At 35.3% G+C, this 57,671-nt stretch carries 49 protein-coding genes (2 of these 49 running past the window's edge); 37 read left to right on the forward strand and 12 right to left on the reverse strand.

From position 1 onward, the window contains the following. The 4 genes from DW761_RS04880 to DW761_RS04895 all read left to right on the forward strand — a co-directional run. On the forward strand, nucleotides 1-415 hold the 3' portion of the coding sequence (locus DW761_RS04880) for a hypothetical protein (protein ID WP_117453270.1). 230 nt of this gene lie to the left of the window's left edge; only the last 415 of its 645 coding nucleotides appear in the window; the start codon falls outside the window, past its left edge; it ends in the stop codon at nucleotides 413-415. Between the two features lie 103 nt (nucleotides 416-518). Then, nucleotides 519-3,032 carry a ribonucleoside-diphosphate reductase subunit alpha gene (locus DW761_RS04885; protein ID WP_117516573.1) on the forward strand — a complete coding sequence of 838 codons (2,514 nt, stop codon included), beginning with the start codon at nucleotides 519-521 and terminating at the stop codon, nucleotides 3,030-3,032. A gap of 15 nt (nucleotides 3,033-3,047) precedes the next feature. Further along, nucleotides 3,048-4,091 (forward strand): ribonucleotide-diphosphate reductase subunit beta, encoded by a 1,044-nt coding sequence (locus tag DW761_RS04890; RefSeq protein ID WP_117516574.1) that lies wholly within the window; start codon nucleotides 3,048-3,050, stop codon nucleotides 4,089-4,091. A 127-nt stretch (nucleotides 4,092-4,218) separates the two neighbouring features. Continuing rightward, complete coding sequence (locus tag DW761_RS04895) at nucleotides 4,219-5,169, forward strand: L-lactate dehydrogenase (protein WP_117516575.1); 951 nt, start codon at nucleotides 4,219-4,221, stop codon at nucleotides 5,167-5,169. 57 nt (nucleotides 5,170-5,226) lie between these two features. Here the strand turns inward: DW761_RS04895 and DW761_RS04900 are convergent, their stop codons facing one another. From DW761_RS04900 to DW761_RS04925, 6 genes are all read right to left on the reverse strand, one after another. Beyond that, nucleotides 5,227-6,558 (reverse strand): polysaccharide deacetylase family protein, encoded by a 1,332-nt coding sequence (locus DW761_RS04900; protein WP_158553747.1) that lies wholly within the window; start codon nucleotides 6,556-6,558, stop codon nucleotides 5,227-5,229. Nucleotides 6,559-6,697: 139 nt separating this feature from the next. After that, on the reverse strand, nucleotides 6,698-7,771 hold the full coding sequence (ytvI, locus tag DW761_RS04905; RefSeq protein WP_117453265.1) for a sporulation integral membrane protein YtvI: 1,074 nt from the start codon (nucleotides 7,769-7,771) through the stop codon (nucleotides 6,698-6,700). A 12-nt stretch (nucleotides 7,772-7,783) separates the two neighbouring features. After that, a complete protein-coding gene (locus DW761_RS04910; RefSeq protein WP_117516577.1) occupies nucleotides 7,784-8,329 on the reverse strand; it encodes a CDP-alcohol phosphatidyltransferase family protein in 546 nt (181 codons plus the stop codon). After that, complete coding sequence (locus DW761_RS04915; RefSeq protein ID WP_233513026.1) at nucleotides 8,329-9,138, reverse strand: putative ABC transporter permease; 810 nt, start codon at nucleotides 9,136-9,138, stop codon at nucleotides 8,329-8,331. The genes DW761_RS04910 and DW761_RS04915 overlap by 1 nt, the downstream gene beginning before the upstream one ends. Nucleotides 9,139-9,150: 12 nt before the next feature. Next, entirely contained in the window at nucleotides 9,151-9,789 is a 639-nt protein-coding gene (locus tag DW761_RS04920) for an HAD family hydrolase (protein WP_117453263.1), read from the reverse strand. Continuing rightward, the gene (locus tag DW761_RS04925) at nucleotides 9,779-10,240 is read right to left on the reverse strand and encodes a MarR family winged helix-turn-helix transcriptional regulator (RefSeq protein WP_117516578.1); all 462 of its coding nucleotides are present in this window, start codon (nucleotides 10,238-10,240) and stop codon (nucleotides 9,779-9,781) included. Before DW761_RS04925 ends, DW761_RS04920 begins: the two co-directional genes overlap by 11 nt. Before the next feature lie 402 nt (nucleotides 10,241-10,642). Here DW761_RS04925 and DW761_RS04930 point away from each other — a divergent pair, with 402 nt between their 5' ends. From DW761_RS04930 to DW761_RS04965, 8 genes are all read left to right on the forward strand, one after another. Next, entirely contained in the window at nucleotides 10,643-11,314 is a 672-nt protein-coding gene (locus DW761_RS04930; protein WP_117453261.1) for an ankyrin repeat domain-containing protein, read from the forward strand. 13 nt (nucleotides 11,315-11,327) lie between these two features. Further along, entirely contained in the window at nucleotides 11,328-13,412 is a 2,085-nt protein-coding gene (gene fusA, locus DW761_RS04935; protein WP_117516579.1) for an elongation factor G, read from the forward strand. Nucleotides 13,413-13,683: 271 nt separating this feature from the next. After that, on the forward strand, nucleotides 13,684-17,151 hold the full coding sequence (locus DW761_RS04940; protein WP_117516580.1) for an MBG domain-containing protein: 3,468 nt from the start codon (nucleotides 13,684-13,686) through the stop codon (nucleotides 17,149-17,151). A 131-nt stretch (nucleotides 17,152-17,282) separates the two neighbouring features. Continuing rightward, nucleotides 17,283-18,248 (forward strand): P1 family peptidase, encoded by a 966-nt coding sequence (locus DW761_RS04945; RefSeq protein ID WP_117516581.1) that lies wholly within the window; start codon nucleotides 17,283-17,285, stop codon nucleotides 18,246-18,248. Between the two features lie 286 nt (nucleotides 18,249-18,534). Further along, nucleotides 18,535-19,215 (forward strand): ECF transporter S component, encoded by a 681-nt coding sequence (locus DW761_RS04950; RefSeq protein ID WP_117453256.1) that lies wholly within the window; start codon nucleotides 18,535-18,537, stop codon nucleotides 19,213-19,215. 92 nt (nucleotides 19,216-19,307) lie between these two features. Then, nucleotides 19,308-19,865: a DUF1836 domain-containing protein gene (locus tag DW761_RS04955; RefSeq protein WP_117453255.1), complete on the forward strand. Its 558-nt coding sequence runs from the start codon at nucleotides 19,308-19,310 to the stop codon at nucleotides 19,863-19,865. Between the two features lie 45 nt (nucleotides 19,866-19,910). Then, nucleotides 19,911-21,281, forward strand: coding sequence for an MATE family efflux transporter (locus DW761_RS04960; protein ID WP_117516582.1), 1,371 nt, complete (start codon nucleotides 19,911-19,913; stop codon nucleotides 21,279-21,281). Nucleotides 21,282-21,348: 67 nt separating this feature from the next. Further along, nucleotides 21,349-22,116 carry a YwaF family protein gene (locus DW761_RS04965; RefSeq protein ID WP_117453253.1) on the forward strand — a complete coding sequence of 256 codons (768 nt, stop codon included), beginning with the start codon at nucleotides 21,349-21,351 and terminating at the stop codon, nucleotides 22,114-22,116. On the opposite strand, the gene DW761_RS04970 is transcribed toward DW761_RS04965, so the two are convergent. Next, nucleotides 22,064-23,539 (reverse strand): alpha-amylase, encoded by a 1,476-nt coding sequence (locus tag DW761_RS04970; protein WP_117516583.1) that lies wholly within the window; start codon nucleotides 23,537-23,539, stop codon nucleotides 22,064-22,066. The two genes, DW761_RS04965 and DW761_RS04970, sit on opposite strands and share 53 nt — an antisense overlap. A gap of 159 nt (nucleotides 23,540-23,698) precedes the next feature. On the opposite strand from DW761_RS04970, the gene DW761_RS04975 reads away from it, so the two are divergent. Continuing rightward, entirely contained in the window at nucleotides 23,699-24,241 is a 543-nt protein-coding gene (locus DW761_RS04975; protein ID WP_117516584.1) for an NADH peroxidase, read from the forward strand. Nucleotides 24,242-24,407: 166 nt separating this feature from the next. Here DW761_RS04975 and DW761_RS04980 read toward each other — a convergent pair whose 3' ends face one another. Further along, nucleotides 24,408-24,974, reverse strand: a complete 567-nt coding sequence (locus tag DW761_RS04980; protein ID WP_117516585.1) for a VanZ family protein — start codon at nucleotides 24,972-24,974, stop codon at nucleotides 24,408-24,410. A gap of 207 nt (nucleotides 24,975-25,181) precedes the next feature. Between DW761_RS04980 and DW761_RS04985 the strand changes: the two genes are divergently transcribed. The 7 genes from DW761_RS04985 to DW761_RS05015 all read left to right on the forward strand — a co-directional run bounded on the left by DW761_RS04985 (nucleotide 25,182) and on the right by DW761_RS05015 (nucleotide 31,840). Continuing rightward, nucleotides 25,182-26,060, forward strand: a complete 879-nt coding sequence (locus tag DW761_RS04985; RefSeq protein ID WP_117516586.1) for a MerR family transcriptional regulator — start codon at nucleotides 25,182-25,184, stop codon at nucleotides 26,058-26,060. Between the two features lie 324 nt (nucleotides 26,061-26,384). Continuing rightward, entirely contained in the window at nucleotides 26,385-26,795 is a 411-nt protein-coding gene (locus tag DW761_RS04990) for a hypothetical protein (protein ID WP_117516587.1), read from the forward strand. Between the two features lie 16 nt (nucleotides 26,796-26,811). After that, complete coding sequence (locus DW761_RS04995; RefSeq protein ID WP_147323306.1) at nucleotides 26,812-27,195, forward strand: hypothetical protein; 384 nt, start codon at nucleotides 26,812-26,814, stop codon at nucleotides 27,193-27,195. A gap of 9 nt (nucleotides 27,196-27,204) precedes the next feature. Then, complete coding sequence (locus tag DW761_RS05000; protein ID WP_117516589.1) at nucleotides 27,205-27,636, forward strand: VOC family protein; 432 nt, start codon at nucleotides 27,205-27,207, stop codon at nucleotides 27,634-27,636. A gap of 79 nt (nucleotides 27,637-27,715) precedes the next feature. Then, nucleotides 27,716-30,145 carry a hypothetical protein gene (locus tag DW761_RS05005; RefSeq protein WP_117516590.1) on the forward strand — a complete coding sequence of 810 codons (2,430 nt, stop codon included), beginning with the start codon at nucleotides 27,716-27,718 and terminating at the stop codon, nucleotides 30,143-30,145. A 21-nt stretch (nucleotides 30,146-30,166) separates the two neighbouring features. Further along, nucleotides 30,167-31,495 (forward strand): RsmF rRNA methyltransferase first C-terminal domain-containing protein, encoded by a 1,329-nt coding sequence (locus DW761_RS05010; protein ID WP_117516591.1) that lies wholly within the window; start codon nucleotides 30,167-30,169, stop codon nucleotides 31,493-31,495. A gap of 60 nt (nucleotides 31,496-31,555) precedes the next feature. Further along, entirely contained in the window at nucleotides 31,556-31,840 is a 285-nt protein-coding gene (locus DW761_RS05015; RefSeq protein ID WP_117516592.1) for a DUF2500 family protein, read from the forward strand. Between the two features lie 28 nt (nucleotides 31,841-31,868). Here DW761_RS05015 and DW761_RS05020 read toward each other — a convergent pair whose 3' ends face one another. Then, nucleotides 31,869-33,620: an Hsp70 family protein gene (locus tag DW761_RS05020; protein ID WP_158553749.1), complete on the reverse strand. Its 1,752-nt coding sequence runs from the start codon at nucleotides 33,618-33,620 to the stop codon at nucleotides 31,869-31,871. 191 nt (nucleotides 33,621-33,811) lie between these two features. On the opposite strand from DW761_RS05020, the gene DW761_RS05025 reads away from it, so the two are divergent. The 9 genes from DW761_RS05025 to DW761_RS05070 all read left to right on the forward strand — a co-directional run bounded on the left by DW761_RS05025 (nucleotide 33,812) and on the right by DW761_RS05070 (nucleotide 44,628). Then, nucleotides 33,812-35,587 (forward strand): ABC-F family ATP-binding cassette domain-containing protein, encoded by a 1,776-nt coding sequence (locus DW761_RS05025; RefSeq protein WP_117516594.1) that lies wholly within the window; start codon nucleotides 33,812-33,814, stop codon nucleotides 35,585-35,587. 825 nt (nucleotides 35,588-36,412) lie between these two features. After that, a complete protein-coding gene (locus DW761_RS05035) occupies nucleotides 36,413-37,195 on the forward strand; it encodes a hypothetical protein (protein WP_117516596.1) in 783 nt (260 codons plus the stop codon). Nucleotides 37,196-37,279: 84 nt separating this feature from the next. Continuing rightward, complete coding sequence (gene rlmN, locus DW761_RS05040; protein ID WP_117455307.1) at nucleotides 37,280-38,332, forward strand: 23S rRNA (adenine(2503)-C(2))-methyltransferase RlmN; 1,053 nt, start codon at nucleotides 37,280-37,282, stop codon at nucleotides 38,330-38,332. Further along, complete coding sequence (locus DW761_RS05045) at nucleotides 38,332-39,078, forward strand: Stp1/IreP family PP2C-type Ser/Thr phosphatase (RefSeq protein ID WP_233512191.1); 747 nt, start codon at nucleotides 38,332-38,334, stop codon at nucleotides 39,076-39,078. The genes rlmN and DW761_RS05045 overlap by 1 nt, the downstream gene beginning before the upstream one ends. Then, complete coding sequence (gene pknB / locus DW761_RS05050) at nucleotides 39,062-40,795, forward strand: Stk1 family PASTA domain-containing Ser/Thr kinase (RefSeq protein ID WP_117516597.1); 1,734 nt, start codon at nucleotides 39,062-39,064, stop codon at nucleotides 40,793-40,795. Before DW761_RS05045 ends, pknB begins: the two co-directional genes overlap by 17 nt. Then, complete coding sequence (gene rsgA, locus DW761_RS05055) at nucleotides 40,792-41,661, forward strand: ribosome small subunit-dependent GTPase A (protein WP_117516598.1); 870 nt, start codon at nucleotides 40,792-40,794, stop codon at nucleotides 41,659-41,661. Before pknB ends, rsgA begins: the two co-directional genes overlap by 4 nt. A 17-nt stretch (nucleotides 41,662-41,678) precedes the next feature. Beyond that, complete coding sequence (rpe, locus tag DW761_RS05060; RefSeq protein ID WP_117516599.1) at nucleotides 41,679-42,341, forward strand: ribulose-phosphate 3-epimerase; 663 nt, start codon at nucleotides 41,679-41,681, stop codon at nucleotides 42,339-42,341. After that, the gene (locus DW761_RS05065; RefSeq protein WP_117455317.1) at nucleotides 42,329-42,937 is read left to right on the forward strand and encodes a thiamine diphosphokinase; all 609 of its coding nucleotides are present in this window, start codon (nucleotides 42,329-42,331) and stop codon (nucleotides 42,935-42,937) included. The genes rpe and DW761_RS05065 overlap by 13 nt, the downstream gene beginning before the upstream one ends. A 68-nt stretch (nucleotides 42,938-43,005) precedes the next feature. Beyond that, complete coding sequence (locus tag DW761_RS05070) at nucleotides 43,006-44,628, forward strand: nucleoside kinase (protein WP_117516600.1); 1,623 nt, start codon at nucleotides 43,006-43,008, stop codon at nucleotides 44,626-44,628. A gap of 34 nt (nucleotides 44,629-44,662) precedes the next feature. Here the strand turns inward: DW761_RS05070 and DW761_RS05075 are convergent, their stop codons facing one another. Next, nucleotides 44,663-45,550 (reverse strand): diacylglycerol/lipid kinase family protein, encoded by an 888-nt coding sequence (locus tag DW761_RS05075; RefSeq protein ID WP_117516601.1) that lies wholly within the window; start codon nucleotides 45,548-45,550, stop codon nucleotides 44,663-44,665. Nucleotides 45,551-45,614: 64 nt separating this feature from the next. Beyond that, entirely contained in the window at nucleotides 45,615-45,806 is a 192-nt protein-coding gene (gene rpmB, locus DW761_RS05080; RefSeq protein ID WP_117455323.1) for a 50S ribosomal protein L28, read from the reverse strand. A gap of 232 nt (nucleotides 45,807-46,038) precedes the next feature. Between rpmB and DW761_RS05085 the strand changes: the two genes are divergently transcribed. The 7 genes from DW761_RS05085 (at nucleotide 46,039) to DW761_RS05115 (ending at nucleotide 55,810) form a co-directional block, all read left to right on the forward strand. Beyond that, on the forward strand, nucleotides 46,039-48,168 hold the full coding sequence (locus tag DW761_RS05085) for a glucosaminidase domain-containing protein (RefSeq protein ID WP_117516602.1): 2,130 nt from the start codon (nucleotides 46,039-46,041) through the stop codon (nucleotides 48,166-48,168). 15 nt (nucleotides 48,169-48,183) lie between these two features. Further along, on the forward strand, nucleotides 48,184-49,614 hold the full coding sequence (locus tag DW761_RS05090; protein WP_158553750.1) for a cadherin-like beta sandwich domain-containing protein: 1,431 nt from the start codon (nucleotides 48,184-48,186) through the stop codon (nucleotides 49,612-49,614). 157 nt (nucleotides 49,615-49,771) lie between these two features. After that, nucleotides 49,772-51,031, forward strand: coding sequence for a cell division protein FtsA (locus DW761_RS05095; protein WP_117455329.1), 1,260 nt, complete (start codon nucleotides 49,772-49,774; stop codon nucleotides 51,029-51,031). Nucleotides 51,032-51,053: 22 nt separating this feature from the next. Beyond that, on the forward strand, nucleotides 51,054-52,133 hold the full coding sequence (ftsZ, locus tag DW761_RS05100) for a cell division protein FtsZ (protein ID WP_117455331.1): 1,080 nt from the start codon (nucleotides 51,054-51,056) through the stop codon (nucleotides 52,131-52,133). A 1-nt stretch (nucleotide 52,134) separates the two neighbouring features. Then, entirely contained in the window at nucleotides 52,135-52,587 is a 453-nt protein-coding gene (locus DW761_RS05105) for a hypothetical protein (RefSeq protein ID WP_117455333.1), read from the forward strand. Between the two features lie 100 nt (nucleotides 52,588-52,687). Then, the gene (locus DW761_RS05110; RefSeq protein WP_117516605.1) at nucleotides 52,688-55,258 is read left to right on the forward strand and encodes a calcium-translocating P-type ATPase, PMCA-type; all 2,571 of its coding nucleotides are present in this window, start codon (nucleotides 52,688-52,690) and stop codon (nucleotides 55,256-55,258) included. Nucleotides 55,259-55,393: 135 nt separating this feature from the next. Continuing rightward, nucleotides 55,394-55,810 carry a YjdF family protein gene (locus DW761_RS05115; RefSeq protein ID WP_117516606.1) on the forward strand — a complete coding sequence of 139 codons (417 nt, stop codon included), beginning with the start codon at nucleotides 55,394-55,396 and terminating at the stop codon, nucleotides 55,808-55,810. 17 nt (nucleotides 55,811-55,827) lie between these two features. On the opposite strand, the gene DW761_RS05120 is transcribed toward DW761_RS05115, so the two are convergent. Further along, nucleotides 55,828-57,168, reverse strand: coding sequence for a uracil-xanthine permease family protein (locus tag DW761_RS05120; RefSeq protein WP_117455339.1), 1,341 nt, complete (start codon nucleotides 57,166-57,168; stop codon nucleotides 55,828-55,830). A 112-nt stretch (nucleotides 57,169-57,280) separates the two neighbouring features. Here DW761_RS05120 and DW761_RS05125 point away from each other — a divergent pair, with 112 nt between their 5' ends. Further along, on the forward strand, nucleotides 57,281-57,671 hold the beginning of the coding sequence (locus DW761_RS05125) for a radical SAM/SPASM domain-containing protein (RefSeq protein ID WP_117516607.1). 458 nt of this gene lie beyond the right edge of the window; 391 of the gene's 849 nt are visible here — the first part of the coding sequence; the start codon lies at nucleotides 57,281-57,283; the stop codon falls past the right edge of the window.

Here is a 57,671-nt window from a genome sequence, read left to right on the forward strand (position 1 = left end):
AAAAGTGGAAGAAACCTTTGATGAATTATTATCCCTTCGTTTGAATAAAAAACAAAATCTTGATGTAAGTGTAAAAGCATTTTATTACTATCTTGATGAAGAAAAAAGAGGGAAATGTAAAGAATTGCTTGAGCGTATCAAATCGCTGGGTCAAGATGCAGTTTATGAAGAATGTAAGATGATGTATGATATTTTATTATGTGATAAGTTTGATTATATTGATTCTATGCAAAAACAATTAGATCAAGTGGAAGGCTGGAATAAAGGTATGATCTGTTATATGCTGGCTGTACAATATCACAACAAGAAAGATAAAGAGAATGAAAAGAAATACCTGGATATGGCTTCAGAAGAGTTAAAAGAATCTCCATATGCAGCGAAAATAAACAAAATGAAAGAAGACAACAAGTCCTAAGGATGGCGTTGTCTTTTCTTTTTCCTGATATTTCATGGGCATCATAATTGCATGAGTTTTTCATATTTCGTTATACTAATGCCAAGGAAGGAATGTGTAAATTATGAATATACGTAAACGAGATGGCAGTTATCAGGTATTTGATGAAGAAAAAATCAAACAGGCAATAAAGAAAGCATTCATCGCTACCCATAACGAAATAAAGGAAACAACATTAGAAGAAATTTGTGATGCAATAAAAAAGCAGATGTCACAAAGAGAGGAAATCAGTGTGGAATGGATTCAGGATATGGTAGAGGAACAGCTGATGAAATTCCAGTTTTACAAAGAAGCAAAAAACTATATTCTTTATCGATCTAAGCGAAGTGAAAATCGATTATTATTAAAGCAATTTTGTGAAGAACTACTGGATGAAGAATTGATGCATATTTTTCAACAGATACAAAAGGATTTCCCTCAGGAAGCATATCAGTTATCCATGTTGAAACAGAAATTTCATACTTTTTTGAAACCAGATATGGAACGGGATGAACGCCTGACAATGCTGATCAAAGCCAGTGTAGAATCCATCAGTAAGGAAGCGCCTAAATGGGAGCATATTGCAGCACGTTTTTTATCCTATCAGCTGCATCAGGATATTTCCGCACGCATGAAACGCTTATCAATCAATAGTTTTTATGATAAAATCGTATACTTAACGAATCAAAAAATATATGGAGATTATATCTTAAAAGCATATGACGCAAAATCCATTCATGAATTATCGGTATATCTGGATGATACACGCGATCATTTGTTCACATATAGCGGTTTGGATCTGTTATCGAAACGTTATCTTCTATGTTCCCATCAACATGAGATCATGGAAACACCACAGGAAATGTTTATGGGCATTGCCATGCATTTAGCTATGAAGGAACAAGATCAGGTATACTGGGCAAAACAGTTTTATGATATGTTAAGCAAGCTGGAGGTAACGATGGCTACACCAACTATGTCGAATGCCAGAAAACCATTTCATCAACTATCTTCCTGCTTTATTGACACGGTAGATGATACGTTAAAAAACATTTATAAAAGTATCGACAACTTTGCGCAGGTAAGCAAGTATGGCGGTGGCATGGGAATGTATTTTGGAAAAATCAGAGCAAATGGCAGTGATATCCGTGGCTTTGAAGGCGCTGCTGGAGGTGTGATCCGCTGGATTAAATTGGTAAATGATACTGCTACAGCAGTTGATCAATTGGGCGTTCGTCAGGGCGCTGTGGCTGTTTATCTGGATGCCTGGCACAAAGATCTGCCTGAATTTTTAGCATTGCGAACCAACAATGGGGATGATCGTATGAAAGCTCACGATGTATTCCCGGCGATATGTTATCCTGATTTGTTCTGGAAAATGGCCAAAGAAGATTTAAATGCGACATGGTATCTATTGTGTCCACATGAAGTTTATAAGGTGATGGGTTATCATCTAGAGGATTATTATGGAGAGGAATGGGAACAGCGTTATCTGGCTTGTATCAAAGAGTCTGCCTTACCCAAACGTGCAGTGGTTTTAAAGGACCTTGTCCGTCTAATTCTAAAAAGTGCTGTGGAAACCGGTACACCGTTTACATTTAACCGTGATTTAGTCAATCGTAGTAATCCAAATCATCATAAAGGGATCATCTACTGTAGTAATCTTTGTACCGAAATCGCACAAAATATGAGTCCTATAGAATTATATGATGATCAAATCGTAGAAATCAATGGAGAAACCATCGTGGTATCAAAAAGCAAGCCTCAGGATTTTGTGGTATGTAATCTTGCCTCCTTATCTTTAGGCAATTTTGATGTCAACGATCATGAACATTTACGTACCATCATTCATCATGTCATTCGTGCCCTGGATAATGTCATTGACCTAAATTATTATCCAATACCTTATGCGAAAATTACCAATCAAAAGTATCGTGCGATAGGACTAGGTGTCAGTGGATATCATCATATGCTGGTAAAACAGGGAATCCGCTTTGAATCACAAGAGCATTTAGACTTTGTTGATCAGTTATTTGAGAAAATCAATTATTATGCAATTGAAGCAAGTAGTGCATTGTCAAAAGAAAAGGGCTGCTATTCCTGTTTTATGGGAAGTGACTGGCAAACAGGAGCATATTTTGAAAAACGCAATTATAAAAATGCGGCATGGCAAGATCTACAATCTGTTGTAAAAGCACAGGGAATGCGAAATGGCTATCTTCTGGCAATTGCACCAACCAGTTCTACCAGTATTATTTCCGGTACCAGCGCTGGAGTAGATCCAATCATGAATAAATATTTTTTAGAAGAGAAAAAAGGCAGTATGATTGCCCGTGTTGCACCGGATTTAAACGCAAAAACATTCTGGCTATATAAAAACGCACACCTGATTGATCAGGAATGGATCGTAAAAAGTGCCGGAATCCGCGCACGTCATATTGATCAGGCACAATCTGTGAACTTGTATATTACCAATGAATTTACTCTGCGACAGGTATTGATGCTGTTTATTCACGCATGGGAATATGGTGTAAAAACATTGTATTATGTACGCAGTAAATCATTAGAAGTAGAGGAATGTGAATCATGCTCCTCATAGGAAAGGAAAACTTGTATGGAAACGTTAAAAAGAAAACCACTGTTTAATGAATTTGGAGATTGTGATGTTAGAAACCGCCGTATGATCAATGGAAACACCACCAATCTGAATGATTTTAATAATATGAAATACGCATGGGCCAGCGACTGGTATCGTCAGGCAATGAATAATTTCTGGATTCCTGAGGAAATCAATCTTCAACAAGATGTAAAAGACTATCGTCGCTTAAAGGATGTGGAAAAAAAAGCATATGATAAAACATTAAGTTTTTTGATATTTTTAGATAGCATCCAGACAGCAAATTTACCCAATGTTGGGGAATATATCACAGCAAATGAAGTCAATCTGTGCTTAACGATTCAGGCCTTCCAAGAGGCAGTGCACTCACAAAGCTATAGCTATATGCTGGATAGTATCTGTTCTCCGCAAGAACGTAATGATATCCTGTATCAATGGAAGGATGATCCACATCTATTGGCACGTAATAAATTTATTGGAAATTTATACAACGACTTTCAGGAACATAAGGATGCTTATCATCTGGTAAAAACCATGATGGCGAATTACATCCTGGAAGGTATCTATTTTTATTCTGGATTCATGTTTTTCTATAATCTGGGACGTATGGGAAAAATGCCTGGTTCTGTACAGGAAATTCGTTATATCAATCGTGACGAAAACACACATTTATGGCTTTTCCGTTCTATGATTTTAGAGCTTCGCAAAGAACATCCTGAATTATTCACAGAGGAATTAATAGAAGAATATAAAGCTATGCTGCGCCATGGTGTAGAGGAAGAAATCCGCTGGGGTGCATATGTGTTAGGTAATGATATTGATGGTTTAACGATGGAAATGGTATCTGATTATATTTATTACCTGGGAAATCTGCGTAGTACCTCTTTAGATTTTGGTCCTCTTTATGAAGGCTATGAAAAAGAGCCATCCAGTATGGAATGGGTATCCATGTACGCAAACGCAAATCTAATCAAAACTGATTTCTTTGAGGCCAGAAGTTCTGCTTATGCAAAAAGTACGGCACTGGTAGATGATCTATAGAAACTACAAGGTGTTATCAACGTACAATAAGACTGCTTATGCTATACTGATGTTAGATTTGGGTAACTGTGAAAATGATGCATAGAATCTTAAATCTAATGAATACTACTATAAGGAGGTCTTGATCATGAATGATAAAAGAAAACTGGTTCTGGTAGGAACAGGCTTTGTAGGAATGAGTATGGCATACAGCTTTTTAAATACCGGAGGAATTGATGAACTGGTATTAATTGATGTAGATAAAGAAAAAGCTATCGGAGAAGCGATGGATTTACAACACGGGCTGCCTTATGCAAGAGGCAAAATGAGCATCAAAGCAGGAGATTATTCAGAATGTAAAGATGCAAGTATTGTTGTTGTGAGTGCAGGTGTTGCGCAAAAAGATGGGGAAACCCGATTGGAGTTAACGAATCGAAATGCGAAAATCATGAAAAGTGTCGTAGAACAGATTCGTGATAGTGGCTTTGGCGGGATTCTGGTCATTGCCAGTAATCCGGTTGATTCTATGACTTATCTAGCATGGAAGGTCAGTGGTTATCCGAAAGAGCGTGTCATTGGCTCAGGCACGATATTAGATACAGCACGTTTGCGTTATTTGATGAGTGAATATCTAAATATCTCTAGCAGCAATATTCATGCTTATATCATGGGAGAACATGGAGATTCCAGCTTTGTACCATGGACCCATGCCTATGTCGGCGCAAAAAGCTTACTAGATTTACTGGATGAAAAACATAAAAATCTATCTGATCTGCATGCGATTTATACACAGGTACAACAAGCCGCATATGAAATTATCAAACGTAAACGTTCTACTTATTATGGTATTGGCTTATCATTAAATCGTTTGGTGCATGCAATCTTAGACGATGAAAATGTGATATTAACCGTATCCGCATATCAAAATGGTGAATATAAACAAAAAGGTTTATATATAGGTGTTCCAGCAATGATCAATGCACAGGGGATAAAGGAAATTATTCCTTTGGCTTTGAATGAAGTTGATCAGGCAAAATTCAACCACAGTTGTGATACACTTAGAGAAATTAATGAAAAAAGTATGGAATCGATTGCTTAAAAGTCATCTTCGGATGACTTTTTCTTAACAAAAAAAGCGTATCATGTACGCTTTTCATCATTCATATAAAGATGGAGTGATATAAGAAGTTTTTGTCAGCTTATCTCCACGATATTTCATCAATGTATCCAAAGAAACGATTTGATATCCTTTCGCTTTTAACTCAGGCAATAATTCAATAGCAGCATCAACACTTGTGCCATAAATATCATGTTCCAGAATAATGGCGCCATCGAATACACTTTTTAATATCTCTTTCTTGATACTATCCACATTGCGGCTTTTCCAATCTTCTGAATCCACACCCCAATATGCCACAGGCATGATACTGGCCTTTAATACATTTGTATCATAACTGCCATAAGGGGGACGCAAATAATCAGCATCATGACCACAGGCTTTAAATATCGCATCCTGCGTATCATAGATTTCTTTCATTAATTGTGCGTGGGTTAATCTCGTCAGTTCTTTTTCATGTGTCCAGGTATGATTTCCTAACTGAAATCCTCGCGCATACATTTCTTTGACCACATCGCTTCGTCTTTCCACATTGGGTCCGACCATGAAGAAGGTTGCATTGGCATCATATTTATCAAAAGCATCCATCAGTTTTAATGTCAGATCACTTGGACCATCATCAAAAGTAAACGCAATCATCGGTTTATTAGGATCAATATTCTGATCTTTTTGTTTAGGTACGATAGCTTCCTTTTGATACAGGGAAGGAATGTTAGGATTTGTCAATGCGATATATTCTTTATTTTCATCATAAGGAATTGTGATCATGCGATCCATACTGTTTCCATATAAGAAACGTACTTCTTTTTCACCAATGATAAAATTATTCGTATTGTTTTTCGTTACTTTTTCCACATCCACATTGGCATCTTTTGCTTTGTTTCTCAACAAGCTCATATAATCTCTTCTTAAAACATCCTTCGTTTCCATAATTTTATTTTGTTTCTTATCATAATTAATGGTGGAAGTCGTTGTTTTTAACGCATGACCATCTTCATCCATCAATGTTTGATGAAATGCGATAGAGATATAAGAATCGAAAATATCATAACTGTCGTAGTCCACATTGATAATAATTTTACTGTTCTGTTTTAAATCGGATTGTATCTTGTCATTACGATAAGCACTTACAGCCTGATCTAAGACTTCATTATCAAACACGGGATAATAAACAGAAAGATAAAATTTTTCTTCATCCTGTACCTCATGTTTCATTGTACCGGCTTTTTTATTATCCTCTTTATATGCAGTATACGCTTTATATGGATCCTTCGTCATAAATACATAAATGCCATAGCTGCCTGCAATGACAGCAAGACATAATAGTGCGATTAATATTTTAATGTTACGTTTTTTTGCCTTTTCATACATAGGAAAACCTCCTTTATTTATCATGGATAATTTTTTGATACTTATCCCTTGAAAGAGCGTTTTTATTATGTCATAGGTATCATTAAAATACAATCATCAATCTCTTAACAAATCTTAAAAAAAGACCAAATCGGTCTTTTCAACGATATAAGCGTATCAGTCCTTCCTGATTTAAATTTTGTATGATTAAAATCAAGAATGGCATGATAAATAAACCTAAGAAACCAAACAGCTTCACACCCAGATACATACATAATAACATCAATAATGGATGTAAACCAATCTGTTTCCCAACAATTTTTGGTTCTACGATATTTCTGATAATCGTAACAACCAAATAGATAATCAATAATCCAATCGCCAGCTTCGGCTGACTGTTGATAAAGGAAAATAGAATCCATGGAATCATGATGCCGCCAGTACCAAGCACCGGCAATACATCAAATACCGCTATAATAAAAGCAATGACCAAAGCATTTTCCACGCCAATAAAATGAAGCCCGATACTTAATTCAATAAATGTCAAACTCATCAATTTACCATAAGCAATGATAAAAGACATGATGGTATCACTAATATAATGACGAATCGCAAACATAATGTTTCGCTGTTTTGGAGGAAGCTGTCGTGCGATAAAGGATGTAATATGCGTATAATCCGCAGAAATAAAGAAGCTGGAGATAATCGCAAAGAAGAAAGAAATTACCATATTAGGAATTCTTGTCGCAAAATCACTGATCACAGAAACGGCACCTTTAGAAATGGAAGATATCATACTTGTAAGAGAGGATGATATATCATTCAAGAATGATTCAATATTGCTGGCAATCACAGGATCAGTATTTAGCCAGATATTTTCCACACTGCTTAAAATGTTATCAATCAATGGCTGTAAATACATTTCATATAACTGGGGAACATTTTCAAAGAAATCTCTCAATACATGAAACCCTTTGACAGACAACAGGGTAATGAAGATACCAATGGTTAAATAAAACAACAAAATGGTAATGATGGCCCAGGTCTTATCGTGTCCACCGGTTTTCTTTGCCAGTTGCTTAATCACAGGACGCAGCATAAAGGCGATCGCAAACCCAATCAAAAAAGGCATAATAAAGTAAATCACATAGCGGAAAAAGATGAAAATCAAAGTGAATATAATAAGAAAATAAAGGAAATGTATAATAAATGCTCTCTGTTTTTCTGTATCCATATGTCCACCTGCCTAACGTTTTAAATCTTTAAACATAGAGAAGTATGTTTTCATATATAAAATGAAAGATAATGCAAGGAAGAATGCTGTAACAATCATCAATATTGTCCCAGACAATGTATTTTGAATTGGCAGCGCAATTAACGCAAACATTGCTATATAGAATACTGCAGTACTGATTTTCCCAAACCACATGGCGCCATTCATATAGCCACCTTTTTTCTTTAAGATAAACCAGCAGACCAACATACTGCATTCTTTGATCATAAATAATAAGAATAACCAGATCATATGTTTTACTGTAAAAATCATACAGAAAACAATCGCAAACTGAAGCAGCTTATCCGCAACAGGATCCATTGCCTTTCCAAGTTCTGATATTTGATGATAATGACGTGCAATATAACCATCCAGAAAATCAGTTGCCCCACATACCAAAATCATGACGGCACTTGCAAGATGTTCTCCCTGCATATATAAATATATGAATACAGGTACGAAGATAATACGCAGCAGCGTTAGAAAATTTGGTATCGTGAATATTTCGTTCTTTTTCATCAGCGGTCCTCCTTATGACGTGTTATGATTTCAAACAGGCGTTCCGCATTTTTACGTGAAATCGCCTCGATTCGATTAGGGAATGCTTTGCTTAATCGATCATATGTAAACTTACGTTTTTGATAAAAACTATCAAACTTCATACGAATCTTATCAATATGAGCTAGTAAGATTTCATCCGCATTCGTGCTGTCTAAAACTTGTTGAACCTTATCCGTTAATGGCTGTGTCAAAGGGAATAAATTGGCATTTTTAAATGCTTCACGCAATTCTTTAATACTATTTTCAATTTCCCTGAAGTCCACATTTTTGCGAAGCAATGCATGTACTGTAGTGTATCCATCATATAGGAAGGCAGCGCTTATGATAACCACAACAACTTTCTGTATGGTATCCGGTATCAAAGAAACGATATCCATAATACCAGGATGAACACCATAAAATACAACTAGTACCATCAATCCAAACAGGATAGAATTTTTTAAACAGATACGCCCATGAATATTAAAGGGATGTTTTGAATAATCCCACCACTTGGTGTGAAACAGTTTTTCCATCATATAACTTGTGATATATTCTAAAGCACTTGTGACGATAACGCCCATGCAAAACAAGACCACAATGTTATCTGAGAAAGGGGTCAGGGTGTAAATGACAGCTAATGCACCACATCCATAGATAGGACAATAAGGCCCGGCTAGAAAGCCACGGTTAATAAATTTCTTTGCGGGTACCCCACAATAAATGCATTCACATACCCAGCCTAAGAAGCTGTATATAAAGAAATATAAAATCCATTCGATCAACATAGGCCTTCTCCTTTAAAATATTTCATACAATCGTTCATCACTAAAATCTTTAATGATCATCGAACAGTCTGAAAATTTCTTCTTTTCTTTATCACAAATCGCAATAACATCGATCCCAGCATTTTTCGCTGCCATAACACCATTTTCAGCATCTTCAAATACCACACAATCTTCACACGATAAACCAATATGGGAAACGGCTTCTAAATACATTTGGGGATCGGGTTTGGCCCGTGTTACCTGTTGCGAGGTGATTACATAATCAAAGTAACCTTCTAGTTGTTTATGTTGAATAATATGCTCGACTAGACTTGTGGCATTATTTGTACATAAACAGATTTTATAGTCATTTGATTTTAAATAATCCAAAAAAGCCAAAGCATCCTTTTTCATTGTGGTGTTATCGTAATGCTCCACCAGAAATTTAGATATCCGATCGATCAAACACTGTGCCTCCTTTTGATCTTCGATCTCTTCATAGATCTTTGTTTCCAGCTGTGCAAAACTTTTTACACGGGATGCCAGTATCTTCAGTATCAATGTTTTTGGGACTGTTTTTAATTCACTGAGTACTTGTTTCAGATTGATATTTTCATATGTATTGATCAAAGTGCCATCCATATCAAACAGCACGCCTTTTTTATTCTCCATCATGTTCCTCCTTATCCAGAAAAGATTCAAAGAACTGATTTAATTTCGTTAATCCATGTAAGATAATCTCTTTATCCTTATCATTATAACGATTCCATTCTTTTTCATAATATGTCTGTATCTTGGCATTGATGGTTTTTACACAATGTCTGCCATCTTTACTCAAATGCAGATTGATCACACGCTCATCAATTGCACTGCGTGTACGAATCACATAAGCTAAACGTTCCAGTTTCTTCAACAGATTGCTCATATTGCCAGCATCCTGCTGTAGCATTTTGGCTAATTCACCAATTGTGATGCCATCATGTTCATCGATTGCCGATAAAACGTTATATTGCATATCCGTGATATGAAAGTGGTCAAATTCAATACGCAGCAGATGAGAAAAGTGATGTCTTAGTTTTTTATTTAATTCTTGTACCTGATGCTGATATATTTCAGAATTCATGCGCACTCGCATCCTTTCTTAATTACTTGTGTTTTACATATTTTATATGTTTTCTATATAGAAGTCAAACATACTGTAAGAAAATGACAAAATCGTAAGAAATAGGATGAAAATTATGAAAATGCTTACAGTCACAAGAATAAATGAAAAATGTTGATGAAATCGCTTGCAAAAATATTAAAATAAGATACAATATAAGCAGATAACGAAGTGATGAAAGGAGCGTGCGTCAATATGAATATCAAACATGGAGTTGGCGAGCGCTTAGGTGACGTACCAGTAAAAAGTGTACTGGGTTTCAACACGGCTATAAGTAGATGTGAAAGGCAAAGCTAACAGATTGCGCTAATTCACGTCTATTTTTTTCTTTTGATTCATCACAGATAAAAGGAGGAACTTATCATGGATCAGAAATTTAACAAAGCTTTTTGGGATGCTTGTGCAAACGGTGATTTTGCAACAGTCTGTGCAGAAATTAAGAAAGGCGCAGATATCAACTATCAGAACGGTGATGGAAGAACGGCATTGATGCGTGCAGCTAAACGTGATTACAAGGATATCGTTCGTGTGCTGTTAGACAATGGTGCTGATGTAAATGTGGAAGATAATAAAGGCAAGACAGCAATTATGGGTGCTGCCAAAAAAGGCAATAAGACAATCTGTAAAAAATTAATCGAAGCAGGTGCTGATGTAAATATGAAAGATGACCGTGGCAGAACTGCTTTAATGCGTGCAGCTTTCTTAGGACACGATCGTTGTGTAGAAGTATTGCTTGATGCTGGTGCAGATATTAATGCACAGGATGAAGTAGGTAGAACTGCTTTAATGGAAGCATGTGTTGCATTTAAGAAAGAAGTTATTCGCTTACTGATTACACGTGGTGCTGATGTCAATATCTGCGATAATAATGGATGTACTGCCCTTATGCGTGCTGCATATGGTGGCTATGTAGGCTTAGTAGAAGACTTATTAGCAAATGGTGCTGATAAAGATCTGATTGATAAAGAAGGTCACAAAGCAATTCACTATGTACGTGAAGACTGCCTGGCTCAGTTGAAGCCAATTCTAAAGTGAGGAGGGCAGCCATATGAGAGATTATTTATCACATGAAGTCAGAAACGTTGTTGTCTTAGGACACAGCGGCGTTGGTAAAACAGCAGTTATGGAAAGTATGCTGTACTTCACAAAAGCAAGTGATCGTTTTGGTAAAACCAGTGAAGGAAGTTCTTTGATCGACTATGATCCAGAAGAAATCCGCAGAGGTATTTCCGTTTATGCAAGTCTTGTGCCAATTGAATGGAAGGATTGTAAAATCAACTTTATCGATACACCGGGATACATGGATTTTATCCGAGGCAGTGAAGCAGGATTATCTGTTGGCGACAGCGCATTGATCGTCGTAGACGCAAAAAATGCTGTACAGCCTGGAACAATCAAAGCATGGGAAGGTGCGCAGGCAAAAAAACTGCCTACAATCTTCTTTGTGAATAAACTGGATGAAGAAAACACATCTTTTGATAAAGCATATAACGAATTACGTGATACTTTTGGTAAAGCTGTTATTCCATTTGAAGTACCAATTATGGAAAATGGCAAAACAATCGGTTCTGTTAATATCTTAAGGGATAAAGCATGGTATTTTGAAGGACCTTTGGCAGATCCTGAAAAAGCGCAGGCTGTACCAGAAGATATGGAAGCAATGGTTGCGGAATACAAAAACCAGATTGCCGAAGCAATTGCAATGAGCGATGATGAATTAATGGAAAAATACTTCAGTGGAGAAGAATTCTCAGAAGCTGAATTAACCCGTGGGGTACGTCTTGGCGTACGTAATGGGGAAATCCGTCCAGTATTCTCAGGCAGTGCAACACACAGCGTTGGTATTGAGCGTTTGATGGATCTAATTGTAAAATACTTCCCAACATATGGAGAAGCTGGAAGTATCATTGTCAAAGATGCCAATACCAATGAAGAAGTGATGTTAGAAACAAATGAAAAAGAAACACTTTGTGCACAGGTATTTAAGACAATTGTCGATCCATTCGTTGGACGTATTTCTTATATCAAAGTATTATCTGGTGTATTAAGCTCTGATTCTAACGTTTATAACACTAATAAGGATAAAATGGAAAAAATCTCAACGATCTTTATCGTTAAAGGAAAACACCAGACTGCTGTTGGTAAGTTGTTTACAGGAGATATCGGTGCTGTTGTAAAACTACAATATACACAAACAAATGACACGCTTTGTGAAAAAGGAAAAGCATTTGTGGCAGATCCTATCAAATTCTCTACACCAATGTATGGCATGGCTGTATTCCCTAAATCTAAAAATGATGAGGACAAGATGAGTAATGCACTGGCTCGTATGGTAGAGGAAGATCCAACACTTCGCTTGGAAAATAATCCAGAAACCAAACAAAGCATATTGTATGGTATCGGAGATCAGCACATAGAAGTCATTTTGGCAAAACTGCGTAACAAATATAAAGTGGAAGTACGTTTGGAAACTCCAAAAGTACCATACCATGAAACCATTCGTAAAAAAGTCGTTGGTGAAGGTCGTCATAAGAAACAATCTGGTGGTCATGGTCAGTTCGGTCATGTATTTGTAGAATTTGAACCAAATCCAGATGAAGAAGAAATGGTATTTGAAGAAAAAGTATTTGGTGGCGCTGTGCCTCGCCAATACTTCCCAGCCGTAGAAACAGGACTTCGTGAATGCATGCATCATGGACCACTTGCCGGCTATAAAGTTGTAAATATCAAGGCCACTTTATTAGATGGTAAATATCACGATGTAGACTCCAGTGAAATGGCATTTAAACTGGCTGCCCGTCTTGCATTTAAAGCTGGTATGGAACAGGCAAATCCAATCATGCTAGAACCAATCGTGAATGTTACTGTACGTGTACCAGATGAATTCACCGGTACAATCATTGGTGATTTCAATAAACGCCGTGGTGCCATCATGGGTATGGATATGGTTGATGGATATCAGGAAATCAAAGCGCAGATACCACTTGCGGAAGTTATGCGTTACCCATTAGAATTACGTGCTATGACACAGGGTAGAGGAACTTATACGCAGGAATTTGACCGCTATGATCCAGTACCAAGCAACCTAGTAGACCGTATCATTGCGGATGCGAAAAAAGAGGAAGAAGAATAAACAAATAAGGTAGAAACCATCATGATTTCTACCTTTATTTTATACCTGTCATATGACGGATGTAAGATAATTGTAACAAAATGAAATAAAATGAAAATATACCTTGACATAGATGTTTGTTTTTACTACAATACAGTCATGTTGAGTTTTATGAATACACTCTCATAGAATGAAGAAGCTGGCTACTTCTGTATTCTATGCTTTTTTTCGTAAAAGTAGTCTTACAATTATACAAGACTAGAATCTCAACAGGAGGAGAGAAGATTTAAGAATGAAAAAGAAAAAAAGAACCAATAAAACAGCAGCAACAATGGCTGCTGTTATGGGGGTAACTGCGGCTTTCCAATCGGTAAGTCCGATTGTTTATGCACAAGAACAAACCCCTGAAATCACAACGGATCAAACAAACATCGACGACGTAACAACTAATCAAGAAACACTAGATGTGGAAAACACAACAGAAAGTGTTACGACAAATGAAAATACAGATTCACAAGTTGTCAAAGAAGAAACACCAGAAACTACTCTTCAGGGAACCATTATACCTGAAGCTATCGCTGAAACAAATGTACAAAAAGGGGTTCCTATAGATGAACAACACTTCCCGGATGAAATTTTCCGTCGGGTTGTGAAAAAAGTATACGATATTAATAATAATGGCTATATTTCAGATCAGGAAAACGCAAATATTAGAAGTCTTAATGTGAATCAGTATCTTTCATTAGACGATGATAGGATTCAAAGTGTAAAAGGTATTGAGTATTTAACAGCATTAGAAAATTTGTATCTTACCCATCATGATATTGAAAATATTGACCTCTCAAAGAATACGAATTTACAAGTATTACTTTTGAACGAGAATCCTATCGCTTCCATTGATTTAAGTCAAAATAAAGCATTAAAAAGTGTAAATCTTGAGAAAACCAAAATCGCTGATATTGATTTAAGTGCATTAACGCAACTTGAATTATTTAATTTCAGTGAAACAAACATCACTTCTATTGATTTATCGCATAATACAAACTTGAAAAACCTTATTGGATCTAATGTCAAACTAACATCATTAGATGTCAGTATGTTAACGGAATTAACATATTTGGATATACATAAATCTAATCGTGCTGACACACCATTAGATGGTTTAGATCTATCAAATAATACGAAGCTTGAAACTGCATATATTCAAAATAACTTATGTTCTCATGTGAATGTGGAAAACTGTTTGAATTTGAAAGATTTTAATTGTTTAGGCAACCAATTGACATCGCTTGATGTTCATAATTCAAAGGAATTAATAAATTTATATTGTGGTTACAATGAATTAACAAATTTAGATTTAACAAATCTGACGAAATTACAATTATTAAGTTGTGCTCGTAATCAGTTTTCTTATTTAGATTTAACCAATCAAAAAGATTTAAAGCTTTTAGACTGTAACGAAAATCATTTGATTGATTTAAAATTAGCGGATGAAGCAAAAGATGTTGTCTATATGAGTCATAATTATCAATATATTGATTTAAAGGATGCACATGTGAAGGATGGCTATGACTTTAGTAAATTGAATCCAAATTTTGATCCTGATAAAATTATCAGTATTGAAGATGGTAACGATCATCTTGTAGAAGATGCACAATTTGAAGGTAGTGTTTTAAAAGGTCTTAAGCTAAATAAAGCCTATTATATCAAATATGAAATTAGTAAGAAATCAGCAATGACTTTTGTTGTTTTTCCAGAAATTTATTGCGATGAATTAACTTTCCCAGATGCAGCCTTAAGGGAATTTATAAAAACGAAGTATGATACAAATAAAGATGGCAGATTAGAGTATTCTGAACTAAGCAAAGCTACGACTATTGATCTTTCAGGTAATAAAAACATAAAAGATTTAACAGGACTTGAAAACTTTACATATCTTGTTAATTTGCATTGTGATAACACAAACATCACAACTATGGATGTCAGCAAGATAAAGTCTTTGCAAATAGTTACTGCGAATAATGTTCCTAATCTAAAAAGTGTAAATGTGACTGGATGTGATAAATTAAGTACATTAAGACTAAAAAATACTGGAATCACTTCTTTGGATGTGACAAAAAATCCAAAATTGGATACATTAGATTGTTCAAAAACGAAATTAACAAGTATTGATGTTTCACATAATCCTACTTTATTTAATTTATATGTTACAGGAACGGATATATCCACCCTTGATGTAACAAAAAATCTAAAATTAATTGACCTGCAATTAGCTAATACAAAAATCAGATCAATTGATGTATCACAAAATAAAAACTTGCAAAGTCTAACCATTCATGATTGTTTTATGGATACTTTGGATATCACACAAAATTTACATTTAGTAAATCTATTTGCAAATAATAATAATTTTACTGAATTAAATGTGGAGAATAATAAAAAATTAAAATATTTAGAAGTATCAGGTAATAAACTAATAAAACTGGATGTTCAACAAAATCCTGAATTAATAAAATTAGATTGTGAAAGCAATGATCTTTCAACATTAGACTTAACACATAACGCAAAACTGAAGCTATTAAATTGTGGAAAGAATCATCTATATGATATACAATTCGCACAAGATGCTTCCGTGAGAAATTTTATGGGTAAAAATCAAAAGGCAAATACAATTGTTCTTGAAGATACAGACACATATGATTTAAAAGAATTATATGGAAAAGATGTAGAAATCAGTAATCTAAAAGGTGCTACTTTAGATGGCATGATCTTAAAAGATATCAAACGAGGCACAGATATTACATATACAATCAGTTATAAAAATGGCATAAAATTGGATGTTACTTTGAGATTTGTATTGAATAATGCTTGGAAAACGCCATTGACAATATCTGATTGGACTTATGGGGATACACCTAAAGAACCTCAAGGGGAAGCTTTATATGGAGATGTTATATTTACATATAGCGATAGTGAAACAGGAACTTTCACAACAGATGTTCCAACAAATGCAGGTACATGGTATGTAAAAGCAAGCGTAGAAGATGATCGATATGTGGAATTAAGTGCTGTTGCATCTTTTACCATTCATAAAGCTACACCTATTATAAATTCTCCACAATTATTTACAAGCTATCAACAAACATCAAATGATGTTGCCTTACCAGAAGGATTTACATGGACACAAGAACCTGTTACATTTGATCATATAGGAGATTATACATTAAAAGCATTATATACCCCAGCAGATACAAAAAATTATAATTCTGTAGATGTGGATGTTATTGTACATGTGGAAAAAGCGAAGAATGCATGGATAACGCCTTTAGAAATAAAGGGATGGTATAAGGGACAGACACCTAATGCACCATATGCGAAAGCTGCTTATGGAGATGTACATTATGTATACAGCAAAGAAAAATATGGTATTTACACCAATACACAACCAACACAAAAAGGTACCTGGTATGTAAAGGCGATTGTAATGGATAACGATAATTATGATGGATTGGTAAGTGAACCTATTGCATTTGAAATTAAAGTTAAAGAAATTACTACCATTATTCATGGTAATGTAGAAGTACCTGAAAAAGAAGAAGTTAAACAAGAAGCAACGCAACAAATGGTGAAGAAAGACAATACAGTAACTACTGTACAAACTGGAGATCATACAAAAGCAGGATTATTCACAATGATGGGAATGGTATCTCTTGCGGCGTTAGCTGTATTGGGTAAAAGAAAAAAAGCAATTAAAAAATAACATAAAAGGTTTTCATATCAACTATGGTATGAGAACCTTTTTCAAAGATATCAGAATATGTAGAAAATAAGATAGCTATTTACAGATGTTTGTTTTACAATAAAAGTAAGGAAAGATGAAGAGGCGATAATATGAAAGAAATCAAAGTTACAGATATCAAAGGTATACAAATTGGACAAGCTGAAGATGTGAATGCAGGAACTGGTTGTACCGTCATCATTTGTAAAGAAGGTGCCACAGCTGGTGTAGATGTACGAGGTGGTGGACCAGCCACAAGAGAAACCGATTTATTAAATCCAATCAATATGGTACAACAAATTCATGCCGTTATGTTGAGTGGTGGTAGTGCTTTTGGCCTTGATGCCGCAAGTGGTGCTATGCAATACTTGGAAGAACATGATTGTGGATTTGATATGCAGGTTGCACATGTTCCAATCGTTTGTGGTGCTTCATTGTTTGATTTATCTGTAGGTGACCCTAAGGTAAGACCGGATAAAGCAATGGGGTATCAGGCATGTTTAAACAGTGAACAAAATCTGTTTGAAGAAGGCAATCATGGTGCAGGAACTGGTGCTAGTGTAGGAAAAGTACTTGGTTTTGATAAAGCCATGAAAAGTGGTATTGGTATGAGTGGTATGGAAACCGGTGGCATTCAGGTTGCGGCTGTTGTGGCAGTAAATGCTTGTGGAAATGTAGTGGATTATGAAACAAATGAACAATTAGCTGGTATTTATGATGCGGCTACGAATACAATCATTGACGCAAAGGATGCCGTGATTGCGCAGATTGAACAGATGGCAGCATTGGCACAGGGAAATACAACGATTGGCTGTATTGTCACAAATGCGAAATTAGATAAAGCACAATGTACAAAGATTGCGGGAATTGCGCATAATGGATATGCTAGAGCGATTCATCCTGTACATACGATGAGTGATGGAGATACGATTTTTGTATTAAGCACAGGTGAAGTAGAAGCGATGCCGGATGCCATTGGTATTTTAGCAACTGAAGTGATGGCAAAAGCAATTAATCGTGCAGTAAAGGCAGCGGATAGTGCATATGGATTAAAAGCGTATAAAGATATCCATTCATAAGGATAAAATTATACAAGAATAAAAGATGCCAATCAAAAGATTTGACATCTTTTTTCGTATAAAAATTAGGCAATAGCGGATAAAAGATAAAAAAATCACAAGTGATAACGGTTACATTAAAATTTTATATTGTAAAAGTTTACCAATTTCTCTATAATAAAAACGTTGAAGGAACATATAGAAGATATTTCATAGTGATGCTTGCACATTAATGAAATGGGACAATGCCCTTTGACACCTTGATAATACATCGTATCCTAAAGGAACGAAAGTAGGAGGAGAAAACATGAAAAACGCAGAAAAAACAAAACGTCTTGCTTTTATGGCAATGTTCTTAGCCATTGAAGCTGTCTTGGTATTTACACCACTTGGATTTATTCCAATTCCACCATTGAACCCGACACTTATGCATATTCCAGTTATTATCGCGGGTATTACACTTGGTAAAAAAGCAGGTGCACAGATGGGATTTGTATTTGGATTATGTAGCTTCTTAAATGCAACTTTCCGTCCTGGTTTAACATCTTTCATATTTACACCATTCTATAGTATTGGTGGTGTATCAGGCAATTGGACAAGCTTGGTTATCGCATTTGTTCCAAGAATTCTGTTAGGATTTATGGCAGGATGGACATATGAAACATTAACAGATAAAAACTGCAACAAACACATCAGTGTGATCATATCAGCACTTGTTGGTGCTATGACAAATACGATTCTAGTTATGGGTGGTATTTATGTGTTCTTTGGTCAGCCATATGCTCAGGCAATTGGAATCAGCTTTGATGCTTTGGTTGGTGCGATCATGACAGTTGTCACAACAAACGGTCTGTTTGAAGCGGTAATTGGCTCTGTAGTCAGTGTGGCAGTTTGTAAGGCATTAGAACCATTTGTCAGAAAATTTCAAAAAACAAAGAAAAAAGAAGCAGTCAATGTTAAGGAAACACTAAACGAAAACATTGCTTAAAAATATATCAGGTGAAACAAGTGCAGGCAGTTTCACCTTTTCTTTTTCCTAAAATACAGGTATACTTAATAAGGAAGAAAGAGTGATAATCTATGACACAGCTAAAAAAAGATTTGATGAGCTGGAGTGATTCTCTGATGGAATTTCATTTGCCACGTTGGGAAGAACTGCCAAACTTTGATTTATATATGGATCAGGTCATTACACTGATCGAAGGATATCTATACATTTTATCTGATGGCAAAGAAAATGTATTAACCAGTGCAATGATTAACAATTATGTGAAACAGAAACTGGTTCCAAAAGCAGAAAAGAAACGGTATAATCGTATGCATATGGCATATTTAATCGCAATTACAGTGTTAAAACAGGTATTGACAATCACAAAAGTAAAAGAAGGCATTGAATATCAGTCTAATATCAGTGGATTAAAAGAAGCTTACAATATGTTTTGTGAAGAATTGGAAAGCAGCCTGTCAACGATTGCGAATCAATTGAAAAACGGAGAAGGCGCTTTTCAATTAGATAGTATGGAATTGCGCAATAGTGCCATGAAGTTTGTGACTATCTCCTTTGCATGTAAACTTGTCGCAGAGAAGATGGTACGATTACAGAATTCCTATCAGGAAGAACAAGAGGAAACAAAATAGCCTTGTCGTAAAGATACAGGCTTTTTTATGGGAAAAGGAGTCATTATGAGAAAGCAGTTAGATTTATTGAATGGGCCGATTCTGCCCGTATTAAGTAAACTGGCTTTGCCAATTATGGCAACCAGTTTCATACAAATGGCATATAATCTGATTGATATGATTTGGATTGGTGCGATTGGCAGTGCTGCTGTTGCGTCTGTTGGTGCCGCTGGTATGTTTATGTGGTTATCAAATGGACTTGCGACCTTAGCGAAAATGGGAGGTCAAATCAAGGTTGCCCATGCACTGGGTGCTGATGCGAAAAAAGAAGCCGCATGGTATGCGCAAAGCTCTATTCAAATGGGAATCGTGTTTGCGCTTATATTTGGAATATTATCTATTATTTTTGTGGATCCAATGATAGGATTTTTTAAATTAAACAGTACTGATGTCATACGTGATGCAAAATATTATTTGATGATTACCTGTGGTTTTGTGATTTTTTCATTTATGAATCAGATATTTACCGGTATATTAACAGCGATGGGAAATAGTAAAACTTCATTTATCGCAACCACAACAGGATTGCTTTTAAACATTGTATTAGATCCATTATTCATCTTTGGATTTGGCTTTATACCAGCTATGGGCGTATTTGGCGCAGGACTTGCGACGATCATTGCACAGTTTCTGGTAATGCTGCTATTTATTCTTGCTATAAGAAAAGATCAGATTTTATTTCATGAGGTACATATCTTACATAAACCACATCCTTTATATGTGAAAGAAATCTTTCGTATTGGCCTTCCATCAGCTTTACAAAGTATGTTGTTTTCTACCATATCCATGGTGATTGCACGTTTGATTGCTGGATGGGGAGATAGTGCTGTCGCAGTACAAAAGGTTGGATCACAGATAGAATCCATTTCATGGATGAGCGCAGAAGGATATGCTGCCGCATTAAACAGTTTTGTGGCGCAGAATTATGGCGCGAAAAATCCAAAACGAGTAAAAGAAGGTTATCGTATTTCTATGATTGTAATGTTGGCATGGGGAGTATTCTGTACACTGGTATTGATTTTATGTCCTCAAGTTATCTTTCAGATATTTATTCATGAACAAGATGTTCTACCATTAGGTGTGGATTATCTACGGATTTTAGGCTTCTCCCAGTTATTTATGTGTATGGAAATTACGACTGCAGGAGCATTCAGCGGTCTTGGAAAAACATTGCCACCTTCTATTGTCAGTATTACATTAACATCCGCAAGGATCCCAATGGCAATGGTATTAAGTGATTTATTTGGTTTAAATGGGATCTGGTGGGCAATCACCATCAGTTCTATAGGAAAAGGCAGCGTACTATTTACATGGTTTATCCATAATATAAAAAAGCCTGATTTCCTGATTCCAAAACATATCACAGTAGAAAATTAAGGATTCATAAGAAAAAAGTTTACCCAAACAGACAAGATTGTGGTAAACTTTTTTTTGGTGATGAAAAATGAAAGATTTTTTTACTTTTTATAAAGACATACAGGGAATGCAGCTGCCTTTTGAGGCATTCTCCCTGATACATATTGTATTTCTGGCAATCAGTTTGTTTTTGATTATGAAACTGTATCGCTATTATGGTAAATTAAATACCATAGCACAAAGACGTTTTCAGGTTAAAATGGCAATCTATTTCTTAATAGAAGAAGCGCTCTATACTGCATGGCTGTTATGGAAATGCCATGATCATGTACTGTTAGAGATTCTGCCTTTAGAATTATGCAGTCTATGTGTTTATATGAATGCCTTCTGTGTATTTACACAAAAGGAAAGCTTACGCTTTTTCAGTGCAGTGGTTGGTTTGATAGCAGGTGGTGTCGCAATGATTTATCCAGCGAATATCAGTGGATTATATCCAGTATTCTCTTATCGTACTATCAATTTCTATATGCTGCATGGCGCTTTTATCTTGTTTTCTTTGATACAGCTAAAAGATGAAACGCTTTTAAGCTATGAACATATGAAGAAAAACTTTGTGATACTGTCTTGTATGTTCACAATAGCCTTTATTGTAAATGTCATGTATAATACGCAATATATGTTTGTGGGAATACCACCAAAGATTTCTTTTATTGCCAGTGTGTATCAAATGACAGGCATCGTATTTTTCTTACCAGTGGTTTTAATCGTTTTATCGATTATCCAAGTGGTTGTGGTATTTTTACTTAGACAGGTGTTTTATCGAAAAAACCATCCGTATCAGGAATATAAATACTAAGACTTCCACTATCCACAAGGAAGTTTCCACAGCCGTTTTCATCAAGAATTACACTATCCTTTTCTGGATGTAGACAATCACGATAACATACATGTGCATACGACGTATCGATGCACATCTTTTTTTGTCCTCCCATTTGATCACTTAATAAAACAGCAAGTCCACCAGTATGCTTAGCATCACCACTTCTTGTGAATCCAACTACATGAGGATCATCAAAATAATCATGCTGGATACCATAAGCAAGGTTTTTTCTAAGATATAAAAGGATATCTAAAGTATCACGAAGTCCAGAAATTTGATTATGAGGGATACCATAATAATCTCCATAAAAAATACAAGGATAGCCTTGCTGGCGCAATAAAATGATTGCATATGCCATCGGCTTAAACCAATCTAATACCCATGATTCAAGGGATTGTCCAATTTGTGTATCATGATTATCCACAAAGGTAACTGCTTTAAATTCATCATAAGAAACAAGTGTACCATCTAATAATTTGGACATATCATAATGACCATTGCTTCTACTGGCATCATAGAAATGATAATGTAGCGGAACATCAAATAAAGACATCATATAATCATCCACTTGCATATAATGGATCAATTTATTAATATCCCCACTCCAATATTCACCAACAGAAAATAATTCTTTGCCAGTATCTTTACGCAGCTTTTCCAGCCAGTTTTTATAAAAACCAAAATGAATATGTTTCACTGCATCCATTCGAAAACCATCGATTTTGGTTGTATCCACAAACCATGAACCCCATCGATTTAATTCCTGTATAACATCCGGATTTTGAAAATCAATATCTGCGCCCATCAGATAATCATAATTTTGATATTCACCATCTACCTGTTGATCCCAATCTTTGCCATAAAAACGGAAGATACGATTTTCTTTTGTTGCCTGATCATAATCGATTCCATCAAAATCATCCCAGTTCCAGATATAATCAGAATACTTGCCATTTCTGCCAGGGAATGTAAACTTGGTCCATGCTTCAATGGTTTCTTCATTACTGGTTATTTCTTCACGATCTCTAGGATCTACAGATACAGCTAAAATCTGTTCTGTCGCATCAGCCCCCATTTTATGATCAAATACAATATCCGCATACACATCGATATCATACATATGCAAGGCATTGATTGCATCTAACAGTTCTTCTTTTGTGCCATATTTTGTTTCAATACTCCCTTTTTGTGGAAATTCTCCTAAGTCATATAGATCATATACCCCATATCCAACATCCTGATTACCAGCAGCTCCTTTATAAGCAGGGGGAATCCATACTGCTGTAATGCCAATATCAGCTAGATGTTTTGCATCCTGTTTTAACAGCTTCCAAAGATGGGGATGATTAGGTAGATACCATTCAAAATATTGTAAAATCACACCATTTGTCTTAGTCATAACATCACCTCATATGCTATTATGGTAACATAGTTTTGTTAGAGAAAAATGTGAAATATAAGATAAAAAAATTTTTTACATTTTTATGAGCAAATGGATTTTCTTTTTATCACATTTGCGTTACAATGTTATTGTAAAAGTTAGAAGGAGGAAATCTAAATGGCTAAATTTGTTTGTCAAGTATGTGGTTATGTATACGAAGGAGATGCAGCTCCTGAATTCTGTCCAATTTGTAAAGCACCAGCAGAAAAATTCACAAAACAAGAAGGTGAAATGAGCTGGGCTGCTGAACATGTTGTTGGTGTTGCAAAAGGTGCACCAGAAGATATTATCAATGATTTACGTATGAACTTTGAAGGTGAATGCAGTGAAGTTGGTATGTATCTTGCAATGGCACGTGTTGCTCATCGTGAAGGATATCCAGAAATCGGATTATATTATGAAAAAGCAGCTTATGAAGAAGCAGAACATGCAGCTAAATTCGCAGAATTGTTAGGTGAAGTAATCACAGATTCAACAAAGAAGAATTTGGAAATGAGAGTAGATGCTGAAAATGGCGCAACAGCTGGTAAATTTGATCTTGCAAAACGTGCGAAAGCATTAAACTTAGATGCAATTCACGATACAGTTCATGAAATGGCTCGTGATGAAGCTCGTCATGGTAAAGCATTCAAAGGCTTATTAGATCGTTACTTTAAATAATAAAATGAAAGATATGATATCAAGGGATGTCATATCTTTTTTCATATCATGATACCTGTATGCAAAGTGGTTGATTATGAAGTTAAAATACACCTTGATGATAACTTTTGTTTACTCTATCTTTGAAGAATCAGTTATGAAAAAGATGTGAATGCAAGATGGTAAGTTAATAATCACATCTGCTTCTACGTTTTTTCTTTGTTGTAGATACATGCCAGAATTTATGAAAATGAAGTAATTTTTGAAAACAATGAAATACACCATAACCAATCATTGCACCAAATAGATTTGTGATAATGTCATCGATATCTGATGAACGACCAATGAAAAATTGTATGAATTCAACACTAAAGGTAATCAAAAACGAAATCCATAAAGTTTTATGAAGAAAGCGCATTTTTTCATACACCACTGGAATAAAAAATCCTAGTGGTATGAATAATAAAATGTTAGGAATTTTCTCAACAAGTAATTCATCAAATTTGTTTAAGTTGTTTAGCCATGAAAAAGGTATCAGATTCAAGGTATGTGTGTTTGAATGAAAAGAAATCGGCGTATATAAAATAGTCGCAAATATAATGAAAAATAACGATAAGAATAACCCCAGCCAGCTGATTTGTCGAGGAATTGGGATTCCATGTTTTTTCAATCGATGAGAAATCGGAAGATATAATATAGTAAATATAATAATAAAAATGAAAGCAAGTCTGATGTAAGATTCTAATCTATGCATAATTAATTCCTCCTTATGCTGCCTTTTATTATAGAGCATCTATTTTCATCAGTTCTTTGTGTGACCATAAGAATTCATTAAGAAATATTAAGTATTTGAAAAAAAGACTTGACTCTCACGTTACGTGATAAGCTAGGATATAGACAGATAGATGATTTAATCAGCCGGCAGATTAGATTACTATCTTTATGAAGGAGTTGATGTAATATGAAAACGATAAAAGAAGTAGCAATGCTTACAGGAATCAGTGTCAGAACTTTACAATATTATGATGAAATAGGTTTATTTCATCCAACAAAACTAACAGCAGCTGGTTATCGTTTATATGATAACGAAGCATTAGAAAAGCTTCAACAGATTTTGTTTTTTAAAGAACTTGATTTCTCACTAAAGGATATTAAGCATATTATGTCAGATCCAGAGTATAATCAACAAGAAGCAATCAAACAACAAAAAGCATTATTAACCGTAAAACGTGATCGTTATAATCGATTACTGGCATTACTGGATAAGCTTGAGAAAGGAGAATCATGTATGGATTTTGAAGCATTTAGAATAGACGCATATCTTGAGGTTTTAAAAGAATTCAAAGAAACACATAAAGAGGATGTTATTGCTCATTGGGGCAGTGAGGAAGAATTTGACAAGCTCATTAAAAAATGTGAAGAACATGGAGAAAGCATCGCTAAAAATGCAATCGAATATTATGGCAGTGTGGAAAATTATGCAGTCGCAATGAAAAAGAATATGGAAAATTTCTCAGAAAATATGGAGAAGATGGAAAATTTGAATAGCTTGGATTATATAAAAAAGAATGATCAATATATGAAGGAACTTGTATCGGATCTATCAAGAGATATTAAAGATCGAGAAGTACAAAGTAGTGTTCAAAAAATAGTAGAATTAACACAAAGCGATGATTTCCCACAAATACAAACAAAAGAAACCTGGCAATATATGATTCATCAATATTTAACAAATGATAATGTTATTAAAATAATAGATGAAAAATATGGGGTTGGCGCGTCAAAATATATCGGTGAAGCATTACGCTATTATTTTGAACATCAAAATGGAATGAATTAAAATAATTTCTCATTATCTCTCATGGCTGTATTTCGATTCTTAAGAAAAACCAATGAAAATTATTGTGTTCTGCAATATCAACATTTTATAAGGAGTGAACTATGTAATTAGTCACTCTTTTTTTATTGATTAAATTAAATATAAGAAATATGTTGAATCTACTAAATGTAAAACAATGAATTTGTAATTTTGTGATTGTTATTTTAAACTGCCTTTTATCTTTATATGAAACTTTGTAACAGGAACTAGGAATTCACTATTTTATAGTAGTAATTTTTATGATAGAATATTAGAAAACAGTTTTATGCGAATGGAGAGATATAGATGAAATTGGTCATAGCAGGAATATTGGTAATCATCTGTGCAATATTGCTTTTTTATGCGATGATTAGTATGTTGATCAAGGATATGCGAATCAGAAGAAACAGTAGGAAATATGAAGGAATCATCACAGGATCATATACTTATTCACATGTGAAAACATCAACCTCCTTTTATCCATATATAGAGGTGAAAGCGTTAGATAAGACATTAAAGTGTGTGCGGCCTATTACGTTTTTGTTTAAGAGTAAAGAAATGGGATATTATAAAAAAATAAATATACTGTATAATCCTGAATATCCCGATAAATGTACAAAAGGAAGTGCGATTTCTATGATTTTAGAGTCCATTTTCTATTTATTGTTTAGTGTATTCATGTTGGTGTTAGGTATTAAGATATTTTCAGAATTATAGGAAAAAGGAGGATTTGATGATGACAAAGGATGAAGCAAGGAGTCTGTTGAAAGTACACGCTGGTAATAATGAAGCATGTTTTGATCAGGGATATTGTTTTAAGCTTCGTTATGGCATCAAAAGTGAAGAAGAAATTGAAAAGCTGTTTGATGAAATATTTGCTTGTTTAAAATGCCTGAAGGATTTGTTTTATAAAGAAAATATTTCTAGAGATCTTTTGGCAGATATTCAAAGTATTCAGGCACAAAGTATTTTATATATTCATCAAAAAGAAACTTATGGAGAACGCATTGGCATATATACAGAAGTATTATCAGAAACATTGGTATACTTGCTTGAAAATGTTGAACAGCCGTTTGTGGCATATGATCATTATAAAGAAAATTATGATTTAGAATAGGAGAAGAATATGAAATTGACCTGTACTTATATATCTGTAAAAGATATGCAAAAATCAATTGCGTTTTATGAAGCTTTCCTGAATCAGAAGGCGCAGGTGTATTCAGAAAATCGTTTTGTTCAATTTACTTGTGGAGATACAATTGCGTTATATAATGAGGCATTTGATGAAGAATTGATAAAACAAAATAAGACTGACGAACATTTTAATGAAGCTTATTTAACCGATTTTGTCTGTAAACAAAAGGCAGTGAATACGATGGTGACCTTCAATTATGAATGTGAAGATTTGCGATATGAATATGAACGACTGAAAAAGCTACAGATTGGAAAACTTTCGGATTTAAGGTATGTAAATATCAAAGCACCATACTACTATTTCACAATTGAGGATCCTGATGGAAATGAATTAGAGGTAACGGGTCCATATCATGAAGAATAGAATTCTTACGATTTTTATACAAATGTTGACATGTGGAGATAGATAAGATACCCTATAAAATATAGAAAAGGAGTGCGCTATGATTCGTGTTGAGCATTTAAGCATTCATGATCATAAAGAAACGATACTGGAGGATGTTTCCTTTGAACTGGCTTCAAAAGGTTTCGTTTCTTTTTGTGCAGAAGAAAAAGCCAGCCGAGCGATGGCAAAACTTTTAGGAGCACAATGTTATCCTAAATATGGCAGTGTTTATTTTCAGGATAATCCATTGAATAAGGTCGCCATCACAAAAGGAATCTTACGTAATACCTTTGTACAGGGATTGTTTGGCGATTTTCAATTATTAATGAATCAAAGTGTCTATGAAAATGCGACACTTGGTTTTGCATATCCCAAGGCAGATGTGGAACAATTATTAAGCGAATGGCATCTAATAGATAAAAAACGTGTGGCAGTTGAAGATTTAGAATTTGAAGATCAGGCAGCTGTTGTGATTGTCCGTTGTTTGTTAAGAAGATGTCAGATGATAGTATATGATGTATATAGTTCGCCATTTTCACAGAAAGAACGTATTCAGCTTTATCAGTTATTGAAAAAATGCAGCCAGCAGTTATTAGTAGTTGTATGTGGTGATTTTGAGGCAAATGCTTTCGCAGATCATATCTTAGAATGTCGTAAAGCATATCTGGTATCTGACAGTTTACATCAGATTGCACATGAACATATCATAGAGCCACGTGTTTTTCATATGCCCGCAATAAAGAAAAAAGCGATTTGGAGGGATATCAATCAACGCTCTTTATGGAAATTCCGTGTATTATTTTTATGCCTTTTGTGCAGTGTAATTGCGATTAATGTAGTCATGTTTAATTCCCAGCTGCATCTTGTAGATTTAGAAGAAAGTGTATTATCCAGTTTTCATCAGAATATGATTCAAATAGAAAAACAGGCAGTGGGGGATGATGGAAAAATCTATCCCAATTATTATGCGGATATGGAAGAAAGTGATGGCGAAGCTTTATCAAAACATTTGAAAGGAAACCTTATCTATAGTTATAAAATAGAAAATCCGGAACAGGAAATGAACCGATTTTACGGTACGAAATGGAATCCGGATGATTTATATACATATCATTTGATTGAACTAAAAAATGAGAATCAAGGATTTCATCAGATACAGGGGCATTTCCCAAAGAATTATTTTGAAGCATGTATTTCATCTGTAAGTGCGAAAAGTCTTTTACGCTCAGGGTATTTTGAAGGATTAGATGAAAACAGCGATGTATCTAAGGTCATAGGCAAAGAAATCTTATGGTATGGTAGAACATTAACAATCAGTGGCATTTTGTCAATTGATGATAATCCGAATCTGGGTATTCAAATTCAGCGTATTGATGAAAATGATAGTAAATATATTGATCAGTTATATACAGGAAATTTGTTTGTGAAGGCCGGCTTTATGAAAAATCACGATGCCTCTAAACAGACAACGTTTCCGGATGTGGTAAAACAGCTGACCTATCAAAACAGATCAGTTCCTTTAACACAGATACAATATCCCAAAAATGAAATAGCATTTTTTAACGGGGAAACGTTTCTTTCTGATATACATTTAAAAGATGATGAGGCGTATCTGGATTTTTATGCTGTATATCAGTTGATTTATCATGATCGCTATCGGGATGTCAAAGTAAATGATGATATGAGTCTGGAAGAAAAAATGAACGATTACTATCATTTCGCATCAGAACTAATTGGTAAAGAAGTGACAGTCAATGCCTATCGTATCAATCGGGAACCGGGCAATAGTATGATTATGAATAAAACCGTGAAAATTAAAGGAATTATGACGATTGGAGATTATATTTTTTCTGATGATTTTTTCCCTGAAAGTGGATCAGGAAAGATTATGATGAGTGCATCATTTTTACAGCCATATATGAAAGCCAATTATAAAATAGATAAACTATTCTATCAAAGTAATCAGAAAGAAGAAATGTTGGATGCTTTACGATATTTGAATACGAATGCATATTATCAGGCGTTTGTGTCAAATTCGCGTATGTTTCAGGTATTTGTTGTGGATATTAAGGAATTAAGAGGCGTCTTATTATTTATTGGTGTGACCTTCTTTATGATATATATGATTGGCTTTTTATATCTGATTGATCGCAATCGAAGAACCAATCAAAAAGAGATGACCATATATTATTTGTTTGGCGACACAAAGCAGCATTTGGAGTTATTATATGCAAGAAATACAACATTTAATTTATTAAAGCATCATATGTTTGCGATGATTGCTTCTTTGATTTGTATCTATATTTTGATTTTTTTGGTATATAAAGATTTTACAAATGTAGAAATACCGATGATTTCATATATTTCTATTCCTGTTTTATTTATGCTGGCATCGTGGATGATATCTTCCATAATTGCATATTTCTTTATAAAACTACGCAGGATTTTGGATGAATGTGTCCAGCATGATCGTAATATGTTACAATAATGAATGAAAAAGAGGTAGACTATGAAAGAACAGTTTTTAGATAGAATGAAACGCTATTTAGGCGATGAATATGAAGCATATGAACAGACGTTACAGGAAGGAATGTATCGAGGAATACGTATCAATCCCTGTAAAAGTGATATTGAAGAAATCAAGGCATTGTCTTTATGTGAAATGACACCATCAAAGATTTGTTCAGATTCTTTCTATATTCCAGAAGATGTTGCACATTTAGGTAATCATCCGGCGCATTTAGCAGGGTTGTTTTATATGCAGGAGCCAAGTGCAAGTAGTGCTGTGGAAGTATTGGATGTACAGGCTGGGGACTGGGTATTGGATTTATGTGCAGCACCTGGTGGTAAAAGTACACAAATTGGCGCAAAATTGCATCATACTGGATTTTTGGTAAGTAATGAAATTGATGCGAAACGTGCTGTGATTTTAATGTCAAATATGGAACGTATGGGATTTGGAGAATGTATGATTACCAATACGCGACCAGAAATTCTATGTGAGGAAATGATGGGATGTTTTGATAAAGTATTGGTGGATGCTCCATGTAGTGGAGAAGGCATGTTTAAGAAACACTCTAAAGCGATGGATGATTGGAGTGAAGAACATGTTTGTGCATGTGCTACACGTCAGCAATTGATTTTAGACAGTGCTTATGAAGCATTAAAACAAGATGGAATCATGGTATATTCTACATGTACCTATTCTATGGAAGAAAATGAAGAAACAGTATATGCATTCTTAGAAAAACATCCAGATATGGAGTTGATAGATGCAGGCGTTAATTTTGGCCGTGTGGGATTTCCTTATAAAAATTTAGATCACACGCTGGTAAGACGAATTTTACCAATGGATCAGGGAGAAGGACATTTTATCGCAAAGATGAAAAAACATGGCCCGCAACAAAGTGTTAAATTAAAAGAACTCACAAATGATGGACTGCCTTCTTTTGTGAATGATTTTCTTTCAAATCAGATAAATGAAGCTTTGCCTCATCATATCGTGTTAAATGATAAAGTATATTTAAAGAATACACCGTTTATCAAGTTGAAAAAAACAAGAATCCTGCGTCAGGGAATCCTTGCTGGAGAAATCATAAAAAATCGAATAGAACCACATCAACATTTTTATACAGCATCACTTCTACAAAACCGTTATCAACATATTTATGATATGAGTGAAGAAGAATGTCATGCTTTTCTGGAAGGAAACCAGCTGTCTGTATCAGGTTATAAAGGTTTTATTGCATTAAGCTGGCATCATCATCCAATTGGTTTTGGAAAAGGTGATGGCATGGTCATAAAAAATAAATATCCGAAAGGTATGAGAATACGCTAATGGATTTTATGGAGCACCTTATATGGATATTCAATGCGTTGATGTTTGGGTTGATGATCCTTGCGGCTTATCGCTCTATGCGAGCACATACGAAAAAAAATACAGTGTCATGCTATTTTGATAGAAAAAAATATTTTGCATCACTCACCAACAGCATCAGGTGCAGCACTTATAGAAGAAGATTATGAATTAACGTTTCAATTAGAAGATGGAAAGAAACGCTCATTTCTTGTATGGTCCATGGTTTTTGATTCTGTATGTTGTGGAGAAGAAGGAATACTAAAATATAAAGGCGATGATTTAATATCCTTTGGAAAACATATTAAAGAATTTCACTTAAATTGAAAAGACAAGCAATTATCGCTTGTCTTTCTTAATTCATCCAGTTTCTTTGCTTAATTTCGCCAGAAAGGAAATCATCTATATCGTTTTGAAAAGGGTCCTGATACAAGCTGGATTCTACTTGCTGGAAGAAGTTTTGTATATCTTCCATTCCTTTTTTCTGTTGACTGATGTGACTGCTGTTTTTTATCTTTTTAAGATGATTTACTGCTGCCATCACTTGAGAACGGGTTTCATTACTACATTGATAAAATAGACTTTCTCCTTTTGAAATCAGCTCCGCAAGCTGCATATCATTTGTTTGATGGAGTGTAAACTGTTTTAAAGCCTTCAGTCTTTTAGCCTTTTCCACTTCACTTAACTGACATTTTTCATTAATGATCACTTTTGATATTGTTTCATTTGTGGCAGGCACATATACTTCGATATCTAAAATACCATTGATATCATAACGAAAGGTTACTTGAATACTGATTTCACCTTTTGGCCTTGGAGGAATGTTAATGTCTAAAGAACCAAGAAACAGATTTTCATCACAATACATGCTTTCTCCCTGATAGATATTGCATTCAATAGTTTTTTGACGATCATGTGCTGTATAGTAAGTTTGCGTACGGCTGGCTGGTAAAGTAGTATTACGCGCAATGATGGTGGAAAATAACATGCGATGATCATTTAGATCATGATTGATGACATCAATGCCTAAAGAAAATGGACAGATATCCGTTAGAATAACATCTTTGATATCATCTTTACGCATTTTTATACCTGCGGCGATGCCACATCCCATGGCAATATAAGTATCACAGTCCATCGATACAACAGGCTGCTTATGCATCAATTGTTTCACAAAATCCTGAACGATACACATCTTACTGGAGCCGCCAACCATAATGATTTCATCAATATCTGAAATGGCATAATGACTGTCAGACAGCGCCCTTTTCATAGGTATGGAGATTCTTTTAAACAATTTTGCACATATGGCAATAAGCTTTTCTCTTGTGATAATACTTGTATATAATTGATCTTCCACATGTAATTGAAATTGCGCTTCTTTTTGCGTACTTAATGCAATCTTGCATAATTCTGCCTGTTTTCTAGCAACAGAGTGGGTATGAATATCTAATTTTCCAAGCAGATTATGCTCCATCAGAAAATACTCTAACAAAGCCTCATCAAAATCATTTCCACCTAGATGATTATCTCCACTTACCGCAATAACTTCAATGATATTATCAAAGGCATCCACAATGGAAATATCTAGCGTACCACCACCAAAATCAAAGACCATATAAGTTTTTTCTATGGTATCCATCATATGCTCATATAATGCCGCAGCACTTGGCTCATTGATAATCCGTTCCACTTTAATACCTGCAAGCTCACCAGCTAATTTGGTAGCATTTCTCTTTGTATCATCAAAATATGCAGGCACACTGATAATCGCTTCCTCAATATCTTCATTTAAAAATATACGAGCATCTTCAACCAGTGATTTAATTACCAGTGAAGAAAGCTCTACCGGTGTAAAAGATTTATCACTGAGTTTATAAATTTTATCACTACCCATATCACGCTTAAAATTGGTTGCACTCACATCCGGATGTGATATTTTTCGCTGCTTTGCAATTTTTCCTACTTCCACTGTCCCATCATCCATGATACTGATGGCAGAGGGTGTTAAATATTCATGGAAACGATTTGGAATCAAGACACATTTCCCATCTTTGAAACAACATGCCAGCGAATTGCTGGTACCTAAATCAATTCCTATCATCATACACTGATCACATCCTTTATCGCACATTTCATTATACAATACTTTTTATAATAACGCGATATGGAACAAAAAATTAGAAATACGCTACACAATTTATGCTTTTTTCCCATCTTTCTCATATGATTTACAAGATTCGATGGTGGAAGCCTATTTGTTTGTGATAAAATAGACGATGGAAAGTGGTGAAGCAAATGTTAATAACTGCAGAACATATCACAAAGCATCAAAATGTTAAAGAAATTCTGGTGGATGCTGGATTTACGATAGAAGATAAAGATAAAATCGCATTGATTGGTGTGAATGGTACAGGAAAAACAACCTTGTTGAAGATACTGATTGGTGATGAACAAATTGAAAAAGGTACCATCTTAAAGAAAAATGGTTTACGTATATCCTATTTGCCGCAGGAACCGGTGTTTGAAGAACACGAAACAATACTGCATCAGATATTAGCGATGGATAAGGATATTCAGGAATATGAAGCCAAAAGTATTTTAGGCAAACTTGGCATTCAAGATGTTACCCAGAAAGTCAATGTCTTAAGTGGCGGACAGCGTAAACGTGTGGCACTTGCTAGAGCGCTATTAAAGCCTTGTGATTTATTATTGCTGGATGAGCCGACCAATCATTTAGATAACACCATGATTGAGTGGCTGGAAAATTATCTAAAAAAATACAGTAAAGCGATTTTTATGGTCACACATGATCGTTATTTCTTAGAACGTGTGTGTACAAAGATGATAGAAATTGATCGTGGTAATCTGTATAGTTATGATGCGAATTATTCTCAATACCTGGAAATGAAAGAGGAACGGATGAAGATTGCATTATCTCAGGAAAAGAAACGAAAAAGTATTCTTAGAAAAGAACTGGAATGGGTGCGTGCCGGCGTACAGGCACGAGGCACCAAAAGCAAAGAACGTTTACAGCGTTTTTATGATATGAGCGCGATCGAAGATGTAAAAACAGATGAAAATGTAACCTTGGATACCTTGACATCCCGCCTAGGAAAGAAAACGATTGAAATCGAACAAATTGCCAAACAATACGATGGTCATGTGTTATTCCATGATTTTTCTTATCGTATGAAACGCAATGATCGAATCGGAATTATCGGACCAAATGGGTGTGGAAAAAGTACGCTTTTGCATATTCTTGCGAAAGAAATCACACCGGATACAGGAAGTGTTATCCATGGAGAAACCGTAAAAATTGCTTACTTTAAACAAGGTCATGAAGAGATGGACCCTGATATGCGTATTCTTGATTATATCAAAGAAACAAGCAATGAAATCAAAACAAATGATGGAACCTACAGTGCCTCCCAGATGCTGGAACGATTCCTGTTTGATTCAAAAATGCAATATACCAACATCGGGCGGTTATCTGGTGGAGAAAAAAGACGTTTATATCTTTTGAAAGTGCTAATGAGCGCACCGAATATCTTATTTTTAGATGAACCAACCAACGATTTAGATATTGCGACTTTACAGATCTTAGAAGATTACCTTGATGCTTTCAATGGAGCACTGCTGGTTGTGAGTCATGATCGTTATTTCCTAGACAGAATCTGTGATTCATTATTTATCTTTCAGGCAGATGGAACCATCAAGTCCTTTATTGGTGGATACAGTGCGTATATGGAATTATCTGATATCAACCAGGTAAAAACGATAACGAAAACAAATGATACAAAGACTGAAAATAAAGCCATGCAGACCCTTCGTATGTCTTCTAAGGAAAAACGCGAATTAGAAAACATGGATGAGGAAATGAATAAAGTGCAGGGACAAATGGATGCGATTGATATAGAAATGGAAGCATGCAGTGATGATTTTGTGAAGCTGAACGCTTTAAGTGATGAGCGAGCAGCCCTTGAACAAAAGTTAGAAGAAATGATGGAACGTTGGGAATATCTAAGTGAAAAACAACAGAAAATCGAAAATATGAAGCAAGGAAAAGCATAGTCTGTGAATCAGATTGTGCTTTTTAATAGTTACATATAGGTTGTTTTGCTTTTTTTTAATTTTTTTAGGATTTTTGACCTCTTTTTACGTCTGTATTATATGTAGGGATTTTTACCTAGAAAGAGAGGATACAAAATGACGGAAGAAAAAAAGAAGGTCAGAAAAAGATTTTTGCCATATACCAATGATATCATAGCAAAGTGTTTGTTTATCGGAGATGATGAAAATTCAAGTTACATTAGAAACTCAAATTGTGAAGTTGCATTAGATAATGGCAAAAAAATAATCTATTCAAGAGTGGTGACGTACTCCCACCACTTATGCAAAGCATAGAAGTGGGGGCTTCTTGTTCGATGAAACTATCGTTTCAAGCATTCGCAAGCTATCCCCGCTCGTCCTTCGGTTCTTTTTATTATCCTTCATTAGATACTTTCCAATATCCGTTATCCTTTTTCTCTTAGATTTTTTGCTGCATTCTCATTCCTGAAGAAATACCATCAGGATGCAAGTGATTGGCTGCGTTCCTTAAATTCTTCACAACTAGAAGAAATAGCTGATCTTATATTTACATGTGATACATTGGAAGAATTACAATCATTAATTTACAAATAAAACAGCCAAGCACTGTTTTTATTTCAGCTAATGAAACTATGCTTTATGACATCTTATTCCATACATATAATTTTATAGTTTTTGGAAATAAGGTGTAAAAATATAAAGAATCTTACAGAAGTGATACTGTATATCTGAAAAAATAAAAAATCATAGCTTTTTATGTGGATATTTCGTATCATTTAACAATACAGTATAAAGAGGTGAAAAGATTTGAATAGAGAAAAAAAGCTAAATATTTTAACGGTATCGCTTATTTTATGTATTTGTTTTGTGATTACAATTACCTTTCATTTTGTTGATAAACGTTTAGGTTTTTATTTGGGCTTTGTAAGGGCGATTTTTTATTTATGTGCAGGTGCTGTCTTTTGTTTTATAACTTATCATATGTTGAAGAAAAGAGATCAATACAATCATGCCAGTTTTCAGGATATGGGGATGCTTGTTTTGAAATTTGTGTTATTATGCGTTGCCTTTATATGGATTGTTATTGGAATGTATGCAATTGCTCGACCATTTGAAACAGACAGGGGGAAAGCAGAGGACTGGATCATTTTTGTATTTGGCATCTTTTCATTTATCGCTATGATTATCCTTTTTCCAAAAATCAAACGATGGTGGAAACTTAAAACAGTATCCAATGGTATGATATCCCTTGTTTTTATGTTATTACTTACAGGAATGGGGATATTTTCTATAATTGGGGGAGGTGTGGAGATCATAACCCATTTACAAGATTTAACCTATCTTGACGAACCAGATCAAGTCATGCTTTTCCATTGCAGCAGCATGCGTAAACATACTTCAAGAAGCATATTTTATACGCAGATAAAAGGGTATGATGAGTTTGGAGATTTGTGGATTTTTGATTCCTCCAGTTATAAAATGCGTGATGATGCACAGGATGGGTATTGTATTGTGGATTATTTACCACATACAAAAACAGTGATGTCCATTAGTTTTATAAATGATGGTATAGATTGGGATGATTCATAAATACAAATCTAAAAGTTTCCTTAAAATCGTGTTTTGTATATGTTCTCTGTGCGTTTCTATGTTAAAATAATAAGCGGTGATAAAATGAAAAGTTTATATGATTTCAATTATGAAGAAATGAGTGAATTAGCTTTAGAACATGGATGGAAAAAGTTTCGCGGACATCAGATTTTTCAATGGCTGTATCGCAAACGTGTCACATCCATTGATGATATGAGTGATTTATCAAAAGATACAAGAGAAGTGCTGAAAGAAAACTATCAGTTAAAGCCTTTAGAGTTACGTGATAAACAGGTATCAAGTGATGGAACTTGTAAATATCTATTTGCTTTGGAAGATGGTTCCTTGATTGAAAGTGTACTGATGCAGTTTGATTATGGGAAGAGCATTTGTGTAACCAGCCAGGTCGGTTGTAATATGGCCTGTGCTTTTTGTGCAAGTGGACTAACGAAGAAAAAAAGAAATTTGACAAGTGGTGAAATGGTAGCACAGGTGCTGTATGTACAACAGGATCTGGATAAAACGCAGGATCGTTTAAGTCATATCGTAGTTATGGGTACAGGTGAACCATTTGACAACTATGAAAATGTTATGAATTTTCTATCAACGGTGAATCATGATCGTGGCTTAGGGATTGGTGCACGTCATATTACAATTTCCACATGTGGAGTTGTGCCTAAAATTTATGAATTCTCCAAAGAACATACCCAATACAATCTGGCAGTTTCTTTACATGCGCCTAACAATGAGTTGCGTAATGAGCTGATGCCAATAAATAAAGCATATCCTTTAGAAGAACTGATGAAGGCAATTCATCAATATGCAAGTGAAAACAATCGTCGTTTAACGTTTGAATATATCCTGTTGAAGGGTGTGAATGATCAAAAGGTACATGTGGATCAATTAGCGAAGTTAATGAAAGGTTTAAATGCCTATGTCAACCTGATTCCATATAACGCAGTGGATGAAAATGGTTTTAAAGGTGTAAAATATGAAGAAGCAATGGTATTCTATGATGCCCTGATGAAAAAAGGTGTGCGTTGTACCATACGTAAAGAGCATGGCGCAGATATTGATGCGGCATGTGGACAGCTGCGTGTAAAACACTTAAGAAAAGAAAAAGAAATGGAGCGATGATGATGAAATATTACGGTGCCAGTCACCAGGGATTACGAAGAAAAAATAATCAGGATAGTTTATGTATTATGGAGAACGCTCATCATGCGCTGTTAGCGGTTGTCTGTGATGGCATCGGTGGTGGAAATGCTGGTGATGTTGCCAGTAAAATGGCGGTAGACCATATGAAAGAGGCTTTCTTATCCTGCAAAGAATTAAAAAATGATCAGGATGTGAAACGCTGGCTGGAAAAAGTGATTCAGGAAGCCAATGATATGGTATTTACGCAATCTACACGGGATGAAAAATTAAAAGGAATGGGAACAACCATTGTGGGAGTATTGACTCAGGAGGATAACACCTATATCTTTAATGCGGGAGATTCTCGTACATATGGACTGTATCAGGATGATTTCTTATGTTTGACAGAAGATCATTCCTATGTTGCGGATTTATTAAAGCGTGGAGAAGTAAGTGAAGAAGAAGCGGCAAAACATCCAAATCGCAATGTATTGATCAATGCATTGGGAATCTGGAACAGTATGCGTATTGATATCAATAAAATAAAAAACGACTGGTGTGCACTTTTGGTATGTAGTGATGGCTTGCATGGATATGTTCCAGAACATAACATTCAGTATGTTTTACAATCCAATCGTAATGTAAAAGATAAAGTAGATGCTTTAATTAAACTATCCTTAGATGCCGGTGGCTATGATAATGTCAGTGTCATCGTAATTGAAAAGGAGGATGGGGGAAATGAATAAGATAATTGCGGAACGCTATATGCTGGTCACTGCTTTGGGTGAAGGTGGTATGGCGGATGTTTATCTTGCAGTAGATACGATTTTAAACCGTGAAGTCGCAATAAAAATCTTGCGTGGGGAACTTGGAAAAGATCCAGTCGCATTGCTGCGTTTTCAAAGAGAAGCCAATGCGGTCAGTAAATTGAATCATCCCAATGTGGTGGATGTATATGATGTGGGAGAATATGAAGGCCGCCACTATATCGTTATGGAATATGTGAGAGGTAGAACATTAAAACAGTTGATTTCACAAAGAGGTGCTTTACAGGCAGATGAAGCAGTCAATATTATGATTCAGCTGACAAGTGCTGTTCAACATGCCCATGAAAACAATATTATTCATCGTGATATCAAACCACAAAATGTGTTGGTAAAAGATGATGGTACTGTAAAGATTACCGATTTTGGGATTGCTTTGGCACATGATGCTGTCCAATTGACACAGACCAATGCAGTTTTAGGCAGCGCGCATTATCTAGCACCTGAAACAACACGTGGAGAAACACCAACCAATCAGGTGGATATCTATGCACTTGGAATCGTATTTTATGAATTATTGACAGGAAGTGTTCCTTTTAATGGAGATAATCCTGTACAGATTGCGATGAAACATTTACGTGAAGAAGTGCCAAGTGTAATAGAATTTAATCCAACGATTCCACAGTCAGTGGAAAACATTATCATAAAAGCAACCGTAAAAAATCGATCACTGCGTTATCAAAGCGCTGAGGAAATGCTGCATGATCTGGATTTATGTTTATTGCCACAATATCGTGATGTAAAAAAACTGGTTTTTGAAGAAGAACAAGATCCAACAATGGTTATGACATCCAAGAAACAGGTAACTGGTAAAAAAATGGTGAATAAAGCAAAACAAAAGATTGTGGAAATGGATGATGAAGATGATGAGGAAGAAATTCCACCACGTAAAAGTTATACCAAAGTTATCATCGTTGTATTACTGGCGTTGATCTGCATTGGTGTAACAGTGGCAATTTTATTACTATCAGGTGTGTTTCATACAGAGAAAAGTTTTGAAGTACCTGATGTTTTGAATGTGACACAGCGTGATGCTACGCAGACTTTAAAGTTAAGTGGCTTTGATGCGGAAAATATTACAGTCAAAGAAGAATTAAGTGATGATGTGGAAAAAGGCAAAGTAATTTCCATAAGTCCTGAAATAGGAGAACAAGCGAAAAAAGGAACGCATTTCACACTAACCATCAGCAAAGGTATTTACTTTGTAGTGGGTGATTATACAAATGAATTGTATGATGATGTAGTCGCTAAACTTTCAAAAGAAAATCCGAATCTGAAAGTGGAAGTAAATTATGAATATGCTGTGGATAAAAAAGCTGGATATATCACAAAACAGGAAGGACATCAAAAAGGCGATAAACTAGATCCTGATAAAACAGAAACCATCACCTTTACCGTTACCGCAAAACCAACCATGAAATTAGAGAATATCGTGGGAAGAAAAGTAGAAGATGTCACAAAAGAACTGGGTGAAAAAGGCTTTGTGGTTGTATCATCACCATTATCTACATCAGAATTAAGTGAAGAAGAATTAAAAACAATTAAGTACGATGTTGTCATCAGCTGTGATCCGGCAGAAGGCACACAATATACACAAGAGGGAGAGGCATATATCATGCTGTATTACTATCAGCCATGAAACAACAGGGAAGAATTATAAAGATCATATCTAATCAATATGAAGTATTAGATGAACAAGGCAATCGTCATTTATGCGTGGCGATGGGAAAACTTAGAAAACAATACGCACCTGTGGTAGGTGATATTGTGACCATAGAACATTTTTCTGATCAGATTGGGATACAAAAAATTCAAAAGCGTAAGAATGAATTAAAACGTCCAGCTATTGCCAATGTAGACCAGGCAATTATCGTGATGTCATGCAAGGATCCAGATTTTTCCACAACATTGATTGACCGTTTGATATTTCAGATTGCTTATGCCAATATTACACCGATTTTATGTATTACCAAGCTGGATTTAATTCGTGAAGATGATCCCATCCATCAGGAAATTGAAGATTATCGCAAAAGCGGATATCAGGTATATGAAAGTGGAAAAGGTTATGCTACAGAAGAATTATGTGCTGCCTTAAAAGGAAAAATCAGTGTATTGACTGGACAAAGTGGTGCTGGGAAAAGCTCTTTGTTGAATCGTATAGAACCAGATTTTAAACTTCAAACACAGGAAATCAGTAAAGCCTTGGGACGTGGAAAACATACTACACGTCATTGTGAACTACATGAAGTGGCACAAGGCTGGGTTGGAGATACACCAGGATTTTCTTCTATGGATTTTAGTTATATGGATGTCATGACTTTACAAGAATGTATTCCTGATTTTAAAGACTACTTGTATTCTTGTAAGTTTAATGATTGTATTCATATCAATGAACCCGGATGTAAGATACAGGAAGCAGTGGAAGCTGGGAAAATCAGTAAAATACGCTATGAACATTATAAAGAAATCGTAGCAATGATCAAATCAGGAAAACCAAAATATTAAGAAGAGGAGAGGATTATATGAAGGAATTAGTTATTGCGCCATCAATCTTATCATTAGACTATGCAAATACCAGTGAACAGCTGAAGGAATTAAATGAAAGCAACGCCAAATGGATGCATTTTGATGTCATGGATGGACACTTTGTGCCAAATCTAACCTTTGGCCCAGATATTCTAAAAGGCTTTAAAAAATGCAGTGATCTGTTCATGGATGTACATATCATGGTAGATAATCCAGAAATGATTTCTGAAATTTTTGTGAAAGCTGGCGCTGATATGGTAACATTCCATTTAGAGGCAGTAAAAGATATCGAAGCTTGTATTGCACTTTGTCGCAAGATTCGTGCTGCTGGGGTAAAAGCTGGGGTTTCTGTAAAACCAAAAACAGATGTGGATGCATTACTGCCATATTTATCAGAAATGGATCTTGTACTTGTTATGAGTGTAGAGCCAGGCTTTGGGGGACAATCTTTTATGGAAGATATGTTAGATAAAGTACGTAAACTGCGTAAAGAAATCGAAGCAAATAACTATGATACTCGTATCGAAATTGATGGTGGTATCAATGCGGAAACAGGTAAACTGGCAGTAGAAGCTGGATGTGATACATTAGTTGCTGGCAGTTATATCTTTAAACAGAATATTAAGGAAGCTGTGGATTCGCTGTTATGTCAAAAGTAATATTAGTGGCAGGTATGAGTCAAAATGTTCCTGTTTTAAAAGGGTACGACTATATTGGCATTGATCATGGCGCTATTTCCTGTATCAAACAGCATATTCCTATGGTATGTGCGGTTGGGGATTTCGATAGTGTAAACGATGAAGAAAAAGCGATGATTGAAAAAGCTACAGATATCATGCCGCTTCCTGCACATAAAAATGAAACAGATACAGAAGTCGCAATCTTTTATGCGATGGAGCATCAGTATGAGGAAATCATACTATATGGCGGTCTTGGTGGAAGAATCGATCATGAATTAGCAAACCTTTACCTATTAATACATCGAGAATATCCCATCATTTTAATGAATGAACAAAATCGTATACAGCTGTTGAAAGAAGGACACTACAAGGTAAAAAAAGATGCTTATCAATATTTAAGCTTCTTAGCTTTATGCGACAGTTGTATCAGTGAAGAAAATGTGGCATATCCACTTTCTAAACAAGAAATTTCCACAAAAGATATTTATACAGTATCCAATGAGATTATACATGAGGAAGCGGATATCACCATACATAAAGGCAAAGTATTAATGATTCAGACTAGGGATGCCTAGTCTTTTCTTTTTCTGGTCTAAAATTTAGAAAAATAAGGTATAATAAAGAAAAGAAAGAAGATGAATACATGTTGGAAATACAATTAGAAGGAAATACATTAACAAAAGAAGAACCAATATCAGTGGAAGAGGTTATTTACAAGTGTAAGGATAAAGATCAAATATATGCAGTTATGTATAATGGAAAATTAAGAGATTTACGCTATCAGTTAAAAGAATCAGGTACGATGGTACTTGTTTATGCGGATAGTGAAACAGGAAAAATGATATATGAGCGAACTTTACATTTCGCTTTTATTGCTGCCGTAAAACTTTTATTTCCACAAAGCAATGTACATCTTCAACATGCATTAAGTGGCGGTATTTTCTGTGAAGTGGAAAAACAACCATATTTGTGTTTAAAAGATGTTAAACAAATTGAAAAAAAGATGCAGGAACTAATCGATCGACAGGAAGAAATCAAACGCAGCGTTGTGCCAACAAAAGAAGCCGTGGCATTTTTCAATGGGATAGGTATGCAGCATAAAGCATCCCTATTAGATACACGCAAAAGTAAAGAAAGCAGCATTTATACACTTTGTGATATTCATGATTATTTTTATGGTATTATGTTGCCTCATTTAGGATATTTAAAACATTTCTCTATCCGCTTTTATGCTTCAGGTATTTGGTTATCCGCAAATCATCATTTTGAAGATCAACAGAAACTGTTTCAGGTCTTTCAGGAATTTGAGCGATGGGGTGAAATGATACATGTCAGTGATATTGCACAGTTAAATCAAGCCATTCAGGAAGGAAAAATGGATGAATTAGTTTTAATGAGTGAAACCATGGTAGAAAAGAAATTAGGTTTTGTCGCAGATGATATCGTAAATCATCATCCAAATACCAAGTTTATCTTAATTGCCGGACCAAGCAGTGCAGGAAAAACAACATTTTCCAGACGTTTATCCATTCATTTAAAGATTTTAGGCAAAAAACCATTACCGATTTCCATGGATAACTTCTATAAAAATAGAGAAGATTGTCCTATATTACCTGATGGAAACTATGATTTTGATTCTTTGGAAGCCTTAGATCTGGATTTATTTAATGATGTCATGTTAAAACTGATGCATAAAGAACCTGTACAGCTGCCAATATTCAATTTCAAAACTGGTATGCGTGAATGGGAAAACAAGCCGACTATTTTAGATGAAGATCAAATTCTGATTATAGAAGGGATTCATGGGTTAAATCCAAAGACAAGTGCCTATATCCCACCAGATGCAAAATATAAGATATATATCAATGCATTAACACATATGAACTTAGATAGTCATAATCGTATTCCAACCAGTGATTATCGTTTGATTCGCCGTATCGCAAGAGATCATCAATCCCGTGGCTGGGACGCAAAATCAACCATTTCCTTCTGGAAGAATGTCAGAGATAATGAAGATAAGTTTATCTATCCATTCCAAGAAGAAACAAATATGATTTTTAATACCAGTATGGTATATGAATTAAGTATCCTAAAGAAAATCGTGATTCCTTTATTAGATCAGGTACCAATAAATGATCCAACTTATTTAGAGGCAAATCGATTAAAAAAATTATTAGAATACTTTGAAGATGGAGATGAAAAAGCAGTACCAAAAAGCTCCATTCTTGCGGAATTCTTAGGTACTAGTATCTTTGATGTAGGGTAAAGGAAAAGGACCTGTGTTCAATCACAAGTCCTTTTTAAAATGATTTTAATTCATTTACTAATTGAAAAGCCTGAGGCAGTACTTTGATATGTACATCCTGATCCTGATAGATTTCACCATCCAGATTCACACCCTGATTGGTATGAATGATCGCTTCTTTTCCCTGATACAGGTGACATTCTTTCAGCTTTTGTGGCTGTTTTGTCAGTAAGGCAGGACATTTCGGTATGATTTTCCATCTAGAAAATCCCTCAATAATACAGATATCCATTTTCCCATCCTGTAATAAAGCATTCGGTGTCATACAAAAACCACCACCATAGAATCTGGCATTGTTACAGGTCGCAAAGATGGCTTTTCCTTCAAATATTTTTTTCCCATCTAATGTAATTGAGAGAATAGGATATGAATATACAAAGATTCTGCGTAATACAGTCATCAGATATGCGAGCTTTCTTGGAATCAAATGCCAGTTTGTATCATGTACATGATTGGCGATATCATGATCTAATGCAAAACATGCGGCATTGATACATTCCGTATCATTCACTTGTAAAATATCAATTGCCTGTGCCTGTTGATTTAAACTTTTACGAAAATGTGCAAACACATCTTTATGATCATACAACATTCTTGAAAAATCATTTCCTGTTCCACATGGCAGTAATACCACTTCATGTGCAGTATGCAGAAGTGTATGAACAGCCTGATGCAGCGTGCCATCTCCTCCGCATATATAAAAACGGCATGGCTCTTTTTGTGTTTGCATGATATGAATGGCATTATCTGTATCTTTCGTTGTATAGAAGGCATACGAAAAATGCTGTTTACGAAACGTATCCTCCATTTCAGCCAACAGCTTTTTGATTTTTCTGGTATGCGCATGCGCATTGATTAATACAATATGTTTCTTCATTTCCATGCTTATATTATATCATACAAAAATAATAAAAAAAACAGGTTACCCTGTTTCATTTATATCACTCTTAGATAGCGTTTTTCTTTTTTAATGTTTTCAATGCACGAGCACTAATACGGATCGTTTGAGGTTTTCCATCAACAACGACTTTAACTTTCTGTAAATTCACATTCCAGTTACGACGAGTAGCACGCATAGAGTGAGAGCGTTTATTACCTGATAAAGGTCCTTTACCTGTAATTGCACAAACTTTTGACATACCGTTACCTCCTTCCGTACAATACTAAACATAATTTGCTTAGATATCATATCATTTACGTGATGAAAATGCAAGACGAAAATTATTTTTTTGCAAGAAAATATGCAAAATCCCTTTACTTTATGCTTTTGTAAGTGATTTCACATATTTTGTCAATTGCTTTTTGGCACTATATCGTATAGAATTAATGTGAGATATTTTTGTGATAAATTAAATAAGGACAGTGATATGTATGAAAGGGAAGACAAAAATCTTGATTGGGTTATCGCTGAGTGGCATCCTGGCATGTTCTTTGTGGGTACCTTCTCAGTTGCTATATGCCGATGAAAACAAGGAAAATGAAGAGAAACTTGAGGGAATGTCTTATGAAGATCAGACTGGACTTTTCTTAAGCATGGATGAAAATGGTAACGTATCTTACATAGAGCCTCAAATCAACGATATGGAAGATGAATTAAAAAAGGCACAATCTGATGATGCTATATATGAATTAAAGATGAGGCGTGGAGAAGATAGCTTTACCTTAGGGGAATATGATAGCTTTAAAGAAGCCAATGATGCAATGACAAGACGTGCATTATATCGTAGTGTTGGAGATGTAGAAGTGTACAGTAATGGTCAGCTGTTAAGCAATTCTGGCTATAGTGTGGTAAACTTTAATACCAAAAATGACACTACAGATTATAGAGAAGTAGGCACGGGCACCACTGGTTATACCTTTGGTGGATATGCCGCAGATGCTGCTTATCTGGGTACTGAATCAAATGGTAAAGTAAAATTTCGTATGGCTGGAGTAACTGGACTTGTGGATAAAAAAGATGTACAGATTGTTCCTTATAGTGATAATCTGACATTGAGTCATTATAAAGTATCCAATGGAAATCTGTATCATTATGTAAGCATAGGAATCTATAATGATTCTACTGCTTCTACACAGTTGATGGGAACAGCTCCATCTTATTTATCAGCAAATAAAAAATACTATAGCTATGATGGACATTATTTCTATACAAGCTATGGAAATATGATTGAAGATTATAAAGCGGGTGTTAGTAAACGTGCAGTGAACGCAAATCAGCCGTTTTACAATTATTATCAGTTCCTTTCTCATCGTACAAAAACAACGTTCACAGGTGCAGACTTAAATAAACGTGTAAACGATGTGTTAAATGGGAAAACTTCAAAAATGACAAACGCTGGTCAATATTTTATTGATAACCAGAATATTTATAGCGCCAATGCATCTTTGATGTATGGTGTTGCGATTAATGAAAGTGCCTGGGGACAAAGTAAAATCGCCAATGATAAGAATAATCTGTTTGGACATGGTGCTGTAGACAGTAATCCATATTATGGGGCAAATGGATATAAAAATGTTTCTGACAGTATCAAATATCATGCGGAAGTATATGTGGATAAAGGCTATTTAGATCCAGCAGACTGGCGATATTTTGGACCGCATTTAGGTGATAAAGCCAGTGGCATGAATGTAAAATACGCATCTGATCCTTATTGGGGAGAGAAAGCCGCTGCACAAAGCTACTATCTTGAGATTTCTTCAGGAAAAGATGATTCTAGTAAGTATACACTGGGCATCGCCGCAACCAACTCACCAATCAATATTCGAAAAGAAGCAACTACTTCTTCTGATGCCATCTATACAACAGGCAATGGCAGTGGAAATACAGGAGTTACAGGATTTCCTTTTGTGATTATTGGAGAGGTAACTGGTGAAAGTGTCAATGGCAATACAACGTGGTATAAAATACAAACGGATGGATCATTAAACGCAGATCGTACCAATCTAGATATTAAACGTGCTTATGATTTCACACATGATTATGGTTATGTAAATGCTTCTTTGATTAATGTCATTCAAAAAGGCAATAACAGTACAACAGATAATAATGAATCAGATGCAACGAGTATGATTAAGCCAGATAATGCTATAAAAAAAGCTGGTTATAGAGTTAATGGAAATTATATGAGTAAATTTTCAGTAGGATCAGATGTAAGTAAAGTGATTAATAAAATCAAATCAGTTTCTGGGGTTAAATCTGTTCAAGTAATAAATGCTAATGATAAAACAATTACAAGTGGTAAAATAGCTACTGGAATGAAAATCAACGTGACAACAAATAATTCTTCAAAAAAATATTCTGTAGTCATATCTGGAGATGTTAATGGAGATGGTAGTATTGGAGCAACCGATTTATACTATCTTCAACAGCATATTTTAAATAAAACTCAATTAAGTGGTGCATATTTAGAAGCTGGAAAACTATCCAATGGAAGCGCTGGAGCGACTTCGTTATATAATATTAAACAAGATATTTTAAACATAAAAAAGATTCAGCAGTAATGAGGAGAAATGCGAATGAAAAAAATTAATCAAATAGTGTTAACTATACTTTTGGGGTTATCTTTATTTTGTTTTAATGTTACCAATATTAAAGCAGCCTCAGCATCTATAAGTGGTGGAGGAACTGTTTACGTTGGAGATACAGTTTCTGTTACAATCTCTGTTTCTGGAGTAAAATCATATACTTATTTAGTAGCTAACTCAGGGAATTTAACTCTTATGAGTGGAAATACAGAGCCTATGGGCTTTTCTGATGAATCTAATACTTTGACTTATAAGGTTACTGCTACAGGGACAGCCACTGTAAGTTTTTCTGGACAGGTGTCGGATGGTGTTGATGATAAACCAGTTAGTGGAAGTGTGGTATTTAATGTAATTTCACCTTCTAATGACAATGGAAGTGGTAGTAGTTCTTCTACAAATACACAACCCGAACAGCCAAAACAGGAAACACCAAAAGAAGAACCAAAGGAAACTAAAAGCAGTGATAGTTCCCTTGTTTCCCTGGGTGTAAGTGAAGGAAAATTATCTCCAGAATTTAAGGCAGGGACTACATCTTACAAATTAAATCTGCCAGAAGGTACAAAAAGCATTAACGTCAGTGCGAAAGCAAAAGATGGAAAAGCAAGTGTATCCGGTACAGGTAAGATTGAAGTAAAAGATGGCGACAACGCTATAAATGTAACAGTTACTGCTGAGGATGGCTCTACAACTGTGTATACTATTAAAGCTTATGTGCAGGAAAAAGCAGTCGCAACACTTACCATGGGTGATAAAAAACTGAATGTATTCACAAATGTAAAAGGTGCAGCGATTGACAATAAAGCATTTGAAAAAACTAAAATAAAAATTAACAATACAGAAGTTCCAGCATGGAAGAGTGAAACCCAAAATATCACATTGCTATATTTAAATGGGGATGATGGAAATAACTTTTATATCTATGATGAAAAGACACAGAAAGTGACATCTATTTATAAACCGGTTGGTGTATTAGGACAGAATCTGATTATTGTAAATGTTCCAGCTAATCTTCAAACACGTTCCAATATGAAATTTACAACAATCGAAGTGGATAAAGTGAAGTTTCCAGGATGGACATTTGAAGATGAATCTTTTAAAGATTTTGCGATTATTTATGCATTAGATCAAAATGGAAAAGAAGTATATTATCAATATGACAGTAAAGAAAAAACACTGCAGAGATTTTCTAATGCTGCAGCCATTTCCCAGGAAAAATATGATGCATATGTAAAGGAAAAAGAAAACAAAGAACAGACTTTGATGTATGTGATTTATGGATTGGGTGCTGGATGTGTGGTATGTCTAGGACTTGCTGGTTATTTCTTTTTCCATGGTAGAAAACCAAAGGTAAAACATAAAAAAGTTGATATTGAAAAAGAAGATTATGAAAATCGATTCCATATAGAGGAAGAGGATGAATAAGGACAAATTTGTCCTCTTTTCTTTTGGAGAATGAAAAGGCTTTAAAAAAATATAAAAAAAAGCTTGAGTTTTCTTCCGAAAGTATTTTTAAACCTGTGAAATTATGGTATGATTATAAAGAATGAAATGAAACATTATACTAAGGGGGTCTAGCCTAGTGATTAAGAAAGAAATTTATGCTGCTGTAGAAATTGCGGATCATGAAATAAGGCTCGTAGTTGGTGAATTTTTTGATACTAGATTCAATATTTTGCGTGTAGAGAGAACCCCTGTCAAAGGTGTTGAAAACAAGAGAATCACAGATGAGCAAGATGTTGTTAACGGAATCCGTAAGGTTGTTAAACAAGCAAATGAAGCATTGGAATTCACAATTGAACGCGTATTGGTTGCGATTCCAAGCGTAGATGTAGAACGTCATAATAGACGTGTAAACGTTTATCCAGAAAGTGGAAGTAAACGTATTCGTCTATCACACATACAGGGTGGGTTAAATGAAGCAATTACATATAAACCAAATCCTGAACTTGAATTAGTCAATGTAGGATGCATTAAATATATCACAAATGGAATCACATCCAGAAAGATGCCAATTGATGAGAGTGCAGATATGATGATTATGGACGTGGATCTATTATACGCAAATAAAGATGTTGTATATTCCTATGCCAGATGTATTGAGAAAGCTGGTTTAGAAATATTAGATATTTGCCTTGATTCTTATGCGATTGCACAGGAAGCTGCGGTTTTTGAACAGACAGTGGACAAATATGTGGTATTAATTGATATTGCTCGACAGAATACAACACTTTCCTTATTTACACATGGTAAACTAGTAAATTGTGAGGTGTTGTCGGATGGTTATGGAAAATGGCTGACAAGCTTAAGGGAAGATTATCATTTAAAAGACAGTATAGGTTTTCGTTTAGTACAAAATACTTGTAATTTATTAGATGATATCGTCAAAGATAATGTCATTTACATATGGAGTGAACTTGGGGAACAAAAACAGATAAGTGAAAAAGGCGTCCAGGAAGCTATTATGCCATATCTGAAAGCATGGATTGAAATGGTCAATGAAGCATGTCTTCCAATTATTGAAAGTGGAGATGTTCGCTATCTGATTACTGGAGAAGGTTGTGAAATTCAATCATTACAGCAACTTCTTCCAAACTTTAACGCAAAAGCAACAATTTATGTACCTCAGACAATTGGTGCCAGAGATTGTTCTTTGGTCGCATGTCTTGGATTGTTCTATAGCTGGAAAGAAGCTTTAAATATTCGTAAAGATGAACGAATCAGTTGTGATATCTATGAAGTAGAAAATGCTGTAGAAAGTGTAACAAAAAAGAGCGCCATGGATGATGAAGGCGGATTTACAAAAAAACTAAAAAGTATTTTACTAAATAACGATAAATAAGAGAGAGTGAGGAATTGTTTTTATGACAGATTTACGATTTGAACAAGTGGCAAATATTAAAGTATTCGGAATCGGAGGCGGCGGATGCAATGCTGTCAACCGAATGGTAAGCGAAGGTGTAAAGGGTGTAGAATTCTATGTTGCAAATACTGACTTACAGGTATTAAAGAATTCTCCTGTAGAAAATAAAATTGTATTAGGCCGTGAAACAACACATGGTTTAGGTGCTGGTGCAAATCCTGAAGTAGGACGCCAGGCCGCAAAAGAAAGTGAAAATGAAATTCGTGAAGCAATCAAAGGCAGTGACATGGTATTTATCACTGCTGGTTTAGGTGGAGGTACAGGTACCGGAGCTGCTCCTTTATTTGCGAAAATCGCAAAAGATGAAGGTGCATTAACGGTGGGTATTGTCACAAAACCTTTCACATTTGAAGGGAAAAAACGTTTACAGTCTGCGGAAAGTGGACTTGCGGAATTACGTCAGTATGTTGACTCACTGATTATCGTATCAAACAATAATCTGATTGAAGTTATTGGCAGAAAACCATTGACTGAAGCATTCCAGGCTGCAGATAACGTATTACGTCAGGGAGTTCAGACAGTTACAGATTTAATTGCTGTACCTGCCTTCATTAACCTGGACTTTGCGGATGTTCGTGCAATCATGGAAAATCAGGGTTCTGCGTTAATCGGTATTGGTATGGCAGATGGTGAAGATAAAGCAAAAATCGCTGCAGAAAAAGCTATTCAATCACCATTATTGGAAGCACAGATTTCAGGTGCTAAGAATGCAATCGTCAATATCACTGGTGGAGAATCAGTTACATTATTTGATGCAGAAGATGCAATGGCAGTCATTCGTGAAGCTGCTGGAAACGATATTGATGCAATCTTTGGTATCGCAATTAATGAAAACTTAGGTGACAGCATTATTGTTACAGTCATCGCTACTGGTTTTGAAATGCCTCAGGAAGAAGAAAAGCCTGCATTTACCCAGCCAGCAGCAAAACCTGCACGTCCTGAAGTAGAAAAAGTACGTTATCAGGAACCTGTTGATGATGACGATGATGAAGGTATCCCATCATTCTTCAGCAGAAGATAGTATGAAAGTTTATTATATCGATGACAGTTTTTTTCAGAACAGTCCTTTTTCTAAAGAAATGCTGGAACGTTTTCTGAATAAAATTGAACATCTGAATCAGGGGATTATATTAATCAGTAGTACCCACACATATGAAAAAGAAATCAAGCATTTTAAAGATGAAATATCATCTGATCTTGTGGTACTACAGAGTCCTGCAGTATTCGACATTCATGGAATACGCGGAAATTTAAGAAGCAGTTTTCTTGCTTTAGAAGATTTTGACAGCGTACAGACCTTTAGTGGAAGCTGTATAGAATATGATGTAGAAGCACATACCTGTGAACGAATCTATTTTGATTTATTTCCAAAGCATTATCATTTAAATGAACTGGAAATGTTTATGGATCATTTAGAAGATGTTTTAAGTGATAAGGTAAAAAACTTCAAAAAGAAGAAAGATAGAATCAGTTAGGATGACCGCATTTGGTTATCCTTTTTTTGACTCCTTTTGTCGAAGTGTTCATAATTCCTTTCATATATCCATAGTCTTTACTATGAAGGAGGGATCACATATGCCATATCGTATGAATCGATATCAGGTTCTAAAAAAATTAGGCAGTGATGAGAATATCGGCTTAAGTGAACAGGAGGCGAAAACAAGACTTTCCAAGAATGGAAAAAACGAACTGGTAAAACAAAAAAAAGAAACACCACTTCAGATGTTTATTGAGCAGTTTGAAGATCCGATGGTCATCATTTTGATTATTGGGGCAATCATTTCAATTTTCTTACATGAAATAATTGATGCATCTATCATTTTTGTGGTCATCATCTTGAATGCAATCATTGGCGTTGTACAGGAATTCAAAGCTGAAAAAGCAATTGATGCATTAGAAAAATTATCATCCCCCAAAGCCAGTGTTATCCGGGAAGGATATCTAAAAGAGATTGACTCTAAAGATCTGGTAGTTGGCGATATCATTGAACTGAGTGTTGGAAATTATATTCCTGCGGATATCCGCTTGCTTCAGGCAACAAACTTAAAAGTAGAAGAAAGTACATTAACGGGAGAAAGTGTTCCAGTAGAAAAAGATTGTGAAGCTGAATATGATGATGTAGTGGATTTACATGATCAGAAAAACATGGTATTTATGTCTACGTATGTTACATATGGAAAGGCGAGAGGTGTTGTTGTTCGCTGTGGTATGGATAGTGAAGTTGGCCATATTGCCGGCATGCTGTCAAAACATGAAGAAGATCCAACACCATTACAAATGCGGCTTGCATACTTATCGAAACTGTTAGGTATTTTATCTGTTGGTATTTGTATCGCAATGTTTATTGTAGCGGTACTACAGGGTAGAAATCTATTTGATATGTTGTTGTTATCCATCTCGCTTGCGGTTGCGGCAATACCGGAAGGACTTCCTGCAGTAGTTACTATTGTTTTAGCACTAGGTGTTCAGGTCATGAGTAAAAACCATGCGATTATCCGTAAACTTCATGCAGTAGAAACTTTAGGCTCCATCAGCGTGATCTGCAGTGATAAAACAGGCACATTGACACAAAATCATATGAAGGTAGTCAGTACCTATGCCGATGGCATTCTTCAAAAATCAAATGATGAGCTGCTGCGTGGTTTTGCTTTATGTAATGATGCAATCGTCAGTGAAGAAGTCATGGGAGAACCTACAGAAGCAGCGTTATTAACATATTGTGAACAACAGGGAATGCATAAAGCTGAATGTGAACGTAATTATATTCGTGTGAATGAGATACCTTTTGATTCTTCCCGTAAACTCATGACCACTGTTCATCAAAGTGATAAAGGATATATTGCTTATACCAAAGGTGCTCCAGAAAAGATATTGGAGTTATGCACAACCGTACTCATAGATGGAAAACAGGTACGCATGAGTGCATTTGAAAAAAATCGTATTTTAGAAGCAAGCAAACAGGTCAGCTCAGATGCACAGCGTGTACTAGCACTGGCTAGAAAAACAATGAAAAGTGCGCATGAAGATGCGATTGAAGGAAAGATGTGTTTTGTGGGCTTTGCGGGAATGATTGATCCACCTCGTGAGGAAGTAAAAGACAGCATTCAACTGTGTCATCAAGCAGGCATTCGTGTCGTCATGATTACCGGCGATCACCCCTTAACAGCTTTTGCAATTGCAAAACAGCTGAAAATAGCGAAACGTAGCGATCAGGTAATGACAGGAAGAATGCTGGATGAAATAAGTGATGAGGAATTAAAGGATAAAATCAGCAATATTTGTGTATTTGCCAGGGTAACACCGGAACATAAAGTACGTATTGTGAATGCATTTAAGAAACGTAAAGATGTTGTCGCTATGTCAGGGGATGGCGTTAATGATGCGCCAAGCCTGAAAAATGCTGATGTTGGTATCGCAATGGGGAAAACAGGAACGGATGTCTGTAAACAGGCCAGTGATATGATTTTGGCAGATGATAACTTTGCGACAATTGTTATGGCAGTGGAGCAAGGCAGAAATATTTATATGAATATTCAGAAAGCAGTATTATACCTGTTAAGCTGTAATATTGGGGAAGTCATGTCTTTATTCCTTGCGATTGTGTTTATGCCAAAGGTGGTATCCTGTTTAAGTGCGATTCAAATTCTATGGGTCAATTTGGTGACCGATGCTTTTCCAGCTCTTGCTTTAGGTGTAGATCCAAAGGATCAATACATTATGTCTGAAAAGCCAAGAGATCGAGAAGAAAGTCTATTTGCACATGGTGGAATGATCTTTACTTTAATGAATGGCTTCTTTATCGGAACGATTACTTTAGTAGCTTTTCGATATGGTTTGACCACAAGTTCTCAAAAAGCACAGACAATGGCTTTTATGGTTTTATCCATGTCACAATTATTTCATTCATTAAATCTGAGAAGTATGCGCCATTCCATCTTTGAGGTAGGAATCTTCAAAAACAAATGGCTGATATTAACTGTAATCTTATCATTAGTGTTACAGATTACAGTTTGTCAATTGCCTATCTTCCATACATTGCTTAAAACAGTATCATTAACTATCGTAGAATGGGGCATTGTATTTGGATTAAGCATGAGTGTGATCCTCATTAATGAAATCAGTAAATGGATTGCGAAAGATAAATAAGATATGGTATCCTTAATGTAGCAAAGATGAAAACACAGTCTGGTTGGTAGTCCAGACATATCCTTTATGGATATCAGTAACCCTCCTCCTTGGTCGTCCCTTCTTTGTGTTTGCAGCATATAAGGAGGAAGTCATATGGACAAAGCAGGAATTGTGTTGCGTGTTTTCTTTGAAGATCCTTTCTGGATCATTTGGGTAGAGGTATATGTGGATGATCGACAGATGATTTCACAAAATGTTATACCAAAAGAATTTAATGATCAGGAGGTATATCATTGGATCATTCAACACTATGACCATTTACGTTTTTGTTCGACAGACAATGTGGTGGAGAAATCCATACACAAAAATCCCAAACGTTCAATTCGAGAGATAGCAAAACAGATGAAACAGCCTTGCGTATCCACCAAATCACAGAATGCTTACAAAAAGGCCATGCAAGCATTTCTGATACAACAGAAAAAGGAGCATCATCAGGATGTATCAGCTCAAAAAGTAGAACGGTTTGAGAAAAAACAGCAGAAAAAGAAAAGAAAGCATCGGGGCAGATAACCCTGATGCTTTCTTACTTATGCTTCACTTTTTGGAAGGATAAGATTTAAGATAATACCAACCAAAGCACTCAATGCAGTACCAGATAAAGTCATGAAGCTTCCAATTGGAAGAATGGCACCACCAAGTCCAATCACCAGCATCGCACTGGCAATGACCAAATTGCGCTGTTTACCAAAATCAATTTTATTATCTACTAATACACGTAAACCATTGCTGGCAATCACACCATAAAGCAGAATACTCATACCACCCAGTACACATACAGGAATAGTAGATATAAAGGCTGAAATCTTTTGTACCATAGATAAGATGATCGCAATACATGCAGCACCGGCGGTAACATAGACACTACTGATTTTTGTCATACCGATGACTCCGGTATTCTCACCATATGTCGTATTGGCAGGACCACCCAAGAATGCAGATACGGCAGTGGCAATACCATCACCCATCAATGTACGATCTAATCCTGGATCTTTTAAGAAATTCTTACCGCATATTTTACCTAATACCGTATGATCTCCAATATGTTCTGCGATTGTCACAAAGGCAACCGGCAAGATTGCAAGTGTTTCAGGTCCAAAATACAGTTCATAAGTTTTAAAGTTACCCAAATGAAATGGTAGTATAAATTCAGGCCATGCGAACCATTTCGCTTCCATCACTGGAGTAAAATCAACTAAGCCAAAACATACAGATAAAATATAACCAACTAAAATCGCAATTAAGAAAGGAATAATTTTAAAGAATCCTTTTGCCTTTGTGGAAATAAGTGCTGCAACCATAAAGGTTACAAGTGCAACAATCATCGCTTTAGGATCGCCACCTTCCACAAAGCCGGCATTTTTAACAGCATTTCCTGCCAAGCCTAATCCAATTACCGCAATCATTGGACCAATAACGATTGGTGGTAGTAATTTATCGATCCAATCCTTACCAATAAACTTCACAATAATCGCAACAATGACATAAATCAGACCAACTAACATCAATCCAGTCTGTGCAGCACTTGGATTACCACCCAATGCTTCAATCGCAATTTGTACAGCAGTAATATACGCAAAAGATGAACCCAGATATACTGGAACTTTGCCTTTCGTACAAGCCGTATAAATCAATGTACCAATACCACTGGCAAATAAGGCAACACTGACGGGAAGGCCGGTTAACGTAGGTACCAGAATGGTTGCGCCAAACATCGCAAACACGTGCTGGAAACTTAGAAACAGCCATTGCAGATTGCCAGGACGTTCATTTACATCAAGAATCATCTGACTTGCAGGTTCTTCATGAAACTCATTCTCATCCAGAATAAGCGGCATTTCCTCTACTTTTTCTTCAAATATTTTTTTCATATAGACTCCTTTTAATTTAAAACCTACATTAGTATACCATAAATGCCCTGTAATCTAAATTTTGAATATAGGTTTTTTTACAAATTTATGGTACTATGGAACAGGTGATAGCATGCGATTTAAGAAAATATATATAGAAATCACAAATACCTGTAATTTATCCTGCAGTTTTTGTATACAGAATCAAAGAAAACCTAAAATGATGACAATCGAAGAATTTACGTATGTGATTGATCAAATCAAGCCATATACCAAATATATATATCTACACGTGATGGGAGAACCTTTATCACATCCGGATTTAAAACAATTCCTTTCTATATGTGAGAAGTCCAATATCATGGTAAACATGACAACCAATGGCACCTTGTTGAAACAAAAGGCGGATATTTTATTATCCTCCAAGATACGTCAAATCAATATATCCCTCCATAGTTTTCCACAGCACATGCAGGAAGCATACATAGAAAATGCTGTTATGGTGGGAAAACTGCTTGCTCAAA

It is taken from the genome of Absiella sp. AM29-15 (assembly GCF_003434225.1).
Classification (GTDB): Bacteria; Bacillota_I; Bacilli_A; order Erysipelotrichales; family Erysipelotrichaceae; genus Hoskinsella; species Hoskinsella hominis.

Bases quoted from the DNA above. Each gene is read 5' to 3' on its own strand.
- DW761_RS04965 (WP_117453253.1), top strand. From the start codon at position 21,349: ATGAAAGATTTTTTTACTTTTTATAAAGACATACAGGGAATGCAGCTG.
- DW761_RS05115 (WP_117516606.1), top strand. From the start codon at position 55,394: ATGGACAAAGCAGGAATTGTGTTGCGTGTTTTCTTTGAAGATCCTTTC.
- rpe (WP_117516599.1), top strand. From the start codon at position 41,679: ATGAAGGAATTAGTTATTGCGCCATCAATCTTATCATTAGACTATGCA.
- DW761_RS04980 (WP_117516585.1), bottom strand. From the start codon at position 24,974: ATGCATAGATTAGAATCTTACATCAGACTTGCTTTCATTTTTATTATT.
- DW761_RS04945 (WP_117516581.1), top strand. From the start codon at position 17,283: ATGAAAGAAATCAAAGTTACAGATATCAAAGGTATACAAATTGGACAA.
- ytvI (WP_117453265.1), bottom strand. From the start codon at position 7,771: ATGGATACAGAAAAACAGAGAGCATTTATTATACATTTCCTTTATTTT.
- pknB (WP_117516597.1), top strand. From the start codon at position 39,062: ATGGGGGAAATGAATAAGATAATTGCGGAACGCTATATGCTGGTCACT.
- DW761_RS04985 (WP_117516586.1), top strand. From the start codon at position 25,182: ATGAAAACGATAAAAGAAGTAGCAATGCTTACAGGAATCAGTGTCAGA.
- DW761_RS05105 (WP_117455333.1), top strand. From the start codon at position 52,135: ATGAAAGTTTATTATATCGATGACAGTTTTTTTCAGAACAGTCCTTTT.
- DW761_RS04950 (WP_117453256.1), top strand. From the start codon at position 18,535: ATGAAAAACGCAGAAAAAACAAAACGTCTTGCTTTTATGGCAATGTTC.
- DW761_RS04915 (WP_233513026.1), bottom strand. From the start codon at position 9,138: ATGTTGATCGAATGGATTTTATATTTCTTTATATACAGCTTCTTAGGC.
- DW761_RS05065 (WP_117455317.1), top strand. From the start codon at position 42,329: ATGTCAAAAGTAATATTAGTGGCAGGTATGAGTCAAAATGTTCCTGTT.
- DW761_RS04960 (WP_117516582.1), top strand. From the start codon at position 19,911: ATGAGAAAGCAGTTAGATTTATTGAATGGGCCGATTCTGCCCGTATTA.
- DW761_RS04990 (WP_117516587.1), top strand. From the start codon at position 26,385: ATGAAATTGGTCATAGCAGGAATATTGGTAATCATCTGTGCAATATTG.
- DW761_RS04995 (WP_147323306.1), top strand. From the start codon at position 26,812: ATGATGACAAAGGATGAAGCAAGGAGTCTGTTGAAAGTACACGCTGGT.
- DW761_RS05120 (WP_117455339.1), bottom strand. From the start codon at position 57,168: ATGAAAAAAATATTTGAAGAAAAAGTAGAGGAAATGCCGCTTATTCTG.
- DW761_RS05025 (WP_117516594.1), top strand. From the start codon at position 33,812: ATGTTAATAACTGCAGAACATATCACAAAGCATCAAAATGTTAAAGAA.
- ftsZ (WP_117455331.1), top strand. From the start codon at position 51,054: ATGACAGATTTACGATTTGAACAAGTGGCAAATATTAAAGTATTCGGA.
- DW761_RS05010 (WP_117516591.1), top strand. From the start codon at position 30,167: ATGAAAGAACAGTTTTTAGATAGAATGAAACGCTATTTAGGCGATGAA.
- rlmN (WP_117455307.1), top strand. From the start codon at position 37,280: ATGAAAAGTTTATATGATTTCAATTATGAAGAAATGAGTGAATTAGCT.
- DW761_RS04920 (WP_117453263.1), bottom strand. From the start codon at position 9,789: ATGGAGAATAAAAAAGGCGTGCTGTTTGATATGGATGGCACTTTGATC.
- DW761_RS05070 (WP_117516600.1), top strand. From the start codon at position 43,006: ATGTTGGAAATACAATTAGAAGGAAATACATTAACAAAAGAAGAACCA.
- DW761_RS05005 (WP_117516590.1), top strand. From the start codon at position 27,716: ATGATTCGTGTTGAGCATTTAAGCATTCATGATCATAAAGAAACGATA.
- DW761_RS05090 (WP_158553750.1), top strand. From the start codon at position 48,184: ATGAAAAAAATTAATCAAATAGTGTTAACTATACTTTTGGGGTTATCT.
- DW761_RS04885 (WP_117516573.1), top strand. From the start codon at position 519: ATGAATATACGTAAACGAGATGGCAGTTATCAGGTATTTGATGAAGAA.
- rsgA (WP_117516598.1), top strand. From the start codon at position 40,792: ATGAAACAACAGGGAAGAATTATAAAGATCATATCTAATCAATATGAA.
- DW761_RS04955 (WP_117453255.1), top strand. From the start codon at position 19,308: ATGACACAGCTAAAAAAAGATTTGATGAGCTGGAGTGATTCTCTGATG.
- rpmB (WP_117455323.1), bottom strand. From the start codon at position 45,806: ATGTCAAAAGTTTGTGCAATTACAGGTAAAGGACCTTTATCAGGTAAT.
- DW761_RS05020 (WP_158553749.1), bottom strand. From the start codon at position 33,620: ATGATGATAGGAATTGATTTAGGTACCAGCAATTCGCTGGCATGTTGT.
- DW761_RS05045 (WP_233512191.1), top strand. From the start codon at position 38,332: ATGATGAAATATTACGGTGCCAGTCACCAGGGATTACGAAGAAAAAAT.
- DW761_RS04930 (WP_117453261.1), top strand. From the start codon at position 10,643: ATGGATCAGAAATTTAACAAAGCTTTTTGGGATGCTTGTGCAAACGGT.
- fusA (WP_117516579.1), top strand. From the start codon at position 11,328: ATGAGAGATTATTTATCACATGAAGTCAGAAACGTTGTTGTCTTAGGA.
- DW761_RS04975 (WP_117516584.1), top strand. From the start codon at position 23,699: ATGGCTAAATTTGTTTGTCAAGTATGTGGTTATGTATACGAAGGAGAT.
- DW761_RS04970 (WP_117516583.1), bottom strand. From the start codon at position 23,539: ATGACTAAGACAAATGGTGTGATTTTACAATATTTTGAATGGTATCTA.
- DW761_RS04940 (WP_117516580.1), top strand. From the start codon at position 13,684: ATGAAAAAGAAAAAAAGAACCAATAAAACAGCAGCAACAATGGCTGCT.
- DW761_RS04890 (WP_117516574.1), top strand. From the start codon at position 3,048: ATGGAAACGTTAAAAAGAAAACCACTGTTTAATGAATTTGGAGATTGT.
- DW761_RS05000 (WP_117516589.1), top strand. From the start codon at position 27,205: ATGAAATTGACCTGTACTTATATATCTGTAAAAGATATGCAAAAATCA.
- DW761_RS05110 (WP_117516605.1), top strand. From the start codon at position 52,688: ATGCCATATCGTATGAATCGATATCAGGTTCTAAAAAAATTAGGCAGT.
- DW761_RS05085 (WP_117516602.1), top strand. From the start codon at position 46,039: ATGAAAGGGAAGACAAAAATCTTGATTGGGTTATCGCTGAGTGGCATC.
- DW761_RS04925 (WP_117516578.1), bottom strand. From the start codon at position 10,240: ATGAATTCTGAAATATATCAGCATCAGGTACAAGAATTAAATAAAAAA.
- DW761_RS05075 (WP_117516601.1), bottom strand. From the start codon at position 45,550: ATGGAAATGAAGAAACATATTGTATTAATCAATGCGCATGCGCATACC.
- DW761_RS04895 (WP_117516575.1), top strand. From the start codon at position 4,219: ATGAATGATAAAAGAAAACTGGTTCTGGTAGGAACAGGCTTTGTAGGA.
- DW761_RS04910 (WP_117516577.1), bottom strand. From the start codon at position 8,329: ATGAAAAAGAACGAAATATTCACGATACCAAATTTTCTAACGCTGCTG.
- DW761_RS04900 (WP_158553747.1), bottom strand. From the start codon at position 6,558: ATGTATGAAAAGGCAAAAAAACGTAACATTAAAATATTAATCGCACTA.